This is a genomic window from Virgibacillus subterraneus (genome assembly GCF_900110695.1).
GTDB classification, from domain to species: Bacteria; Bacillota; Bacilli; order Bacillales; family Amphibacillaceae; genus Lentibacillus; species Lentibacillus subterraneus.
Genome location: NZ_FOEH01000001.1, coordinates 978,746 through 1,036,416, shown reverse-complemented (window position 1 = coordinate 1,036,416; position 57,671 = coordinate 978,746). Strand labels below are relative to the sequence as shown.

Annotated in this window: 56 protein-coding genes (2 of these 56 running past the window's edge); 8 read left to right on the top strand and 48 right to left on the bottom strand. The window is 39.2% G+C overall.

Annotation, left to right across the window (positions count from 1 at the left end; all coding sequences use genetic code 11):
* The 13 genes from BMY13_RS04840 to BMY13_RS04780 form a co-directional block, all read right to left on the bottom strand.
* A protein-coding gene (locus BMY13_RS04840; protein WP_092502944.1) for a TadA family conjugal transfer-associated ATPase crosses the window boundary here: on the bottom strand, positions 1–1,075 show its 5' portion. The gene continues 359 nt to the left of window position 1, outside the view; the window shows 1,075 of its 1,434 coding nt (coding positions 1–1,075); its start codon is at positions 1,073–1,075; the stop codon falls past the left edge of the window.
* Complete coding sequence (locus BMY13_RS04835; RefSeq protein WP_092502942.1) at positions 1,072–1,887, bottom strand: CpaE/TadZ family protein; 816 nt, start codon at positions 1,885–1,887, stop codon at positions 1,072–1,074. Before BMY13_RS04835 ends, BMY13_RS04840 begins: the two co-directional genes overlap by 4 nt.
* A 14-nt stretch (positions 1,888–1,901) precedes the next feature.
* Positions 1,902–2,888 (bottom strand): Flp pilus assembly protein CpaB, encoded by a 987-nt coding sequence (gene cpaB / locus BMY13_RS04830; RefSeq protein ID WP_092502940.1) that lies wholly within the window; start codon positions 2,886–2,888, stop codon positions 1,902–1,904.
* 12 nt (positions 2,889–2,900) lie between these two features.
* Complete coding sequence (locus tag BMY13_RS04825; RefSeq protein ID WP_092502938.1) at positions 2,901–3,812, bottom strand: pilus assembly protein TadG-related protein; 912 nt, start codon at positions 3,810–3,812, stop codon at positions 2,901–2,903.
* Positions 3,813–3,828: 16 nt separating this feature from the next.
* On the bottom strand, positions 3,829–4,206 hold the full coding sequence (locus BMY13_RS04820) for a TadE/TadG family type IV pilus assembly protein (protein ID WP_092502936.1): 378 nt from the start codon (positions 4,204–4,206) through the stop codon (positions 3,829–3,831).
* Entirely contained in the window at positions 4,203–4,709 is a 507-nt protein-coding gene (locus BMY13_RS04815; protein WP_092502934.1) for an A24 family peptidase, read from the bottom strand. Before BMY13_RS04815 ends, BMY13_RS04820 begins: the two co-directional genes overlap by 4 nt.
* A 73-nt stretch (positions 4,710–4,782) precedes the next feature.
* Complete coding sequence (locus BMY13_RS04810) at positions 4,783–4,962, bottom strand: Flp family type IVb pilin (RefSeq protein WP_092491879.1); 180 nt, start codon at positions 4,960–4,962, stop codon at positions 4,783–4,785.
* A 39-nt stretch (positions 4,963–5,001) separates the two neighbouring features.
* Entirely contained in the window at positions 5,002–5,361 is a 360-nt protein-coding gene (locus BMY13_RS04805) for a DUF192 domain-containing protein (protein ID WP_245736017.1), read from the bottom strand.
* Between the two features lie 304 nt (positions 5,362–5,665).
* The gene (locus BMY13_RS19630) at positions 5,666–7,804 is read right to left on the bottom strand and encodes a LuxR C-terminal-related transcriptional regulator (RefSeq protein ID WP_217649050.1); all 2,139 of its coding nucleotides are present in this window, start codon (positions 7,802–7,804) and stop codon (positions 5,666–5,668) included.
* Positions 7,801–8,058 carry a hypothetical protein gene (locus BMY13_RS04795; protein WP_092491878.1) on the bottom strand — a complete coding sequence of 86 codons (258 nt, stop codon included), beginning with the start codon at positions 8,056–8,058 and terminating at the stop codon, positions 7,801–7,803. The genes BMY13_RS19630 and BMY13_RS04795 overlap by 4 nt, the downstream gene beginning before the upstream one ends.
* Positions 8,059–8,152: 94 nt before the next feature.
* On the bottom strand, positions 8,153–8,857 hold the full coding sequence (locus BMY13_RS04790) for an ATPase domain-containing protein (RefSeq protein ID WP_092491877.1): 705 nt from the start codon (positions 8,855–8,857) through the stop codon (positions 8,153–8,155).
* A 361-nt stretch (positions 8,858–9,218) separates the two neighbouring features.
* Positions 9,219–9,455, bottom strand: coding sequence for a ferredoxin family protein (locus BMY13_RS04785; RefSeq protein WP_092491876.1), 237 nt, complete (start codon positions 9,453–9,455; stop codon positions 9,219–9,221).
* A gap of 74 nt (positions 9,456–9,529) precedes the next feature.
* Positions 9,530–9,844: a CHY zinc finger protein gene (locus tag BMY13_RS04780; protein WP_092491875.1), complete on the bottom strand. Its 315-nt coding sequence runs from the start codon at positions 9,842–9,844 to the stop codon at positions 9,530–9,532.
* Between the two features lie 106 nt (positions 9,845–9,950).
* Between BMY13_RS04780 and BMY13_RS04775 the strand changes: the two genes are divergently transcribed.
* Together BMY13_RS04775 and BMY13_RS04770 are read left to right on the top strand one after the other, a co-directional pair.
* Positions 9,951–10,148: a DUF2188 domain-containing protein gene (locus BMY13_RS04775; protein ID WP_092502932.1), complete on the top strand. Its 198-nt coding sequence runs from the start codon at positions 9,951–9,953 to the stop codon at positions 10,146–10,148.
* An 838-nt stretch (positions 10,149–10,986) separates the two neighbouring features.
* Positions 10,987–13,014, top strand: coding sequence for a LuxR family transcriptional regulator (locus tag BMY13_RS04770; protein ID WP_092502930.1), 2,028 nt, complete (start codon positions 10,987–10,989; stop codon positions 13,012–13,014).
* A gap of 40 nt (positions 13,015–13,054) precedes the next feature.
* Here BMY13_RS04770 and BMY13_RS04765 read toward each other — a convergent pair whose 3' ends face one another.
* From BMY13_RS04765 to BMY13_RS04745, 5 genes are all read right to left on the bottom strand, one after another.
* The gene (locus tag BMY13_RS04765; protein WP_092491872.1) at positions 13,055–13,408 is read right to left on the bottom strand and encodes a DUF4870 domain-containing protein; all 354 of its coding nucleotides are present in this window, start codon (positions 13,406–13,408) and stop codon (positions 13,055–13,057) included.
* Positions 13,409–13,473: 65 nt separating this feature from the next.
* Positions 13,474–14,841, bottom strand: coding sequence for an FAD-binding oxidoreductase (locus BMY13_RS04760; RefSeq protein ID WP_092502928.1), 1,368 nt, complete (start codon positions 14,839–14,841; stop codon positions 13,474–13,476).
* 155 nt (positions 14,842–14,996) lie between these two features.
* Positions 14,997–16,475: a hypothetical protein gene (locus BMY13_RS04755; protein ID WP_092502926.1), complete on the bottom strand. Its 1,479-nt coding sequence runs from the start codon at positions 16,473–16,475 to the stop codon at positions 14,997–14,999.
* 42 nt (positions 16,476–16,517) lie between these two features.
* Positions 16,518–17,024: a DUF6114 domain-containing protein gene (locus BMY13_RS04750; RefSeq protein WP_175476709.1), complete on the bottom strand. Its 507-nt coding sequence runs from the start codon at positions 17,022–17,024 to the stop codon at positions 16,518–16,520.
* A gap of 23 nt (positions 17,025–17,047) precedes the next feature.
* A complete protein-coding gene (locus BMY13_RS04745; protein ID WP_092491869.1) occupies positions 17,048–17,641 on the bottom strand; it encodes a DUF6230 family protein in 594 nt (197 codons plus the stop codon).
* Between the two features lie 702 nt (positions 17,642–18,343).
* Between BMY13_RS04745 and BMY13_RS04740 the strand changes: the two genes are divergently transcribed.
* The gene (locus BMY13_RS04740; RefSeq protein WP_092502924.1) at positions 18,344–19,855 is read left to right on the top strand and encodes a LuxR C-terminal-related transcriptional regulator; all 1,512 of its coding nucleotides are present in this window, start codon (positions 18,344–18,346) and stop codon (positions 19,853–19,855) included.
* A 165-nt stretch (positions 19,856–20,020) separates the two neighbouring features.
* Here the strand turns inward: BMY13_RS04740 and BMY13_RS04735 are convergent, their stop codons facing one another.
* The 11 genes from BMY13_RS04735 to BMY13_RS04685 all read right to left on the bottom strand — a co-directional run bounded on the left by BMY13_RS04735 (position 20,021) and on the right by BMY13_RS04685 (position 33,652).
* Positions 20,021–21,877, bottom strand: coding sequence for an AMP-dependent synthetase/ligase (locus BMY13_RS04735; protein ID WP_092502922.1), 1,857 nt, complete (start codon positions 21,875–21,877; stop codon positions 20,021–20,023).
* A 63-nt stretch (positions 21,878–21,940) separates the two neighbouring features.
* Complete coding sequence (locus BMY13_RS04730) at positions 21,941–22,291, bottom strand: SCP2 sterol-binding domain-containing protein (RefSeq protein ID WP_092502920.1); 351 nt, start codon at positions 22,289–22,291, stop codon at positions 21,941–21,943.
* Between the two features lie 14 nt (positions 22,292–22,305).
* A complete protein-coding gene (locus tag BMY13_RS04725; RefSeq protein ID WP_092502917.1) occupies positions 22,306–23,448 on the bottom strand; it encodes a thiolase family protein in 1,143 nt (380 codons plus the stop codon).
* A 14-nt stretch (positions 23,449–23,462) separates the two neighbouring features.
* Positions 23,463–24,305 (bottom strand): SDR family NAD(P)-dependent oxidoreductase, encoded by an 843-nt coding sequence (locus BMY13_RS04720; protein WP_092502915.1) that lies wholly within the window; start codon positions 24,303–24,305, stop codon positions 23,463–23,465.
* A gap of 35 nt (positions 24,306–24,340) precedes the next feature.
* Entirely contained in the window at positions 24,341–25,129 is a 789-nt protein-coding gene (locus BMY13_RS04715) for an enoyl-CoA hydratase/isomerase family protein (RefSeq protein ID WP_092502914.1), read from the bottom strand.
* 14 nt (positions 25,130–25,143) lie between these two features.
* A complete protein-coding gene (locus BMY13_RS04710; protein WP_092502912.1) occupies positions 25,144–26,355 on the bottom strand; it encodes an acyl-CoA dehydrogenase family protein in 1,212 nt (403 codons plus the stop codon).
* Positions 26,352–27,494: an acyl-CoA dehydrogenase family protein gene (locus tag BMY13_RS04705; RefSeq protein WP_092502910.1), complete on the bottom strand. Its 1,143-nt coding sequence runs from the start codon at positions 27,492–27,494 to the stop codon at positions 26,352–26,354. Before BMY13_RS04705 ends, BMY13_RS04710 begins: the two co-directional genes overlap by 4 nt.
* 44 nt (positions 27,495–27,538) lie before the next feature.
* Entirely contained in the window at positions 27,539–27,883 is a 345-nt protein-coding gene (locus tag BMY13_RS04700; RefSeq protein WP_092502908.1) for an SCP2 sterol-binding domain-containing protein, read from the bottom strand.
* 228 nt (positions 27,884–28,111) lie between these two features.
* The gene (locus tag BMY13_RS04695) at positions 28,112–28,900 is read right to left on the bottom strand and encodes an MBL fold metallo-hydrolase (RefSeq protein ID WP_175476708.1); all 789 of its coding nucleotides are present in this window, start codon (positions 28,898–28,900) and stop codon (positions 28,112–28,114) included.
* Between the two features lie 341 nt (positions 28,901–29,241).
* Entirely contained in the window at positions 29,242–30,714 is a 1,473-nt protein-coding gene (locus tag BMY13_RS04690) for a Na+/H+ antiporter NhaC family protein (protein WP_092491859.1), read from the bottom strand.
* 778 nt (positions 30,715–31,492) lie between these two features.
* Complete coding sequence (locus BMY13_RS04685; RefSeq protein WP_092502903.1) at positions 31,493–33,652, bottom strand: DNA topoisomerase III; 2,160 nt, start codon at positions 33,650–33,652, stop codon at positions 31,493–31,495.
* 133 nt (positions 33,653–33,785) lie between these two features.
* Here BMY13_RS04685 and ytaF point away from each other — a divergent pair, with 133 nt between their 5' ends.
* Complete coding sequence (ytaF, locus tag BMY13_RS04680; RefSeq protein ID WP_092502901.1) at positions 33,786–34,406, top strand: sporulation membrane protein YtaF; 621 nt, start codon at positions 33,786–33,788, stop codon at positions 34,404–34,406.
* 1 nt (position 34,407) lies between these two features.
* Here the strand turns inward: ytaF and BMY13_RS04675 are convergent, their stop codons facing one another.
* The 17 genes from BMY13_RS04675 to BMY13_RS04595 form a co-directional block, all read right to left on the bottom strand.
* A complete protein-coding gene (locus BMY13_RS04675; RefSeq protein WP_092502899.1) occupies positions 34,408–35,199 on the bottom strand; it encodes an SDR family oxidoreductase in 792 nt (263 codons plus the stop codon).
* Between the two features lie 142 nt (positions 35,200–35,341).
* Positions 35,342–35,719 carry a 5-carboxymethyl-2-hydroxymuconate Delta-isomerase gene (locus BMY13_RS04670; RefSeq protein WP_092502897.1) on the bottom strand — a complete coding sequence of 126 codons (378 nt, stop codon included), beginning with the start codon at positions 35,717–35,719 and terminating at the stop codon, positions 35,342–35,344.
* Positions 35,720–35,736: 17 nt separating this feature from the next.
* Positions 35,737–36,492 (bottom strand): fumarylacetoacetate hydrolase family protein, encoded by a 756-nt coding sequence (locus BMY13_RS04665; protein WP_092503441.1) that lies wholly within the window; start codon positions 36,490–36,492, stop codon positions 35,737–35,739.
* Positions 36,492–37,184 (bottom strand): fumarylacetoacetate hydrolase family protein, encoded by a 693-nt coding sequence (locus tag BMY13_RS04660; RefSeq protein ID WP_092502895.1) that lies wholly within the window; start codon positions 37,182–37,184, stop codon positions 36,492–36,494. Before BMY13_RS04660 ends, BMY13_RS04665 begins: the two co-directional genes overlap by 1 nt.
* Positions 37,185–37,198: 14 nt before the next feature.
* Positions 37,199–38,629, bottom strand: a complete 1,431-nt coding sequence (gene nhaC / locus BMY13_RS04655; protein WP_092491853.1) for a Na+/H+ antiporter NhaC — start codon at positions 38,627–38,629, stop codon at positions 37,199–37,201.
* A gap of 198 nt (positions 38,630–38,827) precedes the next feature.
* A complete protein-coding gene (locus BMY13_RS04650; RefSeq protein WP_092502893.1) occupies positions 38,828–40,243 on the bottom strand; it encodes a dihydrolipoyl dehydrogenase family protein in 1,416 nt (471 codons plus the stop codon).
* Positions 40,244–41,383 (bottom strand): dihydrolipoamide acetyltransferase family protein, encoded by a 1,140-nt coding sequence (locus tag BMY13_RS04645; protein ID WP_175476707.1) that lies wholly within the window; start codon positions 41,381–41,383, stop codon positions 40,244–40,246.
* A gap of 12 nt (positions 41,384–41,395) precedes the next feature.
* Positions 41,396–42,379 carry an alpha-ketoacid dehydrogenase subunit beta gene (locus tag BMY13_RS04640; protein WP_092502891.1) on the bottom strand — a complete coding sequence of 328 codons (984 nt, stop codon included), beginning with the start codon at positions 42,377–42,379 and terminating at the stop codon, positions 41,396–41,398.
* On the bottom strand, positions 42,379–43,440 hold the full coding sequence (gene pdhA / locus BMY13_RS04635; RefSeq protein WP_092502889.1) for a pyruvate dehydrogenase (acetyl-transferring) E1 component subunit alpha: 1,062 nt from the start codon (positions 43,438–43,440) through the stop codon (positions 42,379–42,381). The genes BMY13_RS04640 and pdhA overlap by 1 nt, the downstream gene beginning before the upstream one ends.
* Before the next feature lie 46 nt (positions 43,441–43,486).
* The gene (locus BMY13_RS04630) at positions 43,487–44,629 is read right to left on the bottom strand and encodes a Leu/Phe/Val dehydrogenase (protein WP_092502888.1); all 1,143 of its coding nucleotides are present in this window, start codon (positions 44,627–44,629) and stop codon (positions 43,487–43,489) included.
* A gap of 55 nt (positions 44,630–44,684) precedes the next feature.
* Positions 44,685–45,161 carry a flavin reductase family protein gene (locus BMY13_RS04625; RefSeq protein WP_092502886.1) on the bottom strand — a complete coding sequence of 159 codons (477 nt, stop codon included), beginning with the start codon at positions 45,159–45,161 and terminating at the stop codon, positions 44,685–44,687.
* Between the two features lie 25 nt (positions 45,162–45,186).
* Entirely contained in the window at positions 45,187–46,170 is a 984-nt protein-coding gene (hpaD, locus tag BMY13_RS04620) for a 3,4-dihydroxyphenylacetate 2,3-dioxygenase (protein ID WP_092502884.1), read from the bottom strand.
* 43 nt (positions 46,171–46,213) lie between these two features.
* Positions 46,214–47,674 carry a 4-hydroxyphenylacetate 3-monooxygenase, oxygenase component gene (gene hpaB / locus BMY13_RS04615; RefSeq protein ID WP_092491846.1) on the bottom strand — a complete coding sequence of 487 codons (1,461 nt, stop codon included), beginning with the start codon at positions 47,672–47,674 and terminating at the stop codon, positions 46,214–46,216.
* A 19-nt stretch (positions 47,675–47,693) separates the two neighbouring features.
* Positions 47,694–49,178 carry a 5-carboxymethyl-2-hydroxymuconate semialdehyde dehydrogenase gene (gene hpaE / locus BMY13_RS04610; RefSeq protein WP_425445137.1) on the bottom strand — a complete coding sequence of 495 codons (1,485 nt, stop codon included), beginning with the start codon at positions 49,176–49,178 and terminating at the stop codon, positions 47,694–47,696.
* Positions 49,179–49,195: 17 nt separating this feature from the next.
* Entirely contained in the window at positions 49,196–50,098 is a 903-nt protein-coding gene (gene hpaI / locus BMY13_RS04605; RefSeq protein WP_092502880.1) for a 2,4-dihydroxyhept-2-ene-1,7-dioic acid aldolase, read from the bottom strand.
* Positions 50,099–50,235: 137 nt separating this feature from the next.
* Positions 50,236–50,907, bottom strand: a complete 672-nt coding sequence (locus BMY13_RS04600) for a GntR family transcriptional regulator (RefSeq protein WP_092491843.1) — start codon at positions 50,905–50,907, stop codon at positions 50,236–50,238.
* Between the two features lie 239 nt (positions 50,908–51,146).
* On the bottom strand, positions 51,147–52,043 hold the full coding sequence (locus BMY13_RS04595) for an AEC family transporter (RefSeq protein WP_092491842.1): 897 nt from the start codon (positions 52,041–52,043) through the stop codon (positions 51,147–51,149).
* 465 nt (positions 52,044–52,508) lie between these two features.
* On the opposite strand from BMY13_RS04595, the gene BMY13_RS04590 reads away from it, so the two are divergent.
* From BMY13_RS04590 to BMY13_RS04580, 3 genes are all read left to right on the top strand, one after another.
* The gene (locus BMY13_RS04590; protein WP_092491841.1) at positions 52,509–53,345 is read left to right on the top strand and encodes a CvfB family protein; all 837 of its coding nucleotides are present in this window, start codon (positions 52,509–52,511) and stop codon (positions 53,343–53,345) included.
* 185 nt (positions 53,346–53,530) lie between these two features.
* Complete coding sequence (locus BMY13_RS04585) at positions 53,531–54,481, top strand: DUF6612 family protein (RefSeq protein WP_092502878.1); 951 nt, start codon at positions 53,531–53,533, stop codon at positions 54,479–54,481.
* A 78-nt stretch (positions 54,482–54,559) separates the two neighbouring features.
* Entirely contained in the window at positions 54,560–55,486 is a 927-nt protein-coding gene (locus BMY13_RS04580; RefSeq protein WP_092502876.1) for a DUF6612 family protein, read from the top strand.
* A gap of 68 nt (positions 55,487–55,554) precedes the next feature.
* Here the strand turns inward: BMY13_RS04580 and BMY13_RS04575 are convergent, their stop codons facing one another.
* Both BMY13_RS04575 and BMY13_RS04570 read right to left on the bottom strand, forming a co-directional pair.
* A complete protein-coding gene (locus BMY13_RS04575; protein ID WP_092502874.1) occupies positions 55,555–55,833 on the bottom strand; it encodes a hypothetical protein in 279 nt (92 codons plus the stop codon).
* A 93-nt stretch (positions 55,834–55,926) separates the two neighbouring features.
* Entirely contained in the window at positions 55,927–56,154 is a 228-nt protein-coding gene (locus BMY13_RS04570; protein ID WP_092502872.1) for a DUF2164 domain-containing protein, read from the bottom strand.
* A 270-nt stretch (positions 56,155–56,424) separates the two neighbouring features.
* Between BMY13_RS04570 and BMY13_RS04565 the strand changes: the two genes are divergently transcribed.
* Positions 56,425–57,671, top strand: the 5' portion of a protein-coding gene (locus BMY13_RS04565) for a M3 family oligoendopeptidase (protein WP_092502870.1). 451 nt of this gene lie beyond the right edge of the window; the window shows 1,247 of its 1,698 coding nt (coding positions 1–1,247); the start codon lies at positions 56,425–56,427; the stop codon falls past the right edge of the window.

Here is a 57,671-nt window from a genome sequence, read left to right as displayed (position 1 = left end):
GTCCAGTTGCCAACGAACCATCATGGCCGGTATTCATTGCCTGAAGCATATCTAAAGCCTCACCACTTCGAACCTCACCAATAACGATTCGATCCGGCCGCATCCGTAGTGAATTTCGAACGAGGTCACGGATTGAAATAGCACCCTTTCCTTCGATGTTCGGTGGACGAGTTTCAAGCGAGACGACGTGATCCTGCCCAAGTTGCAGTTCCGCAGCATCCTCAATCGTTACAATCCGATCCGTGTTTGAAATAAAAGATGATAATACATTCAACGTTGTTGTTTTCCCGGAACCTGTTCCACCACTTACAAAAATATTTAATTTGGAGGCAACGCATGCTTGCACAAATTCAGCCATTTCCTGACTAAGTGTTCCAAATCGTATAAGATCGTGAATGGTAAACGGATCTTTAGAAAACTTACGAATTGTGATTGTCGGTCCGCCAAGTGCAAGCGGCGGGATGATCGCATTCACACGTGACCCATCTTTAAGTCGGGCATCAACCATTGGACTGCTTTCATCAATTCGACGGCCAAGTGGAGCAACAATCTTCTCTAAAACTGCCGACACATGGTCATTGTCACGGAAGGTGATATCTGTAAGCTCTAAACGTCCGTTTCGCTCTGCATATACTTGATTAGGTCCATTAACCATTACCTCCGTAACGCTCTCATCATTCAATAAGGGAGTGATTGGACCATATCCAGTAAGGTCATTCTCTATTTCTTCCTTCAAATTTTTCCTATCGTCAGCACGTCGAAGCTTATAATCATTTTCATTTATAATTTCAGATATAATTGTATCAAGATCAGACACAATTTCGTTCACATCTTCGTCTTTTCGTTCGCGAATAATGTACTTAAAGACAAGACTTTTTACTTCACGATATTCTTGAGACACTGCAGTTTTTTTGGTTTGTTTAGGCTTAGGGGAAGGATCGATAACGTTAAGATCACTTGGTTGTTCCTGGTGTCCTTGTTCTATATTCGTTTTTATTTTACTATCCTCATTTATTGGTTCCGTAGCATTCGTTTTGGTTTCACTTTTTGATTGTAGCTTTTCTAACAGACTCATTCGGTCTTCCCTCGCAATCGTTTACTTTTTTTGATGCGGAAAAGTCCGCGAAATGGCAGTTTTTTAGAAGCACTGCGCTCAACTGCAAACAGTTTTTTAGCCAGACGTTCTATCCCTTTCGAAAACTCAAGCTTTGGTTGACTTTGAACAATTGGAACACCTATATCCAAAGAATGTGAAACATGTTTACTATCATAGGGTAAATAGAATACTTCCGATATTTTCACAAGCTCAGGAATGTCACTTTTTTTAACGACTGACGAAGCGGTTGATTGATTGATAACTAACCTGACTTTATCTTTTAGGCCTAGTGTCTCAAAGGTTTCTATCATTAACCGGGCATTTTTTAAGGAAGCCATTCCTGGAGTTGCCGTTACCAGTATTTGATCTGCCTTTTCAATAACTTGTAAGGCGTGGTCCGTCAGCCCTGCCTGTGTTTCGACAAATAAAATTTCTGACGTACCATGTATTGCGTCAATAACTGCTGAAATCTGTTTACTGTCGATCATGTCTGCATGCTCTGGGCGTTTTGGGGCGGCTAATAAATCAATACCAGTTGAATGGGTGGAATAGTAATTAACACTATTCTCGCTATCATCTCGTTCTGCGACTTCCTTTATCGTTAAAATAGGATCAAGATCAAGCGCCATCGCGAGGTCCCCAAACTGAAGGTCACCATCTATAATACTCACATTTGAGCCTCTTGCAGCCAGGAATGCTGCCAGGTTGACGGTTACTGTTGTGCGCCCTTGTCCTCCAGTGGCACTGCAGACGGCGACTATCTGTCTCTTTTTTGTAGTATCAATTGCCACTGACTATCCCCCCTTTATTCATCCTCATGCTTTACGATACGGCTGCTCACCCAGCCATCTTTCTTTTTGTTTGTTTTCACTTTAAACCATACTCGTTCATCATCATCTGTTTCCTGATCATTCAAAAAAAGTAAAGCAGTCCCTTGATCAACAACCGTTAGAACGGGCGCCGTTAATTGGGGTGCTTTACGGATAATCGATCGTTCGGGGGTAGTAACAAAACGGGTATCTTTCTCATCACCGATTTTCGCTTCACTTTCCTCGTTATCCTTTTCCTTTTCATCTGGTTCTTGTTTTTCTCCTGATTCCTTTTCTGGATCTTTTTCTTCAACTGAATCAACTTTACTGTACAAAGCAAGATGAATACTTCCTAGTTCACTAGCATGTACTAGTTCTACTGAATCTTCTTTTGAAAGCTCAAGTGTCACTGTCATGTATGTTTTCTCTACATCGCCATCTTTCTTTTCAACCATTCGTTCACCAACAGCCAGCACGCGTACTTTCTCCAAAATTAAATCCGTTTCGATGAGAGGAATAGACTTATCCAAAACAACGTTGGACATCACATCCACGTAATCTCCTGGTGCTGTCAGATTAGAGACCGATTCGTCAAATTCTACTTTAACCGAGACCCCCCGTTTATTCTCAGTGATTTTCCTGGAAACAACATCAGTTACTTCCTCTTTTGTTCGGATTCGGTGATTCATTATTACTTCTCCGGCTTTAATATCAGCTGAGGCAAATTTCCCAATCACCTCTTCTTTTTCTTTCACAGATTCTGTATGTACTTGGTCTTTTGGTACTTCTTTCGTATTCAAGTTTTCGTCTGTTATCTTTTGATCGATTGCTATATCGGTATTCGCAGCTACAACCTCCACCACCTCTGTTTGTTCAGTCGGATTAGAACTTGATGGTGCAGCTTGGTTCATAACGATATAAAAAATACCTGTTGTAATAATACCTGAAATAAGTGCAAGTAGTACTATTCGTCTAGCTTTCATGTGTGTGTTCACCTACTCTATCAATTTGACTGCGTATGCCCCACGATCCAATGGTCCATTTTCACCGGTAAACCCTGTGCCAGTTCGTTTTATAAAAATACCATCAATTGAGTCGTCTGTTGAATCCATTGGCTCTGTAATATAAAAATAAGCAAAACCGGTAATTTCAATACTCTTCATTTGATTTGAATCAACTTCATGTGGCGCATATACAATAACCAGCATTACCCTAGGACAATCTCTGTGCTCATATTCACCATTTGGATATGGACAATTATCAATCCTGTAATTGATAGCATCACGAGTTTTGCCAGCAATATTACCTGTTTGTGTATTGATAATATCGCCAATTTCTAAGTTCTCATCGAAGCCAGTCGTTAAACTTTCGCTATATAATTTTGCACCAGGACCGTCCAATGCAAGCACACCAAAGTTTCCTGCCTCGGAATCACCTGAGTCCACTTTCAATGAATAAGTGTCTCCATAAACCAGTTCAACTGATTCATCAATTCCAAGTGGTACTGCACCTTTGGCTTTTGCCATCGGGTTAAGTGCTGCTTTAGCATTGACATGAATTGGTACTTTTTCGACTCCAAAGAGTTTCGAGAAGAAAAGGGGCACATCTTTGGTTAATTCGATTTCCAGCTGGTGTTCAACATCAAGGTTAACTTGATTTTGAGTGCTGGTTTCTCCGTGTTCTTCTATTATTCTATCGACAACATTATTTACATCTGCATCTGAATTAGGAAGTTCCTGGGCACCTGACAATGCCGCTGCATTAGCAGTCTTCTGCAAATGACTTTTTGTCATAAATAAGTGTCCACCATCAATGACTAAACCCACTATTAAAAGCAAACCGCCCAGTGCTAAGGCAACTAAGACAATCGCATTACCTTGTTCATTCTTTTTTAACTTTTTCAGCACGCTCCCTCACCTCTCATCACTCAACCCGTATAGTGGAACTGGTCTCGACTGTATAGGGAATAGCGGCATCCCCAAGCACATTGAGAAATTCCTCTGGATATGTCAATGTCACCGTTACATATTCACCGGATGAACGATTAGGTTCTTCAGGTGAGATGTCGATACCCAAATCAGTTAATTCACCAATATCAAAATTATTCTGTGCATACGTACGAACAGCCTCATCACCCTGTCCTAACCCGGCTATTCGGACAGACTCCTGAGTAATTAATTCCAATTGCAAATGAGTATACAAAACTCTTCCAAAGTCAAAAATACCTACCACTAGCATAAGCAGTATAGGTAAGATTAGCGCAAACTCCACTAATGATTGACCATCTTCATTTTTGATCATAGAAAACGCCATCCTTGCATCACCATGCAGAGAACCGCCCCGCCTGCAATTGCCACACCATAGGGATATGTTGCCGTTAAGGAGCCTCTTGATACGCCACCACGAAGAACGACGCCGCTTTTTAGACTAGTCACATAATAGACGATTGATTTAAATACACCACTACGGAATATGATAATTCCTACCGCTAGCAATGCCCCTAGTAAGGCAATATAAAGAAATGATTGAAAGACAAAAGCCCCGCCTTTCATTGCACCGATCAATGCGAGCAGCTTGACATCTCCAGCTCCCATTCCACCCATAAGGTATGGAATAAGCAGCAAACCAAGTCCAATCAAAAAACCAATGAAAGAATGGGATAGCCCTTCTAAACCACCAGCAATCAGGTGGTAAATAAAGGTAGCCAACAAAGCTGGATAAATAACTTTATTATAGATTTTTCTGCTTTTGATATCTGTAATTACACAAATTAATAGAATTAGTAGTAGAAAAATATCTAGCATCGTGACCATCCCTTCATTCGTAGTTTGATAGTTTTTAGTTTAAAAAGGACCCAAGGGGAGGGTCCTTTATTTTTTATGTTGCAGTACTACCTGATAAACTGTCTAATAAACTTTGAAATAATGTTTGAATCTCTGTTCCCAAAGTAGTCAGTGCCACAATTACTACGACCGCAATCAACCCTAAAATCAACCCATACTCAACCATACCTTGTCCTTCTTCTTCAATAAACAATCCTTTTAACTTATCTAACATGTAAACCTCTCCTTTTATATAAAATATATTAATTCCTGTCTAAGTGACTTCCTCATGTTCTCTTTTAACAAAATCGACAGCTTGTCCAACATTTACAGCAGAAGTTTTGATCTTACCAGATGGAAGCTCAACCACTGAATGTACATTTGAAAATCGTTTACCAATTTTACCTGGTGCAAAATCTTCCTCCATTCCAACAATTTCGTTCTTTTGACTAAGATATAATATATCAATGCGGCATTTCATAAAGAACGTATGAATCGATGAACATGGTGCGATATGCATTGCAAAATTATTTGGTAAACTTTTTGCAAACATTAACCCCTTAAGCCTTTTCCAGAATGAATAGGCTGTCTGTACATCACTAGCGATTAGCTGGCCAGTATCTCTCTTGACCAATTTGATCCTTAGCACCTCCGCATCTGTACTTTTTCTGTTGCACAGCTGCTTTTGCAATTCTATATGTCCTATTATGCCGAAAATTGTATAAATAAGGCATCCCTCAGCGTTCCCGTTATTCTAAATTCCAGATATTGAGAATGCCTTCCTATAAATTAGGGAAGAAAGCCAATTATCAATACTTATGACCCAGGAAACCCGTGCTGAAAGGTACAAAAAATATGTAAATTAACCTGCAAAATTCGACATTTAACACACGATAAGTCTAAATACCCAACGCAAAAAGACCCCCTAAAAGGGAGGTCTAATTAGAATGTGATTGTTCATACCTTAATTGGTATACCTTTGATATGGCATGAGCACGATCCGATACATCAAGTTTTTGGAAAATCCTTGTAACATGGTTTTTTACGGTATGACCGCTAATATATAACTTCTCTCCGATTTCCCGGTTATTCAAACCTTGTATAACAAGGTCGAGCACTTCTTGTTCTCTAGGGGAAATCTTCAATTCCTTAATGGTCTGTTCAATGGATTCAATATTTCCTTTACTCTGGAACGCTTCAGTTGAGACTTCTTCTTCAATTAGTTGCCCATCATGAATAAATGCTATAAATTTAGATATGATTTCACTTGGCTTAGATGTAAAGGACTTAATTATTTCCAGATTATTATATTTCACATAAGTTAAAATAATTGCTAAAGATTGACTTTCTAAGCTTACTTCATCCCACTGAACTGTTGATTTTTCACCTATCAGATCTTTGGCATCCTCCACGATGCTTGCAACTCTGCTATCAGGGATCATTTCTCTAATAAAAGCTGGATTATAATTAAAAAGGAGGCAACTGTTGATTAAGTCCTGAACATTCCACGATGACAGCCCCAGTTTTCCGGTGAATTCACCTGCCATTTGTGACGCTTTTTTAGCATTGACGAATGCTGCAGGATCAAACTGGCCAGTTGCTTTGTATAAGGAGTACACTTGCTTATCATCCTTACCACCGTCCTGGTTTTGTGCTAATTGTAACGTGGTGCCACCAATAATCGATAGAGTCTGTAAAAACTTCATGTCCTCATTTAATCGGGATTGGGCCATTGAATTAGTACCGACACATAACACGCCAAGTAGCTCATCCTTATAAAATAATGGACACTCAATTACTGGATGTTCCCATCTCGTTTCGTCTGAACTATTTTTTAACACAACATCTGTACTGATCCTCTGTGAATGGTTATAATACCGGTTTATGACATCCTGTGCGTATACACCCATGTTTTCATTATGATCGCCACGAGAGACTAGTTTCATTTTACCACTTGTTGAATCTTTTAGGACCATGCATGAGAAGGGGCCTTCCACCAAGCTAAGACTAATGTCTACTAATATATAAATAATTCGTTTGTATTCAGGTCTAGTGACCATCATTTTACATACCTCAACAAGCGATGATAAACGTTGGTGCTGCTGGGTATTCTCATTAGTCAAAGCACCAGTTAAAAGGCTGTTTTCCAGAATGATAGCTAACGTTTTGGCATATTCAAGTTCTTTAGAAAATGTATTACGTGTAATATGACCGCCAAAAAACAATGCTAATGACCCGTCATGTTTTGTAAATGGAAAACAATACAAGGCTGCAGGATGAAATTGAAATTTATTAAAAAAATACGATCTTGGATCATTCTTAATATTTTCCCAGTACTCATTGTCACCGGTTATAAGGACCCGGCCTAAAAACCCTTCCCCTACTGAGAATTCCGCATTTAATAATCCTTGTGCAGCTTCCCCTGAAACACTTGTAATGGAGTAGGTTTCCTCTTCCCGCTTTTCAGCTAGTCCCATAAAATCAAAATCGTTCCGTTTGCCAAAAATTTTTCCCATTAATGCATTAAGTTCTAAATCACTGTTTTGGAAGGCATCCATGAGCAAGTCGTTATATAATTGGTAGGATACATATTCGCTTCTCTCGTCAGAATATGCTGAAGAGAGTTTGATCAATTTATTAATCCAACTAATCCATTCACGCTTTTTCTCTATAGTAAGTATCGGTGTTTCATCAAGAACACGTTCCCATCCATTAACATCAGGATAGTTATTTTCCAATTGTTTCTTAACTAAATGTTTTGTTTCTTCCTCAATCATTAAGCCCGCCCATAAAAAGTATGTAGTTCCTCCTGATGTTACAGGGGCTATAATTGTATGAATACCAGGCCATATTTCGTAGACCAATGGATTCTTTATATTTTTCGCTTCTTTTAATGTCTTTTTCATAACAGCCAATAAACTGTCATGTTGCTGGTGAAGCAATGTTGTACAAAGCCTATTATCCCCTTTTATCGGCAGTACAGGTTCCCCATATACATCTGTCGTTATAACGGAAAGCATGAAACGTTCACTGGATATATCAAGAATTTCTTTCAATACTTCGATATTTTGGTTCATGTACCCTCAGGTGTACTTTTACTTTCAAGCTCCGTTATGATAAAAGGTTCTTTATACCGGTATAATGGTATGGATTCATCTCCCAATAGCTGTAATATTCCTTGCTTCACCAATAGTTCCAAGACTGGAACAAGATTCTCCTTTTCTCTTCCAAGCCGCAGTTCCAAGCCATCAATCGATTCAACCATATAAGGATTCGATTGGAATAGCATAGTACACTCCGCCCTCAATGGCAATAGATTATCCTTTACCATGGGATTTCCTCCTCTAAATTTCCAATTACTCCATAAAAACATTTACTATGTAAGCCTATATTGTTTGCACTTATTTACCCTGCTTTGTTAACTATTAAACTAACGATTGCATAAATCGGGAAAGCAGGCTCCTTTTCTGTACATATAGTCCATTGTCTAAAATACGATAAGGGTGTTCTCCATCAGCGACCCTTGTACCGCGCATTTTTAATACCTCGATCGTTCTTTTACGTAAAGTATAGAATCGTACCTTTATTGCTAACCGTATATAGCCATCAAATACAAAATGCTCAACTGAAGCAGTTTCTGATTTTAAAGCAGATTGTTCCTGAAGTAGGATTGAAGTCAGTCCATGCTTACGTAATACATTTCGAAATGTGTAAAGCATTTTCCGTTCATTACCGTTTAAGTATTTTATAAGACTTATACTATCAATTACAATCCGCTTACAATCAATTTCCTTAATCATTTCCTCGAACAATCCACCGGGGTTAACTATTTGGTCCATAAGAATTTCTGGCGATAGACCAACAACACGCAGTTTATTTTCCTGTTCGAGCTTACGTAAATCCCAATTAAATAATCTCATATCTTCATAAATTTGTTCAGGGAATTCTTCAAATGTTATAAAAATTCCAGGTTCATTATGCTTTCTAATACCTTCAAGTAAAAACTGGATACCAAACGTTGTCTTTCCTGTTCCCGGTCCGCCTTCTACAATAGTTGTACTTCCTTGAGGTAGACCTCCAAATAAAACGTTATCTAATCCAGGTATTCCTGAAACAGTTTTCTGTCGCATTATCTCACCTATCCTTTTCAGTCAGGGGCATTCATCCATAACAGCATAAAGTTATAGGAAAGATACATCCTATCTTATACTAGCAATCTTTCGATATGTATCCCCTACTGTTCTCATTTTAACTTATACGCTGCTCCTATTAATATCGACTACTAGTATCAGGTGATAAATAATAATAAAGACTCAAAACTTTCGGCAAAATAAGGTGTTTAGCAGGAATTTTTCCTATATTTAGCATAAAATAAGGACTAATGATTCAGAAGCCGAATTTCTAGAAACCATTCCTGGAAAATAAAAACCCCCAAACTATGTTAATGCTGCTGAACAAAGTTTAGGGGTTTTTCTAATTCTATATAGATTGCTATTTCGCAAAGAACTCTTCTGCCTGTTCCAAGTAGGTTTCCTGATCAGGTGTCAAATCATATTCTTCCACAATCGCATCAACTGGGCATACCGATTTGCATGCAGCACAATCAATACAAACGTCTGGATCTATGTAGTATTGCTCCGGTCCTTTTTCAATGCAATCAACCGGGCAAACAGTCAAACATTCTGCTGATTGTTCTTGACGGCATGGGTCCAATATTACAAAAGCCATCTATCGCACCCTCCTCTACATTCATGCTACAGTTAATAATACACGATACAAGCCTTTCAAGTAAACTATTCAATTCACAATTTGTCAAAATACAAGTGATAATGCAAAGAACAGCCAGGGTTAAATGCCACATGACAAGACGGACAGCTGTATCCACTATCAAGATATTCATTTATCGTAAGTTCCGTTTTACACGTACCACATAAAATAGCCTTTTCATTAAAGTCCTCTCGGGGCCACACTCTTGAGGCTCCACACCCATATTGTTGATGACAATGGTAGCATGAATAATATTCGTTGCAACAATAAAACTTAATTGCTATCCTATCATTTTCACTATGATAGTGGTTACAACGTGTTTCAGCATCAATTGCTCCGTTTACTTTCATAAGAATACCTCCAAATTACCTCTGAAAGTAGTATATCATATTAGTTTTATACAATAATATCCTGGGTATCGGTAGGTATAACCAATTATAAAGGAGTGCTTAAACGATGAAGAATTATAGCGTAGCACCAAATCAGGATGCATCAGCATGGATAGTAAAACTGGAAGACATAGCACCAGCCGACGAATTTGAAGCAAAAGATGATGCCATCGCAAAAGCAGAGGAAATGGCAAAAGAAAATAGTCCAAGTAAACTTTCCATTTTGGATAAGGAACATAATGTTATCCGAGAAGAAAGGTTCTAGAAAGCTTGGCTTATTGGTAAGGGGCTTTTCCCCTCATACTTTGGGTGCAGCCTTTACTAGTTAACTGTCTAGAGAAAAATACTAAGACATAATTAAAACTTTCAAATTTAACATGAATAATAACAGGATAGGTTTTTAACACGTTTAATTTCAATGGTTGGATTTAATAGGTAGTTGATATAAACTGCGACACAGTGAAAATTTTCTTTTGCACCACTCCGGTACCAATGCAACATCTGCTCAAGCTAACACTTTCGCAGTCTTACTAGCCATGGGCTCACTCATCAGGGTTATGAGAACGCGAACGCTGTTCAAATAGCGTGAAACGTGTCTTCATCAGGGTTATGAGAACCCGAAATCTGTTTAAATAGTGAGAAACGGTCACTCATATCGAAGTTATGAGCCCCGGTTGAGTATTTTTCCATGTTACTTCGCAGTTTATATCTAATAAGCAACATTAGAAAACTAGACATTCTCAAAGCCTTTTGGTGAATGCCTAGTTGCACTTATGCATTAAGAAAGTAGTTATACTATCTTAACTGCAAAATAAATTCGAACTAATTCCAATTCTATTTCAAGAATTTGAATCATAGTTCGGATTTTACTTTGACTAAAACACTTTTGCCCCAACCTCTTTCTAGTTTTATTGTTTTATTATACATAGTTATATATTACTAATCTTAAGTTGACATAAAGCATAATTCTATATATATTTATAATAGTTACACAATTCAATTAAATTTTGGAAAACTTGGCTTTTGCAAGCCTTAGTTGCAATTATGCAGTAAGAAAGGATTTATACTTGCTTATCTGTTAAATTAAGGGGGTGTTTCCTGGTTTGGAGGTAAATGATAATATCATAAGCAACAAAAGCGTGGATAGTTTCATTCAATCGATTGAACGGGATTTTTTTATAGGGAGGACAGAGGAACTTGAATTCTTTTACAACCACCTTAATTTTACTAATAATGATATAAAAGTCCTGTATATCCATGGAACTGGCGGAGTTGGCAAAACATACTTATTAAATGAATACAATCGGATTTCCAATGAAGAAGGCTTGCTATTCTTAAAAATGGACAGCAGAGACTTCCCTCAGACTCCTGAAGGATTTGCGGATCATATACTCACCTTAATTGAAACACATACCCACACACAGCTATTTTCCGAAAACTACTCATTACGAAAATTCCTTCACACCTTATCAGAATTAGCATCAGATCGACGTATAATAATAGCAATAGATTCATATGAACATATGGATGCCCTTGATCGGTGGTTCCGGCAAGTATTTATACAAAACTTGCCCTCCACCATACTCGTTATTATGGCTGGTCGCCATCCCCTGTCAGGTGAATGGGTCGAATCACCTGCCTGGCGCAGTCTAACGAAAGAAATCGAACTGAAAGATTTTAGTTTGGCACAAACACGGGCATTTCTTGATTACTATGGTATCGATAACAGCCACATGATTAAGGCGATGTGGAAGTTCACTGATGGGCATCCATTAACACTCACACTAGCAGCACTAACAGACAAAGAATTTTCAATTGGCACATTACATGAACAATCATCACATATCCTGATGGAACTTACTCAACGTTGGTTACTTGAAGTAAAGGACGAATCACTACATCGTCTAATTGAAGTCGCCGCCTTGTTTTTTAACTTTGACCAATCAAGTCTGTCAGCTGTCCTCAAGGAAGAAATTGATATAAAAACATTTAATGCACTTACATCTTTATCATTCGTTAAACCTGTTAAAAATGGCTGGGCTATGCATGATTTAGTAAGAGATGCTATTAAGATGAATTTGAAACTGCGTCATCCTGAACGTTTTGAAAAATACAGCCAACGCAGTGCATCTTTTTTTTATAAAAGAACAATCACAAATCGCTCACCTGCAGATGCGGCGTCCTTTTTCTACCATTTAGGTGATGAGTTTATCCGAAGTGTTTTTTTTCAAGAAAAAATTGATGATTCGATGTATCTAGAGCCGATTGCCGATTATAATTTCCATGAAGTATCTCGATTCTTTGAAAACCGTAAAAATGATTTTTCAGAAAGCGAAGCACAATTTTACAATAGGGAAACAAATGAATCGTATCATTTTCATGCTTCATTCGAACATAACCGCAAAGAAATGGAACTTATTGATGACACATATGTCAAAAAAATTAACTATAAGGATGCTCATTTATTAAAAAATAAGGATAATAAAACATTAGGGCTATCTATCATCGTACCGATCAATGTAAGCACGCTAAAAGTACTTGCCAAAGAACCTGTATCCCGTGCGTATTTCAGCAGATTAAATGATCAGGATACAAAGGAATACAGCGTCCCTGAAAATGAAAATGCGGGGTGGTTTATCCGGTTCCTTGATTACACGGATTCAACTGATACCGCTGCACGATCATTTATGCTATATAACTTATTCCCGCTATTGTTAACTAGCGGAAGAATAATTGTATCAACACCCTTACCATTTTTTCAGGATTTACTGGAGAATTTTGGGTTCCAGAAGATCCCAGAAGCAACGCATTATGACTATGGAGAAAACTACCCGTCCACCACTTATATTTTGGATGTGCGCGGTCCAAGGTTAGCCAATTATTTAAAACAGCTGACAAACGGTAATTCTGTTCAAAATGAGATGGAAGTTATTGCAACGACATTTTCATTAACAGAACGAGAAGTCGACATCGTTACGCTAATACTGGAAGAGAAAGGAAATGCCGCCATTGCGAAAGAATTATATGTTGCGGAAATAACCGTTAAAAAGCATATCACACGGATTTTTAAGAAAATGGAAGTAAAAAACAGATCACAGTTGATAAAATGTGTTATGGAAATTATTTCATAAGTGGATTTGGTAGGCAGTTTAACTGCCTACCTTTTTTCAACTACTTCAGCAGGCTTATTTTGCCGATTAATGGTAATTGTTTTTGTTTACCATTAGCAGCATTGATAATACCTAATATTACAAATATAAACCAGCATAGTGTGCCTAAAGGTAAAATCAGTAACCACCCTATAAGTGGGACTATAGTGCCAATTACACTCACACTAACTCCAAAGAGAAATAATACCAGACCCTGATTTGCATGATACATTGCAAATTTCGAATCCTTTGAGGTAATAAGTGGAATGAAAAAGATAATGTACGCTAAAATTGCCATCCCTTTATTTTCTTTAACATCCGCTGACTCTTCCTCAACTGTTTCATTAACATTTTCCGATTTGACTTCTTCAGTCATAATAAACACCTCCTTATAAATACTATTCAGATCATGAAATATTTATATTACTTTATGCCCAAAAATTATTCTGGTGCGATATTGTGGTTGTAACAAAACAAATTTTCAGGGTCATAAACCCGCTTTATCTTTGCAAGTTTAAAATAATTATCTCCATACGTATTTCGTGTAATTTCCTCACCAAGTTTTACACCGTTTAAATAAGACGTTTTTTGATAGGAATAAGGTAATAATTGATTATAGACAGAATCCATCCATTCTTGACTTCCAACAGGGTCCCCACTTACTATTTCACCATCGAAAAGAACTAGGAAGCGTGCATCCCTGACAGCGAATGCGGTTTCGTCTGCTGAAACACGGTTCATTCGTCCATTAAGCATCCAAATTTGTGCCATTGCCATAGGAAGCGGTGAATTTTCTATGCTTTCAAAAATGATGTTAAGCATTGCTTCATCCAATTCTTTAAAAAACAGTGATGTTCCAACAATTTCAGCACCTTGAGGAACCATTTGATCAAGCTTTTTCTGCAGGTCGGTATATGCTGTTTTTCCTGTATTATCCATTAAAGGAATTGCCAGTTCCTGTAACGGTTCTATAAATGCCTCTTCAGTTTCATGAGTCAACTCACCAGTGTACATTCCCGATACTGCTATCACACGTTTTCCATGCATACTCTCAGGCAAAAATGGTGCTGGAGGCAACTGCATAATTATCGAATTCACTGATATCTCATCCGGCGCATTATTCATATAGTCATCCAACTTCTGAAATATTTCTTTGGCATCCTTGTAATCATACATTATATCAATTGCCATAACATTAGGACCTACAGGGTAAAGCTGTAATTCAAATGATGTCACAACACCAAAATTCCCACCCCCACCACGAATAGCCCAAAACAGATCAGTATGCTCATCATTACTAACCTTAATTAATTTCCCATCAGCAGTAACCATTTTCGCTGACAAAATATTATCGCACGTTAATCCATATTTCCCTCTCAAATAGCCAAATCCACCACCTAGCGCTAATCCGCCAATACCTGTCTCTGAAACAGTTCCCGTTGGTGTAGCCAATCCTAATTTCTGTGTTTCAGAGTCAATATCACCCAGCATGGCACCCGCCTCTACGGTAGCAACTTGACGTTCCTTATCAACAGTTACGGAGTTCATTTTTGATAGATCCAACATAACACCCTCTTCACAAACAGCAGTTCCAGCCAGGTGATGTCCCCCACTACGAACAGAAATGTCCATCTTCTCCTTCTTTGCAAAGGAAACAGCTGATATTACATCTGCTTCTGACAAGCACTCAAATATAGCAGCGGGATATCTGTCAATCAGATTATTCCACACCTTTCTTTTTTCATCATAGCGTTCATGATTAGGTAAAATAATAAAGCCGCTTTTATCCGTTTGTGCCTCTTCTTTCATTCACCATTACCTCCATGATTAAAGATTAGGAACTTTCATTTGATTAAAGAAAGCTTACCATAGGATTGGTATGGTGTAATGTATACTCAGGTATACTTTTTTAAACAATTAAAACAGCGGCTTGATTAATAATAATCAAGCCGCTGTAAACTCTATTAAGGTATGATGAGCCTTACCTGAAATAGATCAAATATAGATTCGACAACATCTTCCAATTCAGTTGTTTCTTCATCTTGAGACGAATCTCCATCATTTTCCTCATCCGTTGTGTCATTTGAATTAGGATCCGTTTCATTATCTGATTCTGATTCCGTTTCTGTTTCTGTTTCTTCTTTCTTATTATCGGTTGCGTTCTCATCGGTATTACTATCGGTTTTTTCTTTCTCTTCAGAGGACGCTTTCTTTTCTGTTTCTGTAATGCTATCCTTCAAACTGGTTATGCTATCGGTTATTGTACTGGTCTTTTTTTGTATGGATTCCTCTTTCACTTTTAAACTATTAACTTTTTCTTTAACTTCTTCAGTTTCTTTCGTTACCTTTTCAACGCTTTCCTTTATTGTTTTAATATCTATTTCAGATTTGGTAGTTTCATTCGACTCCGTTTCATCAGATTTAGCTTCAGCTCCATCATTATTGGTTTCGGTCATCTCTAATAATTTAGAGAAAACTTCCGCTTGTTCCCGTTCACTTTCATTTGCGGGAGAATGCTTTTCGGTTAGTTTAGTAAGCTTTTCTTGTTTAGTGTTTATACTATTTTCAAGATCCTTAACCAATCGGGATGATTCGTCGACTAAGCTCGAAAACGTTCCGGAAACATCTTGAAATGATTGCAATTCTTTTTCCATTCTTTCTGTTAAGGCAACCAAATTATTCAATTTATCGGTGACTCCATCTTCAATTTCTTTTTTTAGAAGATTTTTAGTATCTTCTATCAAGTTTACTAATTCATCCGATGGTGTACCATTTTTTACTTTTTCATATGTCTCTGTTGCCTTATCTATTAATTCTCCAACTGCGCCAAGTTTCTGTTTATCATTTTCCAGTTCCTCTTTTATTTGATCCAGTTTGCTTTGCTCTTCTTGCTCCTCTTCTAGAATTTCCTTTATTTTCTCTTTAGTCGTCGGACTATAGTCTGGTAATTTCCCACATTCGCTTTTATAACAAGCTTCAATTTTTGTATTCGGCAAGGAAATGTCCGAAACCGTTTGCTTGGAAACCTTCATTACAACATTTGTTAGACAAACCCAACCCACTTTACTAGGGGCACATAAACCACCAATATTTGGAGGAGTGCCATCTATTGTTTCTGCATACAAATTCTGCACATGAATTGGTCCTGGTGATTTAATTCGTATCACCATTGGTTCCTGTTCCCCTCCAGTTTCGAGAACCTTCGTAATGGTTAACCCGTGGATAACTCCTTCCTTAATTTTTACTTTACCCTGCAGTGCACCCACTAGATCCATCTGGCCATCTACCTTTTTCGTTTCGATAATAAAACCGCCACTATTTCCATTATCTTTAGAACTATCTTCACTGTCAGTGTCAGCCGAAACGTTAGTTGTTCCTGCAGGCATTAAGGAAAATCCAAATACAAGTATGAAAATGAAACTGATTAAAGCAGTATTTTTCATATTTTATTCCCCTAGTTAACAAATTAAACGTACGATACAACATTAAGCCTGGACTGTCTTAACTTCTTTATCTTCCATGAATTCATTCGGTACTTCATCCTGGTCTTGTTGTTTTTTGTTTGGCACAACTCCCCTAATGGTAACTTCTTGCTTCTCCCAGGCAATGGACAGCGCTCCACCAATAATGCCTATTATCGTACCTATCACAAATCCTCCTAGTGCTCCCATTACTGAAAGTATAGACAGAAATATAGTGACGACACCAAACACAGTTGAGAATTGCGGGTATATATAATCTAAAATTCCCATGATTAAAATTAAGCCACCAAATAAAAAGCCAATAAATACAAAACTTCCAGGAATAAACGCAATAGAATAAAGGTGTAATGGTATATACAAAATCATTAGCCCTGCTAAGAAAATTAAACTCGCACCCCAAAAAGGTCTTTTGTTTCGCCACTTCCGAAATTTTCCACCATTAGCTATTTTACGGTGTTTTCCCTGTAACTTTTCTTCCTTTTTTAAAGCCTTTGCTTCTTTTCTACTCATATTTATCCCCTCCCATTGAGGATTTATTGATGTGTCATATCCGGTTCATCAATTTTCTCGACATAAATTTTGGTTCCATCCAAACTGACCACACTTTGAAATAGGTAGTCCGTAACTAACTTAGCATCCTTAATCGTAATTGTTTTAGCATCTTGCGACCAATTAGTTGAGAAATCTTCAGTATTTTGTTCTTTAATTGCCAATTCATTAAAGCTTAAATCAGCATCAATCATACGGGCATCTTGAATCAGACCGCTGATTTTGGTAGGACCTGAGGCTCGTATATGAACCCTTACCCAGCCACCTGTTGGCATTTTGATATCCTTATAAATGTGTAAATTCTTAATCTCCACTTCTTCTATCTTGTTTCGGATCATCGGTTCAGCATCAGAGTCACCTGTTTCACCAATGTGCGGTAATAACTGAAATCCCTTACCATTCAATTCATCAAATTCTACATAAAAGTCACCAATTCCACCAAGTGGTAATGCAAACGCTGTTCCGGTGAACCCGAACACAGACATAAGTCCTCCAAGCCCCAAAAAGCCAGCGAATAAAGCAATAAAAAACTTCTTTTTCCACGTTCTACCTACTGTTTCTTTCCTCTCTTCACCCAAACTTCACACCCCTTTGCACCTATTATCACACAAATTGTATTGTTATCGCTTACATTTAAAGACTAATTAAAGACTGAAATAAACTTAATTGATACGTCAGCACCAATCAAGTAAGTTCAAATTTATTCCCTCCTTTCCCTTTTACTGAATTAAGCAAAAATTCTTTAATATTATTATAAGATAGAAACAATACAAAAAAAACCCGACAATTATAGGTAATTTTCTATTTAGACCTACTTTATAATGTAAGAAAATTATGATTTATATACCAGTACCCTGTTTTCAGTGATAGGAAACCCACCCGGGTACAACATTTTGGATCTTACCCCTATTTTTGTCGGTTGTGAACTTGCATGATTTAAATATAAGTAACAATGCTAAATATACAGCATTTCATATCTTTATTTATTGAGAGTAATAATTACAAAGGTCTCCTTTCATTGAAACAATCAGGTTTATTTATTATTGTTAAAAGGTATTGTTAGAAAACTTGCTTAATCGTTAATGGGATTCTTATGTGTTTTAGAGCCTTCTATATTGGAGTACAAACTTTAATACAATAAGAAATTATCTATACTTTCTTACTGCATAAGAAGGATTTATACTATTTCTATAGAATAACTTGTAGATACCCTTTAAAACTTCACAGTCAATATTTCAAGGGCTTTGCATAGAATAGCTTTATGAAAGGGGAAAAGAGTTATGTCCCTAACCTTAAACAGTCAAATGATTAGGTTATTTAATAGTGGCCTTGAGATTGTTAAAACACATCAGCAGCAGATACTACTAGAGTGGGAAAATGTTCTTGCTCACCTGCAAGGGGGAGAAAAATCAACAAAAAATGTTGAAGATACAATCAGCTTTTTTGCAGAGTATTTTTTTGCAAAAGAAGACGATGAAACAGATGGTTATCAATTAAATGCTATTACACTTAAGCCTGTATCACTTCAAACAAATCAGTTTATTATTACATTATTAGAAAATGCCGTTCATAAGGTCATCCAAAAAAAGGAAAATCATTCATATCATGACCATCAGGCAGTTCAATATCTATTTTCAACGATTAGTGATGACATACTTAAACAACCATATCATCAATATTTTACGATTGATTCCTTTATAAAAAATCTTGTTTCCTCCAATCAATTACCAATTGAATGGGCAGCTATTACTATTAAAAAAGAACAATCTCATACGGTGGAGAAGTGGTTTAATAACTTAAGTCAGGATTTGTTATTAGGAAGCGATGAGTTGAAGGCCGATACAATTTATTCATTAACTGAATTATTACTGAATCAAATGCCTGAAAATAGTAAAGCCAAATACAATGTTATGACAATCCCATATGAAGACCTAACGCTATTAGTATGTGTTAACCATCACGATACTTCTCATATTATGCCGTTCATCACATATGCCCTGCAAACATTTCAATACGGAAAAGATACATTTAAAGAAAATAAACAAGAACAACAATGGAAAGATTCTGTCATCATGTTCAATGAAACCATTATGCGTTCTAGAACTTATAACGAAGCTGTGGAAAATATAACAGCTGGGTTTGTTAATTATTTGCCTTTCGAACGTTGCGCACTTTTCTCCTATTCTGTTTATGATCAAATGGGATTCGGGTTATTTGGTCACCGTCTTGACAATAAGGCGATTCAGAATATTACAGAGGACATTAGTAATCTGCCGTTAATCCAAAATAATCTGCGCATATTAGAATTGTTTGGAAAAAGTATGAGTTACCTACAACCGATTTACATGGAAGATGCAACTCTTGGATTCCCTGACCAATACGTTCAGCAATTCGGACTGAATTCAGTCGTGGTTGCACCAATCTATGTATCTTCCAGCAGCAAGCTTTTAGGCGCAGCTATTCTAGATCAAGGTCGTGGTAAACACTTTAAAGTAGCTCAAGAGACGTTTTCAGCACTAACAAAATTTGGTCAGAGCGCTGGTGAAATTCTATCGAAACATCAGAATGATCGACATGATGACAAACAACATACAGGTGAATTACGTCTGTCACCACGTGAAATCGAGGTTCTGAAGCTTATGGCTCAGGGTGCTTCCACCATTGAAGCTGCAAGCAACCTAAATTTAAGTGAATACACTGTTCGTGACTATATCTCTGCCATTATACAAAAAATGGACACTAAAAACCGTACTGAATCGGTAGCAAAGGCTATTCGCGAAGGTCTAATATAGACAAGATTAATAAGTAGTGGATAGCCAATATCCACTACTTGTTTAGCAGTTAAAACTTAAAAAATTATATAAACTTTCTTACTGCATAATTGTAACTAAGGCTTTCGCCAAATAGGTTTGCACTTCAGAGTATAAGGTATTCTAAGAAAGCCAAGTTTTCTAATCTTATGCATTTCCTGCTGTTGCACCAGTTTCCATTTGTGAATTTGTCGGACGATCCTCTGCATATAATTCTTCAATTATATTCTTATACTTATTTTCTATAACATTGACTCGCATAGATAACTTGGGGGTCAATTCACCGGTTTCGACTGTCCACTGCTCACCAATAATAACTACCTTTTTAGGTTTTTCATATTCAGCAAGGTCTTTTGTATGTTCTTTTACTTTGTCTTCAATTAGGTCCTTGACAATCTTATGACGGCAAATTTCATCTAGTGACTCTGAACGGATACCGTTTTGTTTCGCCCATGGTAATAAGGTTTCAAAATCAGGGTTAACCAGACAGATAATGTACTTCCGCTGATCACCAATGACAAGGGATTGCTCAATAAAAATGTTTTCACTGACAGCATTTTCGATTACTTGTGGTGCAACATTTTTTCCAGTAGATAAGACAAGAATTCGCTTTTTCCGATCGATTATTTTTAAGTAGTTATCTTCATCAAGTTCCCCAATATCTCCCGTGTATAGCCAATCATCTTCAAACGCGTTTGCTGTTGCTTCTTCATTATTATAATACCCTTTCATCACACTTGGTCCTCTAACAAGCACTTCTCCATCAGCTGCTATACGAACATCCAAATTCGGCATTACCTTTCCAACTGTCCCCACTTTAGCACGTACCATCGGATTTGTGGTAATAACTGGAGAAGTTTCAGTAAGCCCATATCCTTCTAATATCGGTAAATCAATTGCCCAGAAAAATCGTGCAACATCAGGGTTTAGCGTTCCACCACCAGAAACCATGCCACGAATTCTGCCACCTAGCTCTTTCTTTACCTTTTGATAAACAAGTCGTTCAGCAATTTTCCATTTCCGCATAAAATCGCTCGGCATAACCTCTCCCAGAATCAACTCATTTACAGGAGCGTTCAGGTATCTTTCATATCGCTCTATACCAATATTAATCGCCCAATTGAAAACTTTTTGTTTAATTGGAGTCCCATTATCAATTTCATCAAGCACCTTTGCATACACTTTCTCAAACAATCTCGGGACGCTCGTCAAAACCGTTGGGCTAATTTCCTTTAGATTCTCCTGAATTGTATCAATACTCTCAGCATAAGCAATCGTTGTACCGACTGATAAAGGCATATAATAACCTGCCATACGTTCGAACACATGTGATAACGGTAAATAGGACAGCGTAAGATCCTCTGGCAGCAATTCAATCAGCCAAAATTGAACTGCCTCCATATTTGACAGAAAATTACCATGGGATAGCATTACACCATTTGGTTTACCTGTCGTTCCAGAAGTATGGATAATGGTTGTCAGCTGATCACGATTTATCTTTTGCCATCTTTCTTCCCAGTCTGGGATTCTGTTTTCTTCTCCTGTTTTTTCTAATTTAAAAAATGATAAATTTGATTCTGTTGAAGAGAAGCTCTCACCAGGGTACATCGTAATTATGTTTTCCACATTAGCATCCCCAGCTAAAACTTTATCTCGTTGTTCTTCATTTTCAACAACGACTGTTCTAACATCGGCATTCTTTATAATATATGCAACCTGTTCAGACGGCAAAGTTGGATAAACAGGTACACTTACCGCCCTTAAACTTGCTGCTGCGAAGTCTGTAATCCCCCACATTGGATTACTATTAGATAAAATAGCAACTTTGTCATTTTCTCCTATGCCAAGGTGATTTAGTCCCGATGCAGCATCGTAAATTCGATTCCAAAACTTCTGATATGTGATATGCTGATATGTCCCACTTTCCTTCCATAACAATGCATCTTTTTCTGGAAATCTTTCAACTGTTCTATGAAGCATTTCCAGTAAATTATTCGGTTTCATGAGAACCCTCCCCGTTTTTTCTCCCATTCACATGATCTCGCCAACTTTCAAAAAACACCCATTCTAAAACGAAAATGAATTAAGCACTGTTTGCAGTTTTAAAGCAAGCCCCATATTTCCATTAATTTTCAACTTTCCACTCATAAATGCTGCAGTTGGATTCAGGGTCCCGGCAACCATCTCTCTGAAATCATCACTATCAATCGTCAATGTAACTTGTGCCTCATATTCTTCGCCTTGAGCAATACGTGAACCAGCTTCATCAATTATCATTTGGTATGTTCCGCCATCATCCCCCTGCAAATTGAATTGATATATCCCCTCCTTCCCTTGCGTGGCCGATAGATTATATTTCAACGCTGCATCAATCATTTCGAACACTTCCACTGAGCTAGGCTTTACTAACTCCGACATATAAAGTCCTCCTTTTATAACCGTTCTATTATTGTCGCAGTTGCCATTCCGAATCCGATACACATAACTTGAAGACCATATTTACCATTCTTGTCTTCTAATCTATGAAGTAATGTTGTCGTAAGCTTGGCACCACTCGCACCTAGAGGATGACCTAGGGCAATTGCACCACCACGGGCATTCACTTTGCTCATATCTGGATTCAATTCCCTTTCCCACGCCTTTACAACGGATGCAAATGCTTCGTTTATTTCAATAGCATCTATCTGCTCCAGGTTTAACCCTGCCTTTTTTAATACCTTTCGTGTAGCCGGAATAACACCTGTCAGCATAAGGACAGGATCCTCTCCGACAACTGCACGAGCAATGATTCGCGCTCTTGGTTTTACCCCTAATTGCATGGCTTTCTCCCTGGACATAAGCAGCAGACCTGCTGCACCATCACTCACTTGACTTGAATTTCCAGCAGTAACAACACCACCATCAGGTTGAAATGAAGGAGTCAAACTAGCTAACTTATCCATAGAAGTGGTTCTTCGTATCCCTTCATCTTGGTAAAAGGTCTCTTCCCCATTTTCTTTTTTTACATTAATAGGTAAGATTTCCCGTTCGAAATCACCGTTATCTGCAGATTCTGCAGCCCGTCGGTGACTTTCTAATGACAGTTCATCCAACTCTTCACGGGAGAGTGCCCATTTTTCTGCAATCATTTCAGCCGAAAATCCTTGTGGGACAATGTTAAAACGATCAACTAGTTCACTGCTGAAACTCCCCATATCACTTCCCATCGAGACGCGCGACATATTTTCAACACCACATGCAATCGTAATATCTGCATCCCCTGCCAATATTGTCTGCGCAGCATTGTGAATGGCTTGCTGGCTCGATCCGCACATCCGATTTAGTGAATAAGCGGGAACTTCAACAGGGAATCCGGCAGCAAGCACTGCCATACGTCCAATATTCCCGCCTTGTTCACTAGTCATAGTGACACATCCTGTTACAACATCGTCTACCTCATTTGCATCTACACCACTTCGATTTACAAGCTCTTTAAGAATCGGTGCGAGTATATCGACAGGATGTGTTTGTATTAACATACCTTTTTTACGACCTGCAGCTGTTCGGATTGCATCAACTATAACTGCTTCTGTCATAGTAACCCCCCTAATCAATATGTGAATAGTTCAATGCCGCCAGACACGTTCATACCGATTCCAGTAATATAATTTGCTTTATCTGATACCAAAAAGGTGATGGCATTGGCGATATCTTCTGGCTCGCCAGCACGTTTTAATGCTGTCCGGTCAATCATTCGATCATTCATTTTTGCATTTCCCATATTAAATGCCTCTGTCCCGATAATCCCAGGCACTATCGCATTGACGTTAATACCGTATTTCGCTCCTTCCAATGCCATGCTTTTTGTTAAGCTTAAAAGACCACCCTTTGTGGCAGAATAGCTTGCCTGGCCAAAACCACCAAGCGTTCCAGCGACAGAAGACATATTAATAATCCGGCCAAATTGCTGTTCTTTCATATATGGCCACACCGCCTTTGTACAATTGTAAGAGCCTGTCAGGTTAACAGTTAGATCACGATCCCATAGATCATCATTTTGATTTTCAATTTGTGACACGTGGTCTAACGTACCAGCATTATTCACAAGAATGTCGATCCTGCCAAACTCTTCTTTTACTTTAGCGAATACTTCTTTAATTTGATTACGATCCGTTACATCCATTTTCACAGCAAACGATTGCCTTCCCATTGCCTGGATTTCCTTTGCAGTTTGATCAGCGTACATTACCTTTGTGCTTTGCATGACCTGTGCAATCGGACCAAATCGCTCCGCCTCCTGTTCACTAGTTTCATCTGATTCGATTAAAATGTCTGTAATAACAACATCTGCTCCAGCTTCAGCCAAGGCAAGTGCGTCTGCACGACCCAAGCCACGTGACGCTCCTGTTACGACAGCTACTTTCCCTTTTAACATTTCATTCCAGGATGACAAATAGATCCCACCTTTTCTAAAACCTTACATTCTATTTAGTTAAGGAATCGCGCCTTTTCTTTTTGAAAAAATGCTGCAAGCCCGATACTTGGTTCCTCTGTCAAAAACGTATCAGCAAATGCAGTTGCTTCCACTTCAAATCCTTCTTCTATCGACCCTTCTGCTGCATTAATTGCATGTTTAGCGAGTCCCATTGCATGCACAGCTCCTTCTGCCAGCTTTTCAGCAAACGCAGTTGTATCCGCTTTCAGTTCATCAGGTATAGCAGCATGATTAATAAGGCCTGCTTCTTCTGCTTCCTTCGCTTCTAACTGTTTTGCAGTGAAAATCAACTCCATAGCCTTTGCCCGCCCCAATAATCGCATCATTCTCTGGGTCCCACCTGCACCTGGGATGAGACCAAGCGATAATTCGGTTAATCCGATTCGCCCTTTTCCCATAAAACGAAAATCGCATGCCATCGCCAGTTCACAACCACCTCCGAGTGCATGACCATTGATTGCTGCAATTACTGGTTTAGGCATTGTAGCGAAGCGATGAAAACATGCTTGCATTCGTGCGCTTTGTCTGGCAATCGTATTTTCCGATTCATCATTAGTACTTTGTTGTATCATTCCTTTTAAATCTGCTCCGGCTAGGAATATTTTCTCGTGGTTGGAAGTAAGAACGACCACTCGAACCGAATTATCTTCGGTTAGTTCATCCACTGCGGATTCAAGTTCTTCCATTAATTCTTCTCCAATGGCGTTAACGGGGGGATTATCTATGGTGATCCATGTGACCCCCTTGTTCCGTTTATCTATTTTAATAGTTTGATAGGACACAATACCACTCCTCACTATACTTTTATTCCATATGGAGCATATTGACGACGTGCTATCACAAGGTGTTGTACTTGGTTTGTTCCTTCAAAAATATCGAACACTTTCACATCACGGTATAATTTTTCAACTGGATGGCCATCTAGCCCGTCAGGACCTAAAAGTTCCAGGCATTTTGAACACACATCAAGCGACATTTTCCCAGAATAAGCTTTACACATTGCTGCTTCTTTCGCATTGGCTAAACCCAAATCAGCTTTCCATGCAGCTTCCCATGTTAACAGCCGTGCTGCTGCAATATCCTGTTCAACTTCTGCTAGAATTTCAGATGCTAGCAGAAAATACCTGCCCTGTTTCGGATAGTCTCGTTGTACAATATCCAATGTATATTCATAGGCTGCACGCGCTATCCCGATTGCCATTGCAGCGACAATTGGTCGTGTACTGTCAAATGTTTTCATAGCTACCTGGAATCCTGTTTGTTTAGAATTACTCGTTTCGTAAACTTGTTCTCCCCCAAGTAAATTTTCTTGTGGGACAAAGCAATCTTCTAGTAAAAGTTCTGCTGTTTCATTTGCTCGCAGTCCCATTTTCTTTGCTAGTCGTGTACAGCTGAAACCTGATGTTCCCTTTTCGACCACAAATGCACGTTGGCCAGCACGTCCACGTGAAGCATCAACCGTTGCAAACACAACAACCCATGAAGCGCGTTCACCATTCGTAATAAATATTTTTTGGCCGTTTAAGATATAACCGCCTGCAACTTTCTTTGCTGTTGTTCGAATGCCTGACGCATCCGAACCTGCCTCAGGCTCTGTTAAAGCATATGCTCCCCATCTCGGTTTATCTTTTGTAAAAATAGATAAAAAGCGCTTTTTTTGCTCAGGTGTTCCACTACTTTCCACAGGAGGTCCACCTAGACCTGCTCCAGGAAGTGATAATGTAACAGCAGGATCTCCCCAGGCCATTTCCTCTGTTGCTAAAACACCCATACGGTTTCCTTCCCGTTCTTTTTTAGAGTCCTTAGCTGACGTTTTTTGGGTACTATTTTCACTGAAAGATGATGTGTTTAAGTGGATACCCATTCTGTTTACATTGTCGAGCCAATCATCAGGAACTCTTTCCATTTTTTCTGCTTTCATTGCAATTGGCCGTATTTCATTAGCCGCAAACCAATGAGTCATTTCCTTAATTTGCTTTTGCTGCTCCGATAACTCAAACGAAATCATTGCAATGCTCCTTCTTTTGTACCAGCGATAATTTGTTCACCACGCTGAAAAAGTAAATCCTTTTCCCTTCCATACAAGGAAACCTGTGCTTGAGCATCCCGCATCCATTTCTCTACAGGGAATTCTTGCACAAAGCCATGCCCTCCAAGCAATTGAACTGCTGAATCCGTAATATAACGAACAGAACGATGGGCACGATATAACGCCCGAGAAGCTAATCCATCTGACTCTGAACCCTGTTCATCTGCTTTAATAGCAGCTTCTTTTACAAGGTGATTCGAAATTCTTGTTTCCATTGCCATTGAAGCGATTCGAAACGACACCCCTTGAAACTTTGCAATTACTTGACCAAATGCTTTCCGTTCCGCCGTGTACTCTGTAACATAATCAAGTGCAGCCTCCATTAAACCGACTTCTTTTGCCGCCTGTAATATTCGAATCCGTGTACGAACCTGTCTAAGTAAATCATCGGCTGTATAACCTTCTGCCACCACACAGTTTTTGGGAATATATACACCATCAAAAGAAAACCGCCCAAGTCCAGAAGCAAGTAACCCTAGGCGGTAATCACCTTGTTCAACCGTCCAATGATTGTGATTATCTAACCAGAGAATAACACTTTTCCCTTGTGAATTTTTCGCTGCAACTATCATATATTCAGCAAAGGACGCCATTCGAACTGGTTGTGAAGTTCCCTGTAGGATATACCCATCAGCTTCTTCTGTAATAAATAATCGGTCCTCTCTAACTTCATCGGTATTGACAGTGTTTACAAAAGCTGCAGTTCCATGATTGATTTGCACATCTTTTGTTAAGTTCGTAACTGTACTCTCCGGAAGAATACGTATTATAGAAGCTGCATCATTAGCGCCTGGTAACCCTTGAACAACATCGAGATCCCCATAACTGAGCGCTTGAACTAATTGCACTTGTGTAATTAACGGTAATTCTAACCCTTCAAAATATTCAGGTAACTCCAGCGATAAAAAACCCAGTTCTGCTAATTCGTTAATCAGGTTTTTATCAACATGACGGTTTTGTTCGCATTCGCGTGCAATCGGACGAATTTTATCTTTTGCAATATTTTTGGCCACTTCGATAAAAGATGTTTCCTCTTCTGTCGGGCGAAACGAAATCACATAGGCTCCTCCTTTTTTTGCTTTAACATATCAGGAGTGAACATTTATTTCGCTGCCTGATTATATGACGCGAGAATATCCTGCAATTTTAACGCGAGTCCCATATTTCCTTTGATTTTCAATCGTCCTGTCATAAATGCTTGTGTGCCATTTAACTTTCCATCAACCATTTTCTTAAAATCATCCGTGAACATATTCATTGTACAATCAGCATCCTCTATCTCACCTTCTGCGGCGTAACAATCATCATCATTAAATACGATATGGTATGTGCCTGATTCATCTCCGTTTAAATTAAACTGATAAATTGCTTTCATCCCTTTTGCACGTCTTGGATCATCTTTTATTGCCGAATCAATCTCCTTAAAAATCTCTTGTAATTCTGCCATTTAGCATCCTCCTTAAAGAATAAATAGTATGTAAAAAGCGTAGACCTAAATGAAAATAAAATATATTCCTTATTATGTCGGGTTCTTAATTTCCGTTTTAAAGAGATACTACCTTTGTACGGACTGCAAACAGATAAAATAATAAGACTGTTTTTTTAGCGAATAAGCCTTATTTCACTTATACAGTTTTCTTAACTGCTAAAAAAGAGCAAATTGTAAGAATACAATTCACTCTTGATAACAGGATCGTATGAAATTAAGACGGGTGAACGAACCAAAAGACATTAACTCTAATTTAACTTTTTCTGGAAACATAAATTTGATAATTTCCTTATCGGTATATCCCTTTTGGTGTAACTGAATTACTTTATATCTAGTGGATTGTAAATAATCGAGTTTCCGCTCCATCATTTCTTTCCCATTGGGAACCACACCCTCATGAGCACAAAGTACAGTCTTAAAATTGTATTGACCAAGCTTTTGCAGTGAATCAATATAGGAAGCAATTGACTCACCCTTTGAAAATACCTTTGGATAAGGCGTCACATAAAAATCACCAGAAAACAGCCATCCCTTATTTGGTTCCAAGAGACATACATGATCTGAAGAATGACCAGGAGTTTCTATTGGAAGGAACTCAAACTTAGATGTCTGGATAGTGTCAGGGTATGGGATTACCTTACTATCATAACGGTGACTAGAGAGTAACCCTCGGTACCAAGGTATTTTCACTTGTTTATTTAAGGTAGGAACTGCTTTTGTATGACTATAAATATTCACAGAAAAATTATTAGCAACCCATTGTAGCATCCCAATATGGTCCTCATGACAATGTGTTATAGCAACCTGCCGAATATCCCATGACCTAAACGCACGAATGAGATTTCTCCGCTGCACACTTGGACCAGTGTCAACAAGTACACCATCAACAAAATATAAATATACTTTCATCATTCGATAGAATGGATGAACTGCAATTTTTTGAATGTTTAACTCCTCATAGTTTATCTTTTTCATAGTTCTCTCCTTATTCCCTTCATTCTCCATTAAACATAAATCCAAGTGAAATTTCTATCCCGTGAAATGAAGGGTTCAAGTCATCTATTGAAGCTGTGTGATTTCATTCCATCTATAATATGATTAGAGCTAATCCAAGCGCAGAAATATACTAGAGTGCCATGACACCGCTCCGATATATACTCAGCTATCGCTTTCGTAGTATCTTCTTAGCCGCGGGAGCCTCCATGTATTTCGGGAGCCGGATTTAGTTCGTGGTTAAGAAAGTATAACTATTTTCTTAACTGCTTAAAAAAGAATGAAGGACGGTTAAGTCCTTCATTCCAATAGTTATTATGAAATTAATCACGAGGTCTTTCTTTTAGTTCTTCCCCATTTTTCCCTTGGAAACGAAGTCCCCAGCCGGTTAGTGCTGCAATAAGCATCACGATTACCAGGAACCAGCCTTGGAAAACAAACGGAAACACAGCAGTCGGCTCAACGATAGGTAGCCAATCATACTGACCTTGCATTGTTTTAATAGTAGACCAGCCCAATAACACTGGCGCACCCCAAGGAAAGATATATCCTAATGCAGATGTTACAGCATCAAGCATATTAGCCATGCGGTAACGGTGAATTTGATATTTTGTTCCTAATTCTTTAACAAATGGTGCAGCTGCAATCTCTGCTGCAGTATTAATTGTAATAGCACTATTTAGTAATGCAACGATACCCCAAATAGCAAACTCGGCTTTGCGAACTGAATTTTTAATCCACTTAATTAAGCCTTTCGTTATTGCATCCATTGTACCACCTAATTTTAACAAGTGAGCTGCGGCTACAATTAACAGGATAAGAATCGCCATATTAAAATAGCCAGTCAACCCGCTTACCAGTGCACCCTCAACAATGGTATCTGAATCAGGATTAAAACTTATTATATCACCAAAAGTTCCTAATCCTGATAGAACAATAAGTGGAATAGAAGAAATAATTCCCCATGTTAGTGATGTTAATAGATGATGTCCTGACAAAGCTAATATAAGTACGAGCGCAAACGGAGCGAGCATGATAAGTCCACCAGGGGTTGTCGATTCAATCATAGCGTCAAGTGCACCCTGATCAGCCTGTGTTTGACCGCCACCGCCAAAGATTGCGAACAAAATAACTGCTGGCACTGCCGCCACAACCGCATATTTAAAACGACTGCGCACAACTCCAGGTACATCAGCATCCTGTGTTGTCGCTGATACGATTGTTGTATCAGAAACTGGTGCAAGGTTATCACCAAATACTGCCCCAGCCAAAATTGCCGCAAACATGAATACAGGATCTGCTCCAACCGCAACACCAGCTGGATACATCAATGTACAAAATGCAACTGTTGTTCCATAACCTGTACCAACAGCAGTTGAAAATGTTGCTGCCAATAAGAAGGTTAAAGCAACGAATAAACCACCAGTAAGTCCGGTTATAGCTCCAATCCATACAAGTCCTTCTACTAGTCCACCAGCCTGTAACACCTGTGCGAACATACCTGCATAAAACCATGCTACCATTGCAATAACACCAACTGGCTGTGCTAGCCCATCAAATAAACCCTGTGCATAATCTTCCCACTTACTTCTACAAAAAAGTAAACCAAGAGTCAGACCAATAACCGCACCCATAACCAGCCCAACTTCGGACGAAAGCTGAAGTACACTGATCGAAATAGCCCAAACTACAAAGAACAATAAAGGTATGGCTGCCCCGACTGCCCCGAGTCTAAAGTCCAGTTTTTGAATCGTTTTGTCTCCAGTTGCTTTTTCCAATTCTTCGTTATCTGACATGTTTCTTCCCCCAAACAAAGTTATTTATAAATGCTTTTAGAAAGGCTATAGAAATATAACTTCTAAGCTTGCATACAAGTCTACCATAAGTTTTGAAATGTATGAATAGATAAAAAGATATAATCCCACTCAAATTTTTCATACGAGGGGGCTTATTCCTATAATCGTACGTCATTCGGAAAAAGTGTCATTATCTTTAAAAATTAATTTCAAAAATAATGCCACCAAATCCAGTAGAGAAACGATTAGTAATATAAGAGACAGGGAAATAACTAAGACTTCCCACATTAAAGAAGTATAATAACAGGATAGGATGTTTAGAGCGTTCATTTTCAATGGTTGATCTAATACGAAGATGATATAAAATGCGATACAGTGAAAACTTTTTTATGCACCACACCGGTACCAATGCAACATCAGCTCAAGCTTACTAGCCATGGGCTCACTCATCAAGGTTATGAGAACACGAACACTGTTCAAATAGCGTAAAATGTGTCTTCATCAAGGTTATGAGAACCGGAACGCATTCCAAATAGCGTGCAACGGTCACTCATCGCGGTTATGAGACCTAGTTGAGTTCGCAGTTTATATCTAAACAGCACCATTAGAAAACTAGACATTCACCAAGCCTTTTTGGCACTTATGCAGTAAGAAAGTAGTTATAGTTTCTTAACTGCAAAATAAATCCGAACTAACTCAAATTTATTTCAAGAATTTTGAATCATAGTTCGGATTTTACTTTGACAAAACACTTTTGGCCCAGCCTCTTTTAGAAAACTTATTCTTTTAACTTAGACAACGCATCAGCCAGTGCATTATTTTTAAAACCATCGTCGTCCTGCTTTTTCAAGTATTTATTCACATCTTTTTTGGAGACTTTATGCTTCTTCTCTTTTTCTTTACGCTTATTGAAAGCTGATAATTTTTCCCGGTGACCACATTTACAGATGAACATTTTCCCTTCACCTTCACCACGAAGCTCTAAACGCTTATGACAATTTGGACATCTGGCATTGGTATGCTTAGCAATATTCTTTTTGTGTCCGCATGAGCGATCTTGGCAGACAAGCATGCGTCCATTCTTATTCTTAATTTCCAGCATTAATTTCCCGCAGTCAGGACATTTCGTCCCTGTCATATTATCGTGCTTGAACGTTTCATCACTGTTTTTAATTTGTTGTACAACTTCTCTGGCATAGCTCTTCATTTCTTTGATGAAACGGTCTTTATCAAGCTTTCCTTCAGCAATTTGTCCGAGTTTATTCTCCCATTCCGCTGTAAGAGCTGGTGATTGCAGGTCTTCAGGGACAAGATCAAGCAGCTGTCGACCTTTTGATGTTATAAAAATGTATTTTCCACGCATTTCCATCAACTGATTATTAAATAGCTTTTCAATAATATCAGCCCTTGTCGCAACGGTTCCAAGGCCGCCAACTTCGCTAATTGTCTTTGCTAAGTGCTTCTCATCAGAGCTCATATAACGGACGGGATTTTCCATTGCTTGCAGTAATCCGCCTTCTGTGAATCGTTCGGGCGGTTTTGTCTCACCACTCGTCTGCGTCATTTTTACATTGGAAAACGATTCTCCTTGTTGGATAGCTGGTAACTGCTGTTCTGAAGTGTTATTTTCCTGATAAATTTCTTTCCATCCTAATTTCTTAACAATGTTCCCTTTAGTTGTGAATCGTTCATTATCAATTTTTACTTCAATTGTTGTTTGCTCGTATTCATATGGATCAGCCAGCACAGCCAAAAACCGCTTTACAACAAGGTCATAAATTTTACGTTCCTTATCATTTAATTCTGCTAGGATGACCGGTTGCTCTGTCGGGATAATCGCATGGTGATCTGAAACTTTTGAATTATCGACAACTGATTTTGGCAGCTTCCATTCGCGCTTCATCACTTTATTAGCAAATTGCGCATACTCATCTACACCACAAGCCTTAACGCGCTCTTTCAATGTTGGAACAATATCAGTCGAGATAACTCTTGAATCTGTACGTGGATACGTAAGTACCTTATGCTGCTCATATAGTTTTTGCATCAGGGATAATGTTTGTTTTCCAGAATATCCGAAAATACGGTTCGCATCACGCTGCAGTTCCGTTAAATCATACAATTGCGGTGCATATTTTTTCTTATAGGATTTATCAATGTTGATTACTTTTGCAGGTTTATTTTTCAACTGATTATGTAATGAATCAGCCTTTTCCTTGGAAAAAATCCGGCTGTTATTTTTTGGATCCTGCCATGTCAGCGTAACGCCGTTTGATGTTTTTGCTTCAATTCCATAAAACTTTTGTGGCTGGAATTCTCGAATTTCTTTTTCTCTGGCAGCGATTATTGCAAGTGTCGGCGTCTGCACACGTCCGGTGGATAGCTGAGCATTGAACTTAGTTGTCAACGCACGAGTTGCATTCAAACCTACATACCAGTCCGCCTCAGAACGTGCCACTGCTGATGCATATAAGTTTTCATATTTTCCTCCAGGCTTAAGTTGCTTGAATCCATCACGAATTGCTTTATCTGTAACAGATGAGATCCATAATCGCTTCACCGGCTTTTTTACACGTGCTTTTTCGATGATCCATCTAGCAACCAATTCACCTTCACGTCCAGCATCTGTCGCAATTACAATATCCTGCACATCATTTCTGTTCATTTGTGTTTTCACCGCGTTAAATTGCTTGCCGGACTTTTTAATTACAACCAGCTTCAGCTGCGATGGCAGCATCGGTAAATCGTCTAAACGCCATGTTTTCAATTTTTCATCGTATACTTCCGGGTCAGCCAGGGTAACTAAATGCCCAAGTGCCCATGTCACAATATAATTAGATCCTTCAAGGAAGCCATTGCCTTTTTTATTGCAGTTCAGCACTCTGGCAATATCTCTACCTACAGAAGGTTTCTCAGCTAATACAAGTGTTTTGCCCATTTAAAAAATCCTTTCTTATTTAACAACTCTCTCATGTTACTTTACCATAATTAAACTAAATTTGTGGACGGTCACAACTCATTTTTAAATCCATACAATATTTTATATAAGTACAGAAAGGAAATTGATATGGATGCTCTTTTATACCGGATTAATCCTGTTAATTATAGGGGTAAGTATCGATGGGTTTGGAGTTGGAATCACTTATGGAATGCGGCACATTCGTGTTCCATTTCTTGCTTTAAGTATAATTATGTTCTGTTCTGGAATAATTGTTTTTATATCAATGACAATTGGTAACATACTTAGGTCCTTTATTACGCCTGACATAGCTGAAATGATTGGCGGTATTATTCTGCTTTTAATTGGTTTATTTTGTTTCTATAATGTTACGCGTTCCAAAAGTGATGCACCTTCTGAAATGGATTCGAATGATGAAGCTTGGGACAATTTTAAAACCGTAATGAAACAGCCCGTTCAAGCCGATTTGGACCAGTCTGGGAGTATTTCAGCAAACGAGGCACTGCTTCTCGGATTTGCGCTGGCAATTGACGCTTTTGGTGCTGGTCTTGGAGCTGCTATGCTAGGCTATTCTCCAATCATAACTGCTGTTTCAATAGCCCTTATGAGCGGGGTGTTCGTATTATGTGGAGTCCGTTTAGGAATTTTTTTAGCAACCAAAAAATGGATGCAACGATTTGCACTGTTACCTCCATTTTTGCTGATTATGTTAGGGATATCTAATATGTTATGATTTACAACGCCTTCACCTGGCCGCCGTCAATAATAAGTGACTGTCCGGTAATATAAGTATTGGCACCAGATGCAAGAAACACAATTGCCTTTGCAAATTCATCTGGTTTACCGTATCGCTTCATCGGTATTTGCTGAACTGCTTCTTGTTTTACCCCTTCAACAGACACCCCTTGTTCATCCGATTTTTTCTGATTTAACTCCAACACGCGATCTGTTTCAATTGTTCCTGGACCAACCGTATTTATTAAAATATTATCTTCAGCAAACTCTCTCGCAAGACTTTTAGCAAGGCCAACAATTGCAGGTCGCATCGTGTTGGACAGAATAAGATTATCCAGACTTTGCTTTATTGATGAGGAAGCAATATTTACGATATGACCAAGCCCCTGTTTTTTCATATAAGGAATGACCTCGCGGGTTGTTCGAATAAAACTTAGTAAATTCAGTTCAAATGCATGGTACCAATCCTCATCTGACATGTCAGCAAATTTTCCGGCTGGTGGACCACCTGCATTGTTAACTAAAACATCTATCGTCCCATTCACAGAGACTGCATGCTTTGCCATCTGCTTGATTTCCTCGGCATTCTTCATATCACAAACAATATAACTAATATTATCATTACCAGTCTCTTGCTGGATATCTTTGACAGTACTAGAAAGAGTAGATTCGCTTCTACTACTTATTAAGACATGCGCTCCCTCTTTAGCAAATTCAGTAGCAATTGCTCTTCCCAGACCTTTGCTGGCAGCTGTTACTAGAACTGATTTTCCTTTTAGTTGAAGATCCATTCTATTTCACATCCTCTTCATTTAATTGTTTTAGAATTGCTTGGCTAATCGTTAGAGGAGTTCTTATGAGAGAGAATTATTTGCTTTCTTAACTGCCATTAAAGCCCGAAATCCACACTCTTATGGATTTCGGGTCGGTCATCTATTCAAACCGATGGTGAATATTGTTCGTTTTATATGTTTTATTAAATTCACACAGTTCCATCGATAGTGCCAAATATCGTTTCGCAAATAAATCAAAAAAATGTTCCTCAATCATTTGAAACAACCGCTCACATACAGCTTCCTTTACCTCAGTCGAACGACCTGGCCCAATCTTCATTGTAACATGAACAAATGCATCATCTTCAGCACCATCGGCAATAAAGTAATCTTTGAGTTCAATCGCCCGAGAGCGCAACCCTCCTGTGGGGAACACGCTTCCCTCTGCTATCAGCGTCTCATTTATTTTCTTTAACAGCGTATTGATCGCTGCTTCTGTCTTTATATTGTCCGTGTATTCAACAATGATATGCGGCATCTCATGAACCACCTCCTTCATCTAGCAAAAACACTATCACCAACAATTGTATTTTTCAGAGCACCGATGCCCTCAATTTCCGTCACAACTTCATCACCTTCGTAAACGTGAACAGTACCCTTTGGCGTTCCGGTCAAAATAACATCACTTTCGTTTAGAGTCATGAAACTGCTCAGATATTCAATTAAATACGGAATATCAAACACCATATCCCTCGTTGAACCTTCTTGTTTTAATTCACCATTTACATACGTTCGCAAACCCAACTGCATCGGATACGAAATATCATCTTTGTCAACGAAATAAGGCCCAATTGGCGTCAAATCATCTCTGTTTTTCGCTGCTAGATTTGGGCGATAATAGTTTTCGAGATAATCCCTAATCACATAATCATTTGCGATGGTATATCCTGCGACATAATCATACGCATCGTCATAACTTATATTTCTGGCAGTTTCGCTTATGACGACAGCAAGCTCGCATTCATAATGCATGTGCGTCGCATCAACCGGACGACGTGATTGCCCATTATGTCCAACAAGTGCGTTAGGCCCTTTTAAAAAAACTAATGGTTCATTTGGAGCCTTAAAACTGATTTCGTTAGCATGGTCCGCATAATTTAGTCCAAGTGCAAAGATCGTTTCCGGCTGAATCGGCGGGAGCCAGACGACATCCGCTGGTTTAACTACGCGTCCATCCGTGAGTTTCAGCCTTCCATCTATTTCAACTGCGTCATGTACCGAACCGAAACAAGCAACGCGTGCATGCCTCATCATGAATCACCTCCAGTGAATGTATCCTTTTCATTTATGATGTTATTTTCCAAAACACCGACACCATCAATTTCAATCCGTACTTCATCGCCTGCCTTGGCGAGTGGCGCTTCTTCCGGGACACCGACAAGCAACATGTCACCTTTACGCAACGTCATAAATTCGCTTACATCGGACACAAGCTGCGCCACCGATCGTACAAGGTTTTTCGTGTTATTTTCCTGAACCAATTCGCCATTCACATAAACAAGGATTTGTAATTGGTCTGGATTGGCTACCCCAGTGCGCTTTACAATCATTGGAGCAACAGGACAAAACCCATCACGTACTTTATTTTTAATATTTGGCCGGTAAAAATTATAATGCGGAATACTAACATCGTTCACCGCAGTATAACCATCAACATAATCCAACGCATCTTTTACTGATACATTTGTAGCATTTTTTCCAAGAACAACCCCGAGCGCAGCGCCTACTTGAATTTCAGACTCTCCTTTAGGAATTACTACTGGCTTGCGATGACTGTTAAGCGTATTTCGCGGTTTAATATATAATACTGGTCGTTTTGGGGGCTCATTATATGGCTTCTCTTGTAACGCTTTACCTATTGCCTCAAGTTGTCCCTGAAAATTGAAAAGCACACCATAAATGGTACCCTTGAAATAGACTTGCTTTAATTTAGCAGTATACATGAATGTCCTCCTTACTAGTTGTTGATTCCGGTAACAGAAGGCACTGTTTCATTGCCAGGATCTTTTTCAATAAAAGTTAACGTTTTACCAGTAAATCCGAATATAATTGTCAAAATTGGCGATAGCAGGCAGAAGAATGCAAACGGTAAATACGCCAATGTCGACACACCGAGAACACCAGAAATGAACACACCACAAACACTCCAAGGTACAAGCGGGTTTACAACAGTTCCTGCATCTTCAGCTACTCTTGATAGATTCTTATTCGCTAGCCCTACTTTGTTATATTGTGAACTATAAGACTCGCCAGTTAGCAGAATCGATAAGTATTGTTCACCAATAAGTACGTTAATTCCAATCGCTGTAAAAGCTGATGCTGCGATAACAGATCCTACTTTTCTTAATAAATGCTCAATTGACTCCAGTAACCTCGGAACAATTCCAAGTTTAAATAATAAACCACCCATACTTAACGCGAGTAGCACTAGCCCAATGGTGAACATCATGCTGTTTAATCCGCCTCGTGTCAGCAACGAATCTATCGCTTCAATGCCCGTTTCGGAAACATATCCACCAAATAACAACCCTAGTAAATCGCTAAGCGGAGTGAATCCGTTTACATAAGATAATGCAATTGCACTAATTGAACCCGCTGCAAGCGTCAATAATGCTGGAACTTTCATAATCGAAAGAATCAACAAAACAAGCAATGGGATTAATCCGTTATACCATTTAACAAGACCTGTATCGAACAGCCCCTGTTGGAAAGTTTCCATTTGACTAAAATTGGCAGCAGTTATCTCCGGGGAAATAAGGGCAAAAATGATAAGTGTAATTAAAAATACCGGTATCGTTGTCCATGACATGTTTCGAATATGTTCAAACAAATCAACCTTCAATGTTGATGATGCCATGTTAGTTGTATCGGATAACGGTGACATTTTATCACCGAAAAATGCACCAGACACAATAGCACCAGCCACGATTGCGAGGGAAACATCAACAGCAGAAGCAATACCGATAAAAGCAACACCCACAGTTGCAACAGTTGTTAATGAACTTCCCACAAAAATACCGACAATTCCTGTAACGATAAACACAATAGCAAAAAAGAAGTTCGGTGTTACCAGTTCAAAGCCCGCATATATCAATGTAGGGATTGTACCACCCAACATCCAAGAAGCAATTAATATTCCGATAAAGAAAAAGAGAAATACTGCTCCCATACCAGATTTAGCGCCTTCGGTAATTCCATCCTCCAAAGTGCGATATGATATCCGCTTTGACAACCCATACACCATTAAAAGCAGAAGTGCAATGACAAGCGGAATGTGCGGGGCCGCCTCAAACACAATAATTCCCATGCTAATAATCAATAACACTGCAATCGTAAGACTAATCGCTTCACTTAATGACGGTCTCAGAACTGCTTTTATTCGATACATATGAAAATCCCCTTTATTTGTGTGTTCAAAAAGTAACAAATCAGAAACAAGAAGATTGAGACACGCTGGTTTTGAAGACCGAAACGTATGCCCTTAATACGTGAGGACTGAAAAAACCGAGTAACAAAGAGATTCACCTGTTATCATTTGTTGGCTTTTTGAACTACCTATTTTATAATTTTATTACCGAAGTTCATTTCATAGGTGTTTTTTGTTTTTTGGTGGAACGTGTATGGCCATGTCAGTCAGTCCCTCTATCGCTTCCAAAAGTCCTTCATTTATACTTGGATGGGGATACGAAGGAAATTTTAAATCCTCTTCCCGTGCAACCATCTCAAGTGCTGTCACCCCTGTACTGATTAACTCTACTGCACCAGAACCAATCATATGGATACCGAGTAAAAGATCTGTTTCTGCATCTTTTACAATTGTCACAATACCTTCCTTCTCACCTGAGATCATTGCATAGCTATTTCCGCTTATTGAGAAATTGCTCGTAATCACGGAATGTCCTGCATTGCGTGCTTCAAGTTCCGTTAACCCCACAGCAGCTATCGGTGGTATGCTATGTACCACGGTTGGGGTGAGTGTTAAATCTACCTCACTCTTCATCCCGGCAATCGTTTCAGCAGCAACCTTTCCTTCTTTAATTGCCTTCACCGCGCTAAAGGGTCCCCCTGAGACATCACCAACAGCAAAAACATTGGCTAGAGTAGTTTGCGTAGTGTAATCTGTTTTAATGAATCCATTTTCCTTTAATGTAATTCCTATCCGTTCAACCCCCATGTTATTGATGTTTGGCTTCTGTTTAGTAGATATATAAATATGTGAAGCTGTTTCTTTCTCTACCTTATCTTCTTTTGAGAATTGAATCTCAACCTCATTAGAAGCCGGTTCCACGAAATCTAGTTTATGCCCGCTATTCACCTTGATTTTAGTCTTTTTCAAAATGCGACTCAGTTCACGGTTAATCGTTTCGTTAAACGGAAATTCAGTATCGTGGTGATATAGCTTTACATTGCAGCCTAGCTTGTTAAAACTGAACGCGACCTCTAAAGCGATATAGTCACTTCCATAAACAACAAGCGATTCAGGTATCTCATCAATCTGATATACTGTCTCAGGTAGCAAAACACGTTCATGATCTCGAACATCCCAATCTGGCATACTCCCTGTTGCAACGATTGCCTGAGAAAATTCATATACATCAAATTGATGCCCATTTGCAACACCAATCTTATTTTCAGCGGTAAAATTTGCTTCGCCACAAATTACTTCAATTTTATTTGCCTCCATAAGTCCTTCGACACCACTGCGCAAACGATCGACAACTTGATTTTTATAATTTCTTAACTGAACAAAATCTATCATCGGATCAGTAGTTTTAATCCCCATATTATCCATTACAGAAAGGGAATCCATCTTCTTGGCTGCATGCGTAAAAACTTTGGAAGGAATACACCCTCGGTTCAAGCAAACGCCACCAAGTAAACCTTTTTCAATTAGCGTTACGGATTTTCCAAGTTGGGCAGCACGAATGGCAGCCTGATATCCACCGGGGCCTCCACCGATAATAATAAGGTCACGCTTTTCAGCGAATTCGCCAACGACCATTTATACCAACTCCAATAATAGCTTTTTCGGTTCTTCCATCAACTCGATGAACCGATTGGTAAATTCAACCGACATTACTCCATCAGCCACACGATGATCAAAGGATAGTGACATTGTCATCATCTGGCGGATGGCAATTTCATCATCATCACGTACAACTGGTGTTTTTTTTGTTTTGTGAAATGCCATAATCGCAGTTTGCGGCTGAATGATAATCGGTGTTGCTCCTGTTCCGCCAAGTGGACCAACATTACTGACCGTAAATGTACCGTGCTTCATTTCATCTGATGTTAGCTTTCCGTCCTGTGCCTTTTTCGTTAACGCCTTCATTTCGGTATTAATTTCACGAATTGTTTTTTTATCAACATCACGAAGAACAGGTGCGACTAATCCTTTATTTGTGTTTGTCGCAAGTCCAATATGATATCTCTTTGCTAGAAGAATGACATTTTCTTCCTCATTCAGTCGCGCATTAAAAATCCGATGTTCTTTTAGTGCAATAGTGAGTGCTTTCAGAAAAAAGGCCACTACCGAAATAGATTCGCCTTTCTGCTTTAGTTCTTTCCGAAACTCCATTACATTCGTTAAATCTGCCTCATCAAAATGTGTGACATGTGGAATCGTTGTGATAGATTCGGTTAGTTTATCGCCGATTTGTTTTCGCATTCCAATATAAGGGATAATGTCTGACTCAGGTGCTGCAGCTTTTTCCGCTATCGGCTCTACGTCCCCTTCGATAGCTGTAAAAACATCTTTCTCCGTCACTCTTCCTCCTGGCCCTGTACCAGTTATTTGTTCAATATCTACATCGTTATCGCGTGCAATTTTTCTCGTAAAAGGGGCAGCTAGCACACGATTATATTTGTTTGGCACAGGCTCATTCGTTTTTTCCTGGGACACTTTTTTACCGTCATCAATCTCGATGATATTCGTCCCCACCGTCACTACTTCACCTGCCTCAAAATGAATTGCATTAACTTTGCCTGAAGCGGGGGATGGAATTTCGGCGACCATTTTATCGGTTTGCAATTCGACAAGGGGCTGATCAACCTTCACCTCATCACCCACATTCACAAAATAATGAATGATTTCCCCCTCATTCATCCCTTCACCAATATCGTGGAACTTCACCTCGATCATGATTTCACCTCCCTAAAACGTTATTACTTTATTAATGGCATTTGCGACTCGACCGGGTGTTGGAAGATACTCATTTTCCAGAGAAAATAATGGGATAGGTACATCAAACCCTGTTACTCGCTCAATCGGTGCTTTCAAATATAAAAATGCTGTATCGTTAATGACGGAGGTGATTTCACTGCCAACACCACCTGTTGCATGTGCTTCATGCACAATCACGACACGTCCTGTTTTTTGTACTGAATCTGCTATTATGTCTTTATCAAGTGGATACAATGTCCGAAGATCAATTACATCACACGATACGGATTGTTCCTTCATATGCTCGGCAGCTTTTAATGCAACAGGTATCATCGCTCCCCAGGCAAGAACTGTTACATCCTCTCCCTCTTGAATACGTTCGCCTTTGCCAAGTTCAATACTGTATTTTGCAGAAGGGACATCATTTCGCTCACCACGGTACAATCGCATAGGCTCGAGAAAAAGAACAGGATCCGGATCCTCGATAGAAGCAATTAAAAGTCCTTTTGCATCATACGCAGTGGATGGACAAACCACCTTGATTCCAGGTAAATGCGTAAAAAGTGCTTCCACACTATCTGAATGTATTTCCGGTGATCTGACTCCAGCACCAAATGGCGCACGAATGACCATAGGAATACTGTAATGTCCCATCGTACGCGTTCTTATCCGTGTTACATGTGTGGCAATTTGTTCAAATGCAGGGTAAATAAACCCAAGAAACTGGATTTCCACGATTGGACGTAACCCATTGAGAGCCATACCAACTGCCCCGCCAACAAATCCAGCCTCACTTAACGGTGTATCAATTACACGCTTTTCCCCGAACTCTTCCTGTAAATCAACAGTCGCCCGAAATACACCGCCATTTTTCCCAATATCCTCACCTAAGATTAGTGTATTTTCATCTTCTGTTAGCATTGTTTTCATGCCTTCATTAATTGCTTGAATCAATGTCAGGGATTTTGTTTCCATTACAATTGACCTCCCCTCTGTGCCATGAATGCCTTCTTTTGTTCTTCAATTGTCCAAGTCGGTTCTTCAAATACATAGTCAAACATGTCGTCAAGACTCGCTTTTTCGTGCGACTCCATGCTGGCAATCGCATCATCCAGTTCCACCTGAATTTCTTTTTTAATAGAAGAAACCCACTGTTCATCCCACATGTTTAGATTCTTCATGAATCGTTCGAGTCGCATTACCGGATCAAGCTTCTCACGCTTTGCATCACTTTCCTCCTGATCACGATATTTAGACGGATCATCCGCTGTCGTATGTGCACCAAACCGCCATGTGACAGCTTCAATTAATGTTGGCCCCTCACCATTACGGGCCCGATCTAGTGCTTCTTTGACCGCTTCATTTACCGCAAAAACATCCATGCCATCAACCCGAATACCAGACATCCCATAGCTTGCTGCTTTTTGTGCTATCGTCTTTGAGTTCATCTGTTTTGAAACTGGCAGTGAGATAGCGTATCCATTATTCTGATTAAAAAAAACTGCTGGCGCCTTGAAGACACTTGCCATATTTAGCCCTTCGTGAAAATCACCCTCTGAGGTTGCACCGTCACCAAAATAAGCGATGGCAGCATTTTTTGTTCCTTTATACGTTTCAGCCATCGCGACACCAGCCGCATGCGGAATATGCGTCGCAATCGGTATCGCAGCCGGAAGAATATTTTTCACCCTTGAAGGGACACATCCATCAATCCGCCCATTCCAATGCAACAGCATCATATCCATATCTGCACCAAACGTCAGTGTCGCCCCATGGTCACGATATGTCGGAAACATCCAATCATTAGCCTTTAGTGCCAGCGCACTGCCAACTTGTGAAGCTTCCTGTCCTTCAAACGGCACATATGTCCCAATCCTTCCCTGACGCTGAAGTGCGATACCTTTCTGATCATACATTCGTATCCGGAGCATGTGATAATAATAGGACTTTGCCTGCTCCTCTGTAATATCATAGTCATCTGAAACAAGATTTCCAGATGTATCTACTATTTGAAAAAGTGGATATTTATCTTCCATCTGTTTCACACCTTTTAGTTTTTATCTGAATTGACTTATATCCGTGTTACTCTCGTATATTCCATTTCGGTCGTCTGCTACGTGCAAAAAAGTTACTGCGACGACGCTGTTCTTCAAGTCTTTTTTCGCATTTTCGATTAGCTGCCTCCACCGTCGTGATATACTCCATATTCGCTTCCTTGTATATTTCAACCAATGAGTTATAGATAGCCTTTGTTTTAGCCAAAACACGCTCTTTGTTAGATCCATATAACTCATCAGCAACCTGAATAAGACCTCCTGCATTAACAATATAATCAGGAGCATATAAAATCCCTTTGTCATGTAGGATTTTTCCATGCCTTGCTTCACGCAGCTGATTATTCGCTGACCCAACAACTGCATGCACACGAAGTTTCTCCACTGTAAAATCATTAATAATTCCGCCTAACGCACACGGTACAAAAAAGTCTGCTTCAATATTGTAAATTTCGTCATTTGCTACAGCTTCTACAGTGCCGCTTGTTCCCGTAGCTTTTTGTTCAATCAAAGCTATTAATTCTTTATTTATATCCGTTACTACTATATCCGCACCAGCCTGCAGTAAATGTTCTGCAATCTTAAAGCCAACTTTCCCCAGCCCTTGAATTGCGTAGCATTTTCCGGCCAAACTGTCACTTCCAGACAGGAACATGTTGGTTGCCTTCAGACCATAAATAACACCCTGAGCCGTTGGGATCGAGGAGTCACCACTTCCGCCAAATGCTTCAGGGACACCATTTATAAAATTGGTTTCTTTGATGGTATGGACAAAGTCATCCATTGTAGTCCCCATGTCTGTGCCAGTATAAAAACGACCATTCAACGAATCTATATATTGGCCGAATGCTCGGAACAATGCAGCTGATTTTGCCTCGTTCGGATCACCAATAATAACAGCCTTTCCTCCACCAAAATCCAAATCAGCTGCAGCACATTTATAGGTCATCCCTTCTGATAAACGAAGCACATCCTCTAATGCCTCATCAACTGATTCATAAGGTCGCATCCTTGTACCACCAAGCGCTGGACCGAGTGTAGTATTATGTATTGCAATGATTGCCTGCAATCCTGATGCTGGTTCATTGCAAAAAACTACTTGCTCATGCCCAGAGAACTTTTGAAAGATATCATGGTCGACCGCCACATTATTCTCAAGTTGTTGCTTCATTTGATTACCCCCAATAAAAAGGTCCGCTTTTTTCAATCAATAAAAACAATCACAATTAATTAACGTTTGCTGCCCCGTTTACCTGCTTATATTTTCCTGAAAAGAACGCAAGCGGTTCACCATCAGTAACAAACACATCGGTCACTGCACCGATATATAACGTGTGGTCACCTGCCACAACCGAATCGTGAACATCACACGTCAAATTGACCATTGCGCCTTCAATGGCAGGCATATCGTTGAACCAGATAAAGTTGATATTACGCTGTTCTTTAACCTGTCCGGCGAAATAAGCTGACATATCCTGCTGATCCTCATTTAAAATACTTATGGCAAATTGCCCCGCTTCATCAACATATTGGTTCATATTCGCATTTTCATCAATTGAAATTAGCACCAATTTCGGATCAATCGATACTGACATGAACGCATTCGCAGTCATGCCGTAAACCTCGTTATTTAGCTGTGTTGTAATGACGGTGACACCCGTCACAAATTTCCCCATTGCTGTCCTGAAAGTGCGATCATCCATCTATTAAACACCCTTTCTATCAAGACTAGATTATAAATGTCGGCTTATGCTGCTTGAGCTTGCCTTGTTTCTGTTCGACTTTTTTACCTGTTAACACATTCAGTACTGCTGATGCTTCATTAAACCAGCTGTCTGGTGCTTCATGTCCCCAGAACGTTTGCCGCATAGGATCATTGATATCCCATCGTATTGGTTTAAAGTCAGGATCACTTGTTAAATAATCCCCATTATATAGCTCAATTCGATGACCATCAGGGTCTCGCAAATATAAGAAAAATGCGTTTGATAGTCCGTGGCGCCCTGGCCCTCGTTCAATGTTCTCACCATATCCCAAGGATGCCAGCACATCACACGTATGGATAATTGCTAGGGGATCCGGAAGCCAAAATGCAACATGATGCAATCGAGGGCCTTTTCCATTCATAAGTGCTAAATCATGAACCGTCTGTTTCCTGTGAAGCCATGCCGCCCATATATCGTCATTTTCTGTATCGGTGTATTCGGAACAAGCAAATCCTAAATCTTTATTATAAAAATTAAACGCAGCTTCCACATCAGAAACCATGTAGTTAAAATGATCAATTCGCTGCATCCGTGAACCTTTATATAAATCATAACGCTGCAGCAGACGTTCAACTGAATCGATCTCTGCAAAAAATTCCAGTGGCATACCGGAAACATCCTGTACCCTTAATGTCTCGCCAACTGCATGCTGTTCCCCTTTTTGAAACCATTTAGTCGTAAATCCTTTCATCTCAAATAACTCTGACAGCGCTTTCAAATCGCCGCTAGAAGAAACCTTATATCCCAATGCCTCCACACATGGCTCATCTGCCTTTTTCAATACTAGACTATGATGAGTATGCTCCTCAAGGCCGCGCAGATAAATGTGCGCATCATCTGCCTCTGTTTCAATGAAACCAAGTGCATCGACATAGAAATTTCGTGATGCATCAAGATCGGTTACATGTAAAATGGCCCGTGCACATCGGATAATGTTAAAATCCATCCTGATTCCCCCCTTTGGAATTTGCATTCACTCGACTTTCATCCTACACGTTCACTTCACTCGAGTTTTTCAAGAAATCCTGTACATAGTTTCGATACATATCCTTTTCATACCCATCAAAGTAGGTCATCCCCATTTTTATTGGATCACCAAAGAAATAGTATTCATAATGCGCCTGGCGAGAACCAAATGCGCTCATTGTCATATCCCATGCAAGCCGGAATAATTGCACACGATCTTGGCCTTCCAGGTTTTTCCCCTGTAAACCACGATGGATAATCGGCCCTATTTCCTCATGGTTAAAATCAGCTTCTGTCGGAATCCCCATCAATCCTGATGCACCAAGGATTCGTACAATCTCTACCATTCTCGGATAAATCCGCGGATACCAATTTCTTGCTGCATTGAGCGCATCAAAGTCTGGTGTCATCGTTCCGGATGCATCCAATTTTGCATTATGCTCCGCTCGATATAGATGTGATTTAATTGTTTCAAGGTTCAGCATGATCTCTGTTCCTTTGTCTTTAACATGCTGGAATTGGTCAATACCGATTGCATCCATCATATTTAAAACAACACCAAGCAAAAACTCTGTCTTCACAACGTTCTTGGCAACAACTTGGTGCGACATATGCACAACTGCATTTGTTTCAAGGAATGTTCGGTTACAAACGGATGAATTACCGCAAACAAAGACCCTCTCCCACGGTACAAATACATTATCAAATGAAACAATAGCGTCCCCTTCTTCAAACCTTGAGCCAAGCGGATGATCCCATTCATTTTTTCCATAGTCAAACGACTCACGGCTGATGAATTTCAGCCCTGGTGTATTGTTTGGCACAGCAAATGCCAGCGAATATGGATCATCGAGTTCCCCTGCCTTTTTAACGGTTGATGGGAAAACCAGAATCTCATCCGTAATACCACCCTGAGTTGCCAATAAGCGAATTCCGTCAACAATGATGCCATCGTCACGTTCTTCCACCAGATGTAATGCAACATTTGCATCCTTTTGTTCATGCTGCATCTTCGCCCGGTTTACCTGTGGGTGGATCAGCGTATGCGTCAGACTAATATCATTCTCGCGGGCATACTCATAATAATTACGTGCGTTTTCGGCCAAACGCGGGTCTGCCTCAGCAAATATGCCATTGTTCATCCCCATTGCCATTACTTCAGCATTCAGATAATCCGGTGAACGCCCCATCATTCCTCCACTTGTACGAGCCCATTCTGTCATTGCCTCCCTTCGTGCAATGAGATCCTCCACTGTTTTCGGCTGTAAAAATGTCTTTCCTACCTTTTCACCGGTTGTTGGTGAAGTGTACAGCATTTTGTCCTGTTTTTCGTACTGCAAATCATACAATTTTGCCATCGATTTTATCACGTTTTTAAACGCTGGATGTTCGGTTACATCATCGACCCTCTCACCATGAATGTACACGTTATTTTTCGCAGCTTTCAATCTACTAATATATTCTTTCCCTGTTTTTGCTGGCATACAGTTATACCCTCCTCTTTTATTTTCCCCATTGTGGTATACGGTGCTCTCCAAGTGCTACGTGAATAGCTTTTGGTTCCGTATAAAATTCCAATATAGCAAAGTGCCCACCTTCACGTCCGACACCACTCCCTTTCATGCCGCCAAACGGGATTCGTAAATCACGTATATTTTGCGCGTTGATCCATAGCATGCCTGAATCGACTGCTTGTGCTACACGATGCCCCCGTTTAATATCATTCGTCCACACATAGCCGGCCAGACCGTATTCGGTATCGTTCGCCATCTCGATTACTTCTTCTTCTGTTTCAAAGGCAATTACTGACATAATCGGACCAAAGATTTCATCTTGACATACTCGCATATTGTTTTTTGCATTTAAGAATATTGTAGGTGGAACAAAATTGCTGGCTTTCATGGCTCCAGGTACTGTTCCCTGTACAACCTCACATCCCTCTTCACGTGCTATATCAATATATCCTGTTACTTTGTCAAAATGCCCTTTATCAATTAATGGCCCAACCTCTGTAGCAGGATTCATCGGATCACCAATTGAAATTTTATCCACTCGTTTTCGCAATTCCTCCACGAATTTATCTTCAATCGACTTATGCAAAAAAACACGTGAATTCGCTGTGCACCGTTCACCATTGAAAGAAAAAATTCCCCAGACAGCCGCATCTAGAGCCCGTTCAAAATCTGCATCATCAAATACGATTAACGGTGATTTACCGCCAAGTTCCATCGAAGTTTTTTTCAATGAATCTGCACTATTTTTAATAATCGTTTTTCCGGTGACAGTTTCACCTGTAAATGAAATCGCTTTCAATTTATCGTTTTTAACAAGTGCATCACCAGCAGTTTCTCCGTACCCATGGACTACATTAAACACACCTTTTGGCAATTCTGCCCTAACCATTATTTCCGCCAATTTGTTTGCACTTAATGGTGATAATTCTGCCGGTTTTAAAATAACTGTGTTTCCTGTTGCAAGTGCTGGAGCTACTTTCCATGTTGTCAGCATAAAAGGTGCATTCCATGGCGTTATCAGTCCAACAGCACCCAAAGGTTGATAAACCGTATAGTTGATGAACTCATCATCAACTTGATACGCATCCCCATGCATCCGTGACTGAACCATTCTCGAGTAAAAGCGGAAATTCTCCGAAGCACGTGAAACCATTTTTCGCGTCTGGCTAATAGGAAGTCCTGTGTCAAGTGATTCTAGTACCGCAATTTCTTCCACTTCCTCAGCAATTAAATCTGCAATTCTATCGATATACGCCATACGTTCTTTCTGTTTCATACTTCCCCACGGCCCATTTTGAAATGCCTCATTTGCAACATGCGCCGCTTTTTCAATATCTGTTTTACCACCTTTTGCCACACGATTCATGACTTCATTTGTAAAGGGATTCAAATTATTGAAGTATCCTGACCCTCCTGCATCGACAAAACTTCCGTCTATGTAGAGTTTCACGTCCTCTACTTTTTTATGTTCCAAACATATCACCTTCTTTATTATAGTAGATTATATGACGTTAATGTATTACGTATATCATGTTGTATTTTTTCAGAAGGAACATCCAAGGGCTTGCGCAATACCGGCTTTATTTTCCCTATCATACCAAGTGCAGCCTTTGCCGGTGCAGGATTCGTATCGCGGAAAAGAACATTATTTAGCGGCATGAGACCAAAGTGCAAATCCTGTGCTCCTTCCACATCACCGGCTACCCACTTGTTATAAAGTTCTGCAACTTCCTTAGGTGCAACATTTGCAGTTGCGCTCACATGACCAGCTCCGCCAATTGCTAGCATCGGATAGCATAAAACCTCAATACCAGAGTAAAGGTTAAAGTCACGCCCGGCTTTTAGCAATACCTTATTCACATGCTCAAAATCCTTATTTGATTCCTTTACACCGATAATATTCGGACAATCCTTAGCAAGTGAAGCAATTGTGTCTACCTCCAAATTCACCGCTGTTCGACCTGGAATATTATATAAAATAATTGGGATTTCAACTGAATCAGCTACAGCCTTGAAATGCTTATATAATGCATGCTGATTTGGTTTGTTGTAATAGGGAACAATCACAAGTGCACCGTCAGCACCCATTTCTTGTGCTGCTTTTGTTAAACGCAGTGTTTCCTGGTGGTTGGTTGACCCTGTTCCCGGGATAAACGGAACACGCCCATTTACCGTCTTGCACGCCGTTTTCATTACCATTTCCCGTTCCTCGACAGTCATCGAACTCGGTTCACCTGATGTTCCTGTCACCGAAATTCCATGACTCCCACTTTCAATTTGCCAGTTAATTAACTCTTTGAATTTGTCAAAATCAATCTGCTCATCTTCATGGAACGGTGTGATAACAGGCGATATAGATCCCCTAAAACGCTTTTTCGCTTCTTCATACGCCACCCTAAATCCCCTCCAATTACGATAGTTTAATTACTATTAATATTCTGAATAATTAAATCGTATATGATTTAGTATATAATGTCAACAGGGTTTTTAGAATAAAAAAAACCTGTATAATAACCGTAATTGTACAGTCATCATACAGGGTTGTTTGCTTCCAAATGTTTTAATCTGCGGTGTTCGAAGTCTTTTGCTGTCTTGATTTTGTGCATTCGTGAATGTTGTTCAACTTCTGCAAAAGAACCACCAAGTTCAAAAAAACGAATAATTTCATAATGCTCTTTAATCGATTCCTTCACACGCAAAGAATACAAGGTAGACCCCAATCCACGTATAGAGTCGAGTCTATTCCACGTATCTTTTATCGACTCCAGCAAATAGTTATTATTACATTCTTCGCATATAACTCGGTGAAACTCGGAATTGAGCCTTCCGAATTCTAAAATATCGAATTCTTCCAATGCCTCCTCCATCTTTTTATTTAAATTTTTTAATATGTGCAGTTTCTCTTTAGGAAAACTTTCTGCACTTAATGCTGTCGCATGCCCCTCCAAGACTGCCAGCACGCGTAACGTATCTGAATAGTCGGTTTCATTTACCTCAGCAACTACAGGTCCAACATTCTGTTTATAGAAAATAAGCCGCTCCGACTCCAGCTGGCGTATTGCCTCCCGAACAGGAATTGTACTAGTTTCCAGTTCTTTTGCTATCTGATCAATAACAATTCGCTGCCCGGGAACGTAAAGACGTTCAATGATTCTTGATTTAATTACTCTGTACACTTTGTGTTGTTTCGTTTCTTTTTTCATAGTAAATCAATCATATATAAAATGATATATGATGTCAATAGAGTACCTCCAAAATTAAAAACTACTGAATAAAGGTTAACTCTATCCAGCAGTTTACTTGTCTCACCTTTATAACATTGAAAGTATCCAGCCAATAACTACAATCGCACCTATAACCATTAAAATTGTCCGTATCATAAATTTCACCCTTTCAACTTGTTCATATCAATAAAATACCCATTTAATTAAAAATGGAAACATCACGCAATCACATTTAACAGCACCGTTACTGTAACAATACTGATAAGCGTTGTCACAAGCGTAATACTGGAAACAAGGTCAGGCTCTGAATCAAACTCAATCGCATACATCGTTGTTGTTGCCGCACTTGGCATTGCAGCAACAATTATGATAACTGATGCAAGTACCGGTTCAACTGGTAAAATCCAGACAAATAAAAATGCAAGCAATGGTGAAATGACCATACGAACCACCACTGCTGACAAAATAACCTGCCAATTAAATTTTAATGATGTAATGGAAGCAAGCTGCATGCCAAGCATCACCATCATCAACGGAATTGCCGCATCGGCCACCATTGACATCGTGGAATAAACCGATTCAGGCATATCCCAAGGGACCGCTTGGAAAAAGAATGCCAATACAGCCGCGTACGTCGCAGGCATCTTAAAAATGGTGTTAAATGCATGTGAAAAGCCACTTGTACTTCGGGATGCATAATACACTCCAAAGACATTCATTACTAGTGACTGAAGCACCATGAAAAATATTGCATATGGCATTGCAGCCTCACCGATACTGTATAAAATGACAGGCACACCGTAGTTACCACCATTCATAAATGCCGTCGTCAAAATTGAACCACTTTCAACGGATTGGTCCCATTTAAAAATCAACGCAAGAATTTTAATGATAACGATCATCATAAATAATAAGAAGAATGCAAATATAATAATATAAGTAAATCCTTGATTAAAGCTAGATTCATATAATGTTGTAAAAACCAATGCCGGCAGGAAAATGTATATCGAAGTCGTTGCCAATGACTTCACATCAAGAATACGAATCCGCTGCAAAATAAATCCGGAACCAAAAACCGCCATAATCGGCAGCACAACCTGAAAAAACAACCCCATAATCACAACTCTCCAATTAACCTAATCTCCACTTAGTTTATCACATGTGTATGGATAGCTGGTGCCTGTCACTTCCCGTTTTTTGTCGAACACTTTTCCCGAAAATATGTTGACATGTGTTAGATTGTGTGAGATTATATATAAGTTAACGAATGAAGTAACTAGTAAGTATGAAATTTCTGGCATTCTGCTAGTAAGTTTTTGAAGATCTTATTCACACTGGCGCGACTAAGGGGTCGCAAGGACGTCAGAGCAGGTAGGGCTGACGTTGCTTAAGGAAGAAAACCCCAGTGGAACAATGACCGCGGTAAAGCGAAATCCCACAAGTGGCGATTTCCCACCCGATAAATTAATTCGGGATAAATAAAAAATTGAAACTTATGTGTTACTTTATAAATCAAAGGGGTACTCTTATAGTAAGAGTACCCCTTTTCCAATACATATAATGAAAGTAGGCTAGAAAATATGAGAATAGGATTGATCCAAAAACTTAAGGTACTTCGAAAAATTGATACTGGTTACGTACTAGAAGACGATGTACTACTGCATAATAATGAGCTAGACACTGAACTTGAACCAGAACAGGAAATTGAAGTTTTTCCCTATACTGATAAAAAAGGACAGGTCATCGCAACCACCAAGCTGCCTTCTGTACAAATGGACGAGTATGACTGGGCTGAAGTAGTTGAAGTCATGCCAGGTCTTGGCGTGTTTGTAAACATTGGTATCGCAAAAGAAATGCTTGTGTCTATCGATGACCTCCCATTGTTCGAAAGCGTTTGGCCGATAATCGGTGATATGCTTTACGTGACATTAGGAAAGGACCAAAAAGGACGCTTGCTGGCAATCCCAGCATCTGAGGGTGTCGTTGAGAGACAGTGGGATATAGCTCCAGATGACTTGTTAAACCAGGCAATCAGCGGACGTGTGTATCGAACTAGCAAGGAAGGTTCTGCTATTATTTCTGAAGATGGCTATCGTGGATTTATTCATCATACAGAACGAAAAGATGAACCCCGGCTCGGCGAATGGGTTGAAGGACGAGTAATCGATGTAAAAGAAGACGGAACGCTAAATGTTTCGCTTAGGCCGCTTAAGCAACATAGCATGGGTGAAGATGCTGACAACATTTTAATGCACCTTAAACAAAGTAATGGCGTCATTCCATTCAGCGATAAAAGTGACCCTGAAGATATTCAAGGAACATTTAATATTAGCAAAGCCGCCTTCAAACGCGCCCTAGGAAAACTAATGAAAGAACAAAAAATCGAACAACACGACGGCAAAACATTTTTGAAATAGATTTTGGGAGGTGCCTATTCGTATGGCGCCTGTCACCTCCCGAATTTTTTTGTCCGAATTTATCGAAAAATATTTATAACTAACTTTGCAGCCTAATCATGGCTGTTTTTTTATACTTAAGGATACATTACAGCCCTGTTTTAGTGTGGTAAAGTTTGAGCACCAACACTAAACGAGGTGCACACATGAAAAAAATTATAGGCTTTAGTTTAATCGGGCTTTTCCTATTTCTAATGACCGCATGCAGTGAAGACGAACCAGCGATGAATGACAAAACCAACAAAAGTAAGATAGAAGATACACAAGCAGCAACAGATGGAGATAAAGAGGTCAAAACAGAACAGCAAAATGAAGATGATAGCAATCAATCAGAAGAGCAAACAAATATCGATGATACAAACAAGGAAGAAACGAAAGAAAGTGAAGTTGCAACAGCTAAATTGACAGACGCTCCAGCAATTCTCCGCAAATCAAGTGAAGCAATGCAGAATATTGAAAGTTTATACATCGGTGGTACTACTGTTTCAGACGCAATTATCAATGATATCGAACGCATTGAAACGATCACTATTAATGCAGATCTGATGATCGGAGAGCAAAACACGCTCCACCAAACCGTTAAAATTGAAGCAAATGATGAGCCGGACAGTAATATGGAAATGTACCTTAATGAAGAAATGTATTACCTGAAAGAGAATGACAAATGGCTTTCAATGGAGCCGGAGTATGCGGTTAATAACCTATACAATACCGTATTTGATGAGCAATTAAGCTTTTATATCGACTTCGGTTCCCTTTTCCAGGTAATCGAAGAAGAAGATCATTACATCCTCAGCTATTCTGGCACTGATGAAGAATTTAAAGAAGTCGTTTTTGGCGCTGGTCAAAAAGTCTTGAATGATTTTTTCAGAGATTTCTATCATAATATGAAAGTTACTGGAACCTACGAATTGACCATTGATAAGCAAACATTTTATCTAACAAACTATTTCCTCGAATATGAAGCGACCACCTCTGGGGCAGCTGGTAAAGGGCATATCTATGAAAAAAGCGAATTTTTCTATAGTAACTTCAATGCTTACGTTGAGCTTATTGTACCGGAAGAAGTTCGAAAAGCAGCAGAACCTGTAAATTAATTTTATATACTTGAGGATACATTACAACAGCTTGTTTCGTATGCTAATGTTTGATAATAACCCTAAAAGAGGTGGCTTATGAGGAAATTAATTGCTTTATTATTTCTAATTAGTGTGTTGGCACTTGCCGCATGCGGCAGCGAAAATGCCGATCAAGATGAAACGGAAAAAGATGCTGTCGCAGAAGAAGAACCAACAAATGAAGAAACATCAGATACAAGTGATGAGAACACTGAAGAAAGTACAAAAGAAGAGGAACCTGAAGAAGCTGAAGAATCAAGCGAAAGCGGTAATCTTATTGGTTCTGATGCCAAGAAAATTTTTCAAAAATCAGCAGAAGCAATGCAGGAGGTGTCCAGTTATCTAGTAAAAGGAGAATTTACAGATGACAGTACTATTAATGGGCAAAGTGAAAAAGCAACAACTGAACTGACAATGGAAATTAGCTTAGCTGACCAATCCAATATGTATATGAAAGCATCGACAACAAGTAATACGAATTCCGGTGGAGTTGTCGAACTCTACAAAATAACAGACGGAATGTATGTAAATTCACCAGATCAAGATCAATGGATGAAGATGCCTGCTAGTTCAGACTATGGAAATCTGTTTACCACGTTGCAGGCTGACCAATTAACTGAATACGTCAATTTTAGTAATGCATTTGAAGTAACTGAAAATGGTAACCAGTTTATTTTAACATTCACAGGTACAGATGAGGAATATAAAACGACCGTATTGGGTGCTGGGATTGCAGCGCAGGAAGGCATTTTAAAAGAACATTATGATAATATGAATGTCAGTGGAACATATGAAATAAAAATCGATAAAGATTCATTTTATATGGTGGGCTACACATTAGAATACGAATCAACAACCTCAGGAGAAATAGGAGAAGTTGAAACGTATCATAATGCTAAATATACTATAAGCGAATTTAACGAGCACGATAATATCACGGTTCCTAAAGAAATCGCGGATTCCGCTGTATCGTTCAGCCAATGAAGTGAAAAATCGGCTTTGGGATGTTAAGTTATCCCAAAGCCGATTTTATTATTGCTTTGATGCTGTACTCAGGAATGCGTGCTTGTGTCAACTATTGATGTAACAGTAAATTGAATTGCTGAAGCGAACAAACATGCTATCCCCCATCCTCCAAGACCTAACCCAGTAATTTCAATTTTTCCAGCCATAGTTGCAATCATGAATAAGAGTAATCCTGTTGCGAACAACACAACCCCTGGCATATACATGATATACCTGTCTTGGGATGATACCTTACTCAGGATAATGTTTAAAATCATCAGTGCAACTGTTAGTACAAGTGCAATAATCACAGTGGTAACAAACATAATATCACCTCATCATTATTCTGCTATTATAATTCAGTCTATCTAGGAACTTTCATTAAGTCAATTAAGTTATCATATATTTCAGAATTATATTCATTTCATAATCCCAAAGAGATCATCCAATTTCTCATCAACATATGCATGACTGTCTTCAACACCCAAATTATAAAATACTGGACCAATCTCTTCCATAAAAAATTCCAGCATTAACATTGCAGCAAGGTCTCCTATTTCTTCATCACGCTCCTCCGAAAAATATCTTTTGATTGACTCCACAATTCCTGCTTTCTTCTCTTTTGTTAGTTCAAATTTTGGCTTCATGCAAAAAACCTCCGAATCATTTTAGAAAGATAGTATATCACATATTAACAGATAACTTTTACCTTCTTTAAAAAATTTGATATCTTTAAAGCGATCGATATGAAAGCGTATTTTACTTTCCTGGAACCCCATATACTTTGGAGTGCAAGCCTTAGCAGCGGAATGTTAAAGTACACTTAGCAGTAAGAAAGTATTTATAATTTCTTAACTGCTAAAAAAGGATTTCGCCGAAAAATGTCGAATACGATAATTATAACAAGGAGGTATACCATGCTGTCTTTTGAAAGTTATACATATGAACGACCTGACATGCAGCAGGAAAAGAAGACGTTCAACGCACTAATAGAAAATTTCATAAAAGCAAAATCAATTGATCAGCAAAATGAAGCTATCACGAAAATAAATGAATTCCGCAACCGGTTGTCAACACTCTCTAACCTAGTTTATATTCGTGCATCGATTGATACAAATGATGATTACTATCAGAAAGAACGGGATTTTTTCGACGAGATCGAACCAGAAATACAAGAACTGGACACGTTATTTTACAAAGAACTGGTAAAATCATCTTTTCGTGATGAACTGGAGAAAAAATGGGGCAAGCAATTATTTCAAATTGCTGACTACCAAATTAAGTCTTTTTCACCTGAAGTTATTAAACTGCTACAAAAAGAAAACAGGTTATCATCCCAGTACTCAAAACTGGTCGCTTCGGCCGAGGTTGAGTTTCAGGGAGAGACATATACATTGGCACAGCTTTCACCATTTACCGAAAGTAAGGACCGATTAGTTCGAAAAGAAGCTGTTGAAGCAAGTGCAGGTTTCTTTGCCGGGCATGCAAAGGAATTTGATGACATATACGACCAGCTTGTTAAAACACGGCATAAAATCGCAACAACATTAGGTTACAAAAATTTCGTCGAGCTTGGTTACGTAAGAATGCTGCGTATCGATTACAACGCTGATATGGTTGATATTTTTCGAAAACAAGTCCGCGAATCAATCGTTCCCCTTGCTACTAAACTTTACGAAAAACAAGCAGAGAGAATTGGTCTTAATTCACTCAAGTTTTATGATGAAAACTTCAGATTCCAAACAGGAAATGCAACACCAAAAGGGACACCCGAATGGATTATTGAAAACGGGAAAAAGATGTACGAAGAACTTTCACAGGAAACGAAAGAATTCTTCCAATATATGCTTGATCGAAACCTTATGGATCTTGAAGCAAAAAAAGGCAAAGAGGCTGGTGGGTACTGTACATTCATCGAAGATTATCAATCACCATTCATTTTCGCGAACTTTAACGGTACCTCAGGTGATGTCGATGTTTTAACACATGAAGCAGGACATGCATTTCAATTTTATTCCAGTCGTAACATAGGAATTCCAGAGTACTTAATGCCGACATATGAATCAGCAGAAATTCATTCGATGAGTATGGAATTCTTCACATGGCCATGGATGGAGCTATTTTTTAAGGAAGATACTGAAAAATATAAGTACGTTCACTTATC

Excerpts from the sequence above, each read along its gene's own strand:
- BMY13_RS04645 (WP_175476707.1), bottom strand. The coding sequence starts at position 41,383 with ATGATCGAGGTGAAGTTCCACGATATTGGTGAAGGGATGAATGAGGGG.
- BMY13_RS04725 (WP_092502917.1), bottom strand. The coding sequence starts at position 23,448 with ATGACAGAAGCAGTTATAGTTGATGCAATCCGAACAGCTGCAGGTCGT.
- BMY13_RS04590 (WP_092491841.1), top strand. The coding sequence starts at position 52,509 with ATGAGAATAGGATTGATCCAAAAACTTAAGGTACTTCGAAAAATTGAT.
- BMY13_RS04685 (WP_092502903.1), bottom strand. The coding sequence starts at position 33,652 with ATGGGCAAAACACTTGTATTAGCTGAGAAACCTTCTGTAGGTAGAGAT.
- BMY13_RS04630 (WP_092502888.1), bottom strand. The coding sequence starts at position 44,629 with ATGAAGCAACAACTTGAGAATAATGTGGCGGTCGACCATGATATCTTT.
- BMY13_RS04660 (WP_092502895.1), bottom strand. The coding sequence starts at position 37,184 with ATGTATACTGCTAAATTAAAGCAAGTCTATTTCAAGGGTACCATTTAT.
- BMY13_RS04585 (WP_092502878.1), top strand. The coding sequence starts at position 53,531 with ATGAAAAAAATTATAGGCTTTAGTTTAATCGGGCTTTTCCTATTTCTA.
- BMY13_RS04810 (WP_092491879.1), bottom strand. The coding sequence starts at position 4,962 with ATGTTAGATAAGTTAAAAGGATTGTTTATTGAAGAAGAAGGACAAGGT.
- BMY13_RS04710 (WP_092502912.1), bottom strand. The coding sequence starts at position 26,355 with ATGATTTCGTTTGAGTTATCGGAGCAGCAAAAGCAAATTAAGGAAATG.
- hpaD (WP_092502884.1), bottom strand. The coding sequence starts at position 46,170 with ATGGATTTTAACATTATCCGATGTGCACGGGCCATTTTACATGTAACC.
- BMY13_RS04595 (WP_092491842.1), bottom strand. The coding sequence starts at position 52,043 with ATGGGGTTGTTTTTTCAGGTTGTGCTGCCGATTATGGCGGTTTTTGGT.
- BMY13_RS04575 (WP_092502874.1), bottom strand. The coding sequence starts at position 55,833 with ATGTTTGTTACCACTGTGATTATTGCACTTGTACTAACAGTTGCACTG.
- BMY13_RS04820 (WP_092502936.1), bottom strand. The coding sequence starts at position 4,206 with ATGATCAAAAATGAAGATGGTCAATCATTAGTGGAGTTTGCGCTAATC.
- BMY13_RS04640 (WP_092502891.1), bottom strand. The coding sequence starts at position 42,379 with ATGGAAACAAAATCCCTGACATTGATTCAAGCAATTAATGAAGGCATG.
- BMY13_RS04775 (WP_092502932.1), top strand. The coding sequence starts at position 9,951 with ATGAAGAATTATAGCGTAGCACCAAATCAGGATGCATCAGCATGGATA.
- BMY13_RS04735 (WP_092502922.1), bottom strand. The coding sequence starts at position 21,877 with ATGAAACCGAATAATTTACTGGAAATGCTTCATAGAACAGTTGAAAGA.
- BMY13_RS04765 (WP_092491872.1), bottom strand. The coding sequence starts at position 13,408 with ATGACTGAAGAAGTCAAATCGGAAAATGTTAATGAAACAGTTGAGGAA.
- BMY13_RS04760 (WP_092502928.1), bottom strand. The coding sequence starts at position 14,841 with ATGAAAGAAGAGGCACAAACGGATAAAAGCGGCTTTATTATTTTACCT.
- BMY13_RS19630 (WP_217649050.1), bottom strand. The coding sequence starts at position 7,804 with ATGAACCAAAATATCGAAGTATTGAAAGAAATTCTTGATATATCCAGT.
- BMY13_RS04670 (WP_092502897.1), bottom strand. The coding sequence starts at position 35,719 with ATGCCGCATATCATTGTTGAATACACGGACAATATAAAGACAGAAGCA.
- BMY13_RS04600 (WP_092491843.1), bottom strand. The coding sequence starts at position 50,907 with ATGAAAAAAGAAACGAAACAACACAAAGTGTACAGAGTAATTAAATCA.
- BMY13_RS04675 (WP_092502899.1), bottom strand. The coding sequence starts at position 35,199 with ATGGATCTTCAACTAAAAGGAAAATCAGTTCTAGTAACAGCTGCCAGC.
- BMY13_RS04690 (WP_092491859.1), bottom strand. The coding sequence starts at position 30,714 with ATGTCAGATAACGAAGAATTGGAAAAAGCAACTGGAGACAAAACGATT.
- BMY13_RS04580 (WP_092502876.1), top strand. The coding sequence starts at position 54,560 with ATGAGGAAATTAATTGCTTTATTATTTCTAATTAGTGTGTTGGCACTT.
- BMY13_RS04650 (WP_092502893.1), bottom strand. The coding sequence starts at position 40,243 with ATGGTCGTTGGCGAATTCGCTGAAAAGCGTGACCTTATTATTATCGGT.
- BMY13_RS04625 (WP_092502886.1), bottom strand. The coding sequence starts at position 45,161 with ATGGATGATCGCACTTTCAGGACAGCAATGGGGAAATTTGTGACGGGT.
- BMY13_RS04695 (WP_175476708.1), bottom strand. The coding sequence starts at position 28,900 with ATGAAAAAGATAAACTATGAGGAGTTAAACATTCAAAAAATTGCAGTT.
- BMY13_RS04795 (WP_092491878.1), bottom strand. The coding sequence starts at position 8,058 with ATGGTAAAGGATAATCTATTGCCATTGAGGGCGGAGTGTACTATGCTA.
- BMY13_RS04785 (WP_092491876.1), bottom strand. The coding sequence starts at position 9,455 with ATGGCTTTTGTAATATTGGACCCATGCCGTCAAGAACAATCAGCAGAA.
- BMY13_RS04740 (WP_092502924.1), top strand. The coding sequence starts at position 18,344 with ATGTCCCTAACCTTAAACAGTCAAATGATTAGGTTATTTAATAGTGGC.
- BMY13_RS04790 (WP_092491877.1), bottom strand. The coding sequence starts at position 8,857 with ATGCGACAGAAAACTGTTTCAGGAATACCTGGATTAGATAACGTTTTA.
- BMY13_RS04750 (WP_175476709.1), bottom strand. The coding sequence starts at position 17,024 with ATGAGTAGAAAAGAAGCAAAGGCTTTAAAAAAGGAAGAAAAGTTACAG.
- nhaC (WP_092491853.1), bottom strand. The coding sequence starts at position 38,629 with ATGTATCGAATAAAAGCAGTTCTGAGACCGTCATTAAGTGAAGCGATT.
- BMY13_RS04730 (WP_092502920.1), bottom strand. The coding sequence starts at position 22,291 with ATGTCGGAGTTAGTAAAGCCTAGCTCAGTGGAAGTGTTCGAAATGATT.
- BMY13_RS04780 (WP_092491875.1), bottom strand. The coding sequence starts at position 9,844 with ATGAAAGTAAACGGAGCAATTGATGCTGAAACACGTTGTAACCACTAT.
- cpaB (WP_092502940.1), bottom strand. The coding sequence starts at position 2,888 with ATGAAAGCTAGACGAATAGTACTACTTGCACTTATTTCAGGTATTATT.
- BMY13_RS04570 (WP_092502872.1), bottom strand. The coding sequence starts at position 56,154 with ATGAAGCCAAAATTTGAACTAACAAAAGAGAAGAAAGCAGGAATTGTG.
- BMY13_RS04700 (WP_092502908.1), bottom strand. The coding sequence starts at position 27,883 with ATGGCAGAATTACAAGAGATTTTTAAGGAGATTGATTCGGCAATAAAA.
- pdhA (WP_092502889.1), bottom strand. The coding sequence starts at position 43,440 with ATGGAAGATAAATATCCACTTTTTCAAATAGTAGATACATCTGGAAAT.
- hpaB (WP_092491846.1), bottom strand. The coding sequence starts at position 47,674 with ATGCCAGCAAAAACAGGGAAAGAATATATTAGTAGATTGAAAGCTGCG.
- BMY13_RS04815 (WP_092502934.1), bottom strand. The coding sequence starts at position 4,709 with ATGCTAGATATTTTTCTACTACTAATTCTATTAATTTGTGTAATTACA.
- ytaF (WP_092502901.1), top strand. The coding sequence starts at position 33,786 with ATGCTCTTTTATACCGGATTAATCCTGTTAATTATAGGGGTAAGTATC.
- BMY13_RS04755 (WP_092502926.1), bottom strand. The coding sequence starts at position 16,475 with ATGAAAAATACTGCTTTAATCAGTTTCATTTTCATACTTGTATTTGGA.
- BMY13_RS04665 (WP_092503441.1), bottom strand. The coding sequence starts at position 36,492 with ATGAGGCATGCACGCGTTGCTTGTTTCGGTTCGGTACATGACGCAGTT.